This is a genomic window from Endozoicomonas sp. Z74 (genome assembly GCF_057680865.1).
Genome location: NZ_JBLYZI010000049.1, coordinates 1 through 40,764, shown reverse-complemented (window position 1 = coordinate 40,764; position 40,764 = coordinate 1). Strand labels below are relative to the sequence as shown.

Genomic DNA, 40,764 nt, shown 5'->3' with positions numbered 1-40,764 from the left:
GTGGTTAAACCCTGCCACTTTCAAGTAAGTTTTTGGTGGATTATCCACCAAAAATTGCAGGGGCTAGGCTGCTTTTGCGATCCCAAAAGATGAATTTATCAAATAGCTGGGGTTGTTCGCACCTTCCATAGAAAGCCTGTGCTCTTCTATTTTTATGGTAAACGGTAAGCCATAAAGTTTGATGATTTGCTTTTCTACAGCAGTCAATAACTGCTTCGAGCAGCCTGGAGCCAATACCCTGACCTGTAAAGGGCTCTTGTATATACAGCCTGTCCAGCTCCGGGGAGGGTTTTGAAGTTATTGGACACTTGGCAGACAGGTCCAGAGAAGCAAAACCTGTCAGATTTTCGTGATGCTCTGCAACAATATATTTATAGTGTTCAGATCTTATCTTTTTTGAAATAGCGTCTTCTGTAAACTCTTTGAGAACATAGTGAGAAATACTTTGATTGATGCCATCAAGGGCATAATTATGCAACCAGACCTGGATAGACAGTGCAGCAATATTGGCGCTGTCTTGTAACGTAGCGAATCGGATCATGAGTGGTACTACTTGTTGTTGGCATTGGGCGCACTCTCAGGACGCCACTGACTGGGCATAATGAACTTCCCATTTACTGCAATAATATCCGGTGTTGGGGCTGAGAATCTACATTTCCATAATCGCCACTCATGACCCGTAACCAGTCCTATGAACAGCAAGTCCGTTGATAAAACTCACTGCCTCCATCAGGTTGCTTGAAACAGTAGAATACTCTCCGGCTCTGCCGGGGATACTTGTATAGGTTATACCGAGGCTTCGGTAGCGGATCTTGTGAGCCATTCACCATTTTCCCTCACCCCAGCCCTCTCCCAGGGGGAGAGGGGGAGTTGGCGGTGTACACTTTTAAACGCCTCCCCCACTTTCGCTGTCAGTAAGACCCCAACAGGAAGAGCCCTTACTCTCTTCTGACACGAAAAGCATGAATAGATATAATAATGTCCATAATTTGGAATAAATCGATAAAAAAGCTATTATTGTATCTAATATTTCTTTTGTCTGGAGTTCTCGTTATGGCTCTGATCTCCCTTTTGACGGCATCGGATGCCCAGCAATTGATGGCGGAGGCGCTGAGAGCCCGACGCAAACAGAGAAAACTGTCCCGCAGGGCTCTGGCCGAGATCAGCACGGTTCCCGAAGCCACCATCAAGAAGTTTGAGACCTGCTTTCAGATTTCTTTCCGACAGTTTCTTTTGTTATGGCAATCCCTGGGGAACCTTCAGGATCTTGCCGATCTGGCCCGACAGATGGAGCAGAACTCCCTGGGTCGGCACCCCCAAACCATTAGTGATGTACTAAAGGATGAAAAGGAATGATGCAACGGGTACGGCATTTGAACGTTCACCGCCGCCTGTCCAATGGCAGTCTGGTGCCTGTAGGGCAGCTGGCCCAAAATGCCAGAGGCGTGTTTTTTCAATACGATAGCGCCTATCTTGAACAGTTCCATAGCCTTTCGCCTTTCTCAGTCCCCTTTGATTCGGCTCTTCTGAAAGCGCCACTGCACCCCCACAGTGGTTTACATGGCCTCTTTTCTGACTCACTACCCGACGGCTGGGGCATGCTATTAATGAACCGGGTGTTCCGTCAGAGGGGCATTTCTCCCCATGAAATAACGGCAATGGACCGACTGGCGTATATAGGAGGTCGAGGCACTGGCGCGCTGGAGTATATTCCGGCCATGGGTTATGAAGAGGCTAGTCGCCTGGTTGAGCTCGGAAAGCTGGGTGAACAGGCCGCCCAGTTATTTGAGGGACAAACGGAAGAAGTCCTCGGGGCTCTCGCTAATGCGGGTGGTTCTGCAGGTGCTCGTCCCAAAGCCCTGATATGGCTTAATTCCGGGTCATCAAAGCAGGCATCAACGGTCTGGAGTTCTGAGCGACAAGCGCCATGGCTGATTAAATTTACTTCTGGTAATTTGCCCCTAGGCCATGACGAAGGGCGCTGTGAAGCGTCCTGGTTGTCCATGGCTGAAGCATGTGGCATTGATGTGCCACAGTGGCGTCTGTTTTCTCAGGCTAACGGGCGCTGCTGGCTTGGAATGAAGCGGTTTGATTGTGTCCATGGCTTGCCTCAGGGGCGGGTTCACATGCATTCTCTATGTGGCCTACTGGATGCAAACTTCCGCGAGCCATCCATGGACTACGAAGACCTGATCAAGGCAAGTCAGGTATTATGTCAGAGCCCTGCGGTTGGCAAGATCCAGTTCAAAAGAGCGATGTTCAACCTGTTTTCCGTGAATCAGGATGATCATACCCGGAACTGGTCGTTCCTGATGTCGGACAGCGGCCAATGGCAACCTTCACCATTTTACGATATCACGTTCAGCCCGACCCCTTTTAATGAACATTCCCTGTCCTTTGGAGGGTACGGTTCTCACCCCCCTCTGAAAGTCGTTCAAAAACTCGCATCTCTGGCGAATTACCGCTCCTGGAAAGAGGCGAGGGCAGACTTGGAGAGCATCTGTGAGGCTCTGAGCCGCTGGGAAGCGCTTGCAGCAGATCTGGACGTTTCATCAGGGCATATTAAAGGCATCCGTAAGAAACTGGATGCGGTTTATCAGGAAAATAAAAGGTTATTGGGAAAGTAAACCTACTTTCTTTCAATGCAATAAAGGGAGCCTCTGAAAATCAGTGGATCACCGTGGGACAACCACACCGGCCTTTTTACTACCCCTGACGAGGCATATACCCCCGATAGCCTGTCACAGTTTTAATAACCTTTTATCGTTTACAAGCTGCTGTTTCACAACGTTTTTCATAAGTCATACAAGTTTGAAATCAACTCACTGAAGATTCAGAAAATATTGATCTAAATCAATCGAATATTCTGAAAAAGGCAGGTGATTTCTCCACTTTTTGAGGTAACATGCGCCTCGTTCATTCCGGCGTCACACAGTCTATTTCTGACCTTGTAACCCTCCCTGGAAACAGAGGCGTCGCCAGGTCAAAAGTGGACTATTCTGGTCAACAAAATGACCCGTCCCTCCGGGTTATGGCCTGGACGCTGGTTCTGAACACCCGTTAATGATTCATCCCTCCCAATTCCCTCTGACGGAGAAAACTGCAGTGAGAAAGACCAAGATCGTCTGCACCATTGGCCCTAAAACCGAATCCATCGAAATGCTGACCAAGCTGGTAGAGTGCGGCATGAATGTGATGCGGCTGAATTTCTCCCATGGTGATTTTGACGAGCATGGCGCCCGCATTGCCAGCATTCGTGAAGTCATGGCTAAAACCGGTAAGAAGGTTGCCATTCTTCTGGACACCAAAGGCCCGGAAATCCGTACTGTTCGCCTGGCGGATGGCAAAGATGTGATGCTGACCATGGGTCAGGACTTCACACTGACCACCGACACCTCCGTGATTGGCGACAACACCCGTGTAGCAGTGACCTACCCGGGTCTGGCGGAAGACCTCAAGCCAGGCAACACCGTTCTGTTGGACGACGGCCTGATCGAACTGACGGTCAAAACCGTCAAGGACAACGAAATTGTCTGTGAAGTTAAGAACAGTGGCGAACTGGGTGAAAACAAAGGGGTTAACCTTCCAGGTGTAAAAGTCAACCTGCCGGCTCTGTCCGAAAAAGACAAGGCAGACCTGGTGTTTGGTTGCCAGCAGGGTGTTGACTTTGTAGCCGCCTCCTTTATCCGTAAAGCCAGCGATGTTCGCGAAATCCGTGAACTGCTGGACGCCAACGGCGGTGAAGGCATCCAGATCATCTCCAAGATCGAGAACCAGGAAGGCGTTGATAACTTTGAAGCGATCCTGGCCGTGTCCGATGGCATCATGGTTGCCCGTGGCGACCTGGGTGTTGAGATCCCTGTAGACCAGGTAATCTTTGCCCAGAAGATGATGATCAGCAAGTGTAATGAAGCTCGCAAGCCGGTTATCACTGCTACCCAGATGCTGGACTCCATGATTAAAAACCCTCGTCCTACCCGTGCGGAAGCCGGCGACGTGGCCAATGCGATCCTGGATGGTACCGATGCAGTTATGCTGTCCGGTGAAAGTGCCAAGGGCAAGTACCCGGCCGAAGCCGTCAGTGTCATGTCCACCATCTGCGAAAGCACTGATAACAACATGGACCTCAAGGTTGAAGAGTTCGATGTTGAGATCGACAGCAGCCGCAGCATCACTCAGGCGGTCTGCCGCGGTGCCGTGAAGACCTCTGATATTCTCGGTGCGAAACTGATCATTGTGGCCACTGAGCAGGGTAAATCCGCCCGCTCTATCCGCAAGTTCTTCCCCAAAGCACCTATTCTGGCCATTACCTCTTCTGAGAAGAGCGCCAACCAGCTTTGCCTGAGCAAAGGCGTGACCACCAGCCTGGTGGAAAAGCAGAAGAACACCGACTGCTTCTATAAGCTGGGCAAAAGCCTGGCGGTTGAACACGGTCTGGTAAAATCCGGTGATGTCGTAGTGATGGTCTCCGGAGCTCTGGTTGAATCCGGTACCACTAATACTGCTTCTGTGCATGTGATCGACTGATCACAGCCTTTGTGGCAATTAAAAGCCGTTGACTCAAACGGTCCTTTTCAATGCAGCCCTATGGGCTGCATTTTTTGTTTGTCGTTATCCCTTCTGCTCACCCCTTCCAGACATTCCGCCACCTTAAGGCTTTTCTCAATACAGTCGAAAAAAATACTGGGGCACAGTGATGGGACCAGAGTATGAAAGGCGCGATCTTTACCGAGTTTCTGGATATGGTGGAAGAGCAATTTTCACCAGAGCTCGTGGAACAAATACTGGAGCAGGCAACCCTGCCGTCCGGTGGTAGCTACACTGCCCTTGGCTCTTATTCCCATCATGAAATTCTCTCTCTGGTCAGTCAGTTAGCCCAGATGACCGGAGCCGAAGCCGAGACACTACAACAGGCCTTTGGCGAATATTTGTTCAATAAGTTTGCCGTGCTTCACAAGCCCTTTATGGAAGGGGCTTCCAGTTCCCTGGATTTTCTTGAAAAAGTGGAATCCTATATCCATGTGGAAGTAAAAAAGCTCTATCCCCAGGCCAGTCCTCCTCAGCTGACCTGCACACGCATCGATAAAAACCGCCTTGAGATGCATTACCAATCACACCGGCCGTTTTCACAGTTGGCTCAGGGATTGATCCAGGGATGTGCCAGCCACTTCGGAGAAGGGATGGTCATCTCCCGGGAGGATCTCCCGGGCTCCGGCCCGGGAACAGAAGCCCGTTTCCACCTGACGATTAAGGATTGATCCCAAATGGCTACTTCACTGTGGGAGAAACGCTATTTACGGGAAAGGCAGGCCCGGCAGGAGGCAGAACAGATTGCAGAAGAAAAGACGCGTGAGCTCTATTATCGAAATCAGGAACTGGCCCAACTCGCTGCCAGCCTCGAGGAAAAGGTCAATGATCGCACGGCCAGATTGAAACGGAATAATCAACGCCTGCTGGAATCACGTAATGCATTGAAAAATCAAAGAAAAAAACTTCAGGAAAGCCATCAGCAGTTATCAGAAAAAGCGCTGGAGCTGGAACATGCCAATCGCCATAAATCTCAGTTTCTCGCCAATATTTCTCACGAACTTCGCACCCCCCTGAACAGTCTGATGATCCTGTCCAGTCTTTTGGTTGATAGCCCGGAAGGGAGCTTGACTGAAGACCAGGAACAATCGGTTCAGATGATCTTTAACAGTGCCAATGAACTTCTTGAGATCATCGAAAGTATTCTGGAAATGTCCAAGGTCGAGGGTGGAGAGCTGAGTATTCATAAAGAGGATGTGCTGCTCAGTGATATCTGGCGAAGTCTCCATGACCAGTTTTCTGCCCTGGGTCGGGAAAAATCCATTGCCTTTGAAGTGGTTTGTTCAACGGATCTGCCAGGGCTGGTCCATGCGGATACGAGAAGGGTCAAGCAAATTCTCAAGAACTTGCTGTCCAATGCGTTTAAATTCACCCCCCATGGCGGCAGTGTCAAACTGTTGATTCACAAGGAAGCCTGGCGGGTGGGCAAAGAGTTTTCTTCCGAAAGTCTGGTGTTTCAGGTTGTAGACACCGGTTGTGGTATTCCTGCCCACCAGCAGGATTCGGTTTTCCAGTTGTTCAGGCAGGGGGATGGCAGTTCGAGCCGTAAATACCGGGGGACCGGACTGGGACTGGCGATGTCAAGAAAGCTGGCCCGATTGATGGAGGGGGATCTCCGTCTGGAAAGCCAGGAGGGCAGGGGATCCACTTTTTCCGTTATTCTGCCCCCGGCCACACTGGTGACCACCTCAGAGCCGGACTCACCCGGAAGCAGCAGCTTTATCATCGTTCAAGAGCAGAGTAGAAACCGGGCATTTCAATCCCAGCAGGTGCTTCTGGTAGATGATGACCTGAGAAACAGCTTTGCTTTGTCGAGATTGCTGGAGGGGCTGGGTTTGAGGGTGCACCTGGCTGAGAGTGGACCGGCAGCCCTGGCCTTTCTGGAGAAGAACCCCGGCATTGACCTGATCCTGCTGGATTTGATGATGCCAGCTATGGACGGTTGCCAGATGCTTGAAATTCTCAGAAGCCGGGTCGAATTCAGAATGATGCCGGTCATTATGCTCACTGCAAGCATGTTGAAGGAAGATGAAATCCGGTGCCGGGCGGCTGGAGCGGATGACTACCTGTGCAAACCCATTGAAATCAGCCTGTTGGTTGATCGCCTGGCGACCTTTCTAAGCAGAGCTCCTTGATTGAGGATCTTCTGATCCCAGGATGCTGGCCAGCTGCTTTGAATCGATATTCCCCCCCGTTGCGATGGCCACTACCGCCTTGTTCCGGAACCGGTCGGGCTCCTGAAGAATTGCCGCCAGGGCAATAGCTCCGCTGGGCTCCAGTAGCAGGTTCATTTCTTCGAAGGCCAGTCTGACGGCCTTGTGAATGAATGCCGGGGAGACAGACATGCCCTTGACCCCCGTATTGAGGACCACTTCCAGATTGGCTTTTCCCGGCTGAAGTGCCATTAAAGCATCACAATCCGTGGGCTGATCACCCTTGGCCCGGCAAAGGCTGCCAGTCTCAATGGATTGCTTCATACCATCAAACCCCGCCGCCTCAATGGCCAATACCTGGGGTGAGTCACGAAAGACCAGGGAGCAACCGGCGACCAGGCTGCCACCGCCCACAGGACAAAGTACCAGGTCAACCCTGTCTTCCCCGGATTTCAGTTGCTTCTCCAGCTCCACCCCAACCGAAGCCTGGCCTTCAATAATAATCGGATCATCAAAGGGGTGGAGCAGGGTTGCACCTGATGACTGGGCAATGGCCCTGGCCATTTGGCTGGCGGCCTCTTCTCTTGAAGGTTCCTGTTCATGGCAGAATGTGATTTTCCCACCGAAGCGCTGGGCGTTGCGTATTTTTTTCCGTGGCGCGTCATGGGGCATAACCAAGGAAACCGGGATATTCAGTTGTTGGCCAGCGGCCGCCAGTCCTGCGGCAAAGTTACCGGAAGAGTAGGCGGTAACGCCTTGTTTTTTTTCATTCTCACTCAGATTGGCCAGGCGATGAAGTGCGCCCCTGAATTTGAAAGCCCCCGTCTTTTGAAGGGATTCCGCTTTCACCAGAACCCGACCCTGTATCCATTGGCTCAGTGACTCCAGCTCGATCAAGGGAGTAACCCGAATAAAGGGGCTGATCTGCTGATAAATCCGGTTCAGGTACTTTTTTTCTGGAAGGGAGTGTGATGCAGCCATTGCCTTTATCTTCACAAACAGTGAGCCCTTTATCAGGCATTCCGTTCAAGATAGACAATGTGAACCAGGGAAGAAGAAAATTATTTTAACATCAGGCGGTTGCCAGCACTTCCTGCAGCATTCCATCGGTCTGACCTTTTGCCATCGTTAATTTCCGTTGAACCCGGTTTTCCAGCATCACGGTATCGTATTCAAGTTGTTCTTTTTCATCTGGCATAAATGAAAGCACTGGGACTTCCTCGGGCCTGTGCTGGAAGTCCGCATTGCTGATCTCCTTATAGTAAGGCTGGCCGGTGATAAAGTTTGTCCATGATTTTTGCTTACCCAGTTTGTCCTGAATAAAATCGTCGGCGTCCCGGGGCGTTTTACACTGCACCGTGGCCTGCCCAATAAAGTCATCTCTCCATTGATACCATGCCTGAAGGGCGGTCTCTGCATCTCCTGGTTGAACGCTTTCGACCACTTTCCCGAAGGCTTCTCCCAACCGCCCGGTCATAGGTAATTTTTTCTGGTGCAAAGCCTCCAGTATTCTTAACTGCTGAAGATAGGCCATAAAGACTTTCTCAAGGTTCATGGTGACCTTCTGTACTTTATTACGAATCTCGGCACGTTCAGCAATGGCCTGATCTTTTGCTTTCAATAAGGTTTCCACGTCCGCCTGGGCATCCTCTCCATAATACCCGCCATGCTTTCCAGTCTTGGCTGCCTTCTTGTCCCTGCCAATGTCAGCAGCAAGGTTCTCTCTGGCCATCAGGCTATGAACAACACCAAAATTGCCTTTTCTGGCTACCCGGCGATCCTTCTGTAACTTGGCACGCTCACTGGCAGGAGAGCCAACGGATATCAGTACCGCATTACTGGCATCGAAATTGAATCCTCTTGAACAGGCATCCGTAGCATTGATAACAACGCCTTTTGCTCTTCCCGGGGTTGTCGCGGTAGCGATGGGCCTGCTGAGAGACTCCACCTGTTCCGCAAAGACCTCATGGTCCGGTTTTTCCAGCAGGTTGGCCAGGGTCAGATAATCGGCTTTACCCCTGAACCCCGGCTGTTTCTCAGAGTACAGCCCCAGAGCATGGTCCAGGGCAAAAACGTCCGCCTGCTCACTGGAGAGAATGATCACGTCCATACCCTGATCAATATAATGCCCGGCCATATTGACCACGTTATCGTAAATTTCGGCCCGGCTCTCAAATACCTGGGGAGGATGTTCCACCAGGTTCAGCTCGTAGGGAGGCTTATAACAGATATTCGTCCGCCCCTCGGGAACCAGGTCATCCAGCATGGTTCCACTGCCATAGGTAGCGGTCAGGGTATACATGGCATGGCCTGCAAAGTTCTCCCTGAAGAACTCCTGGGCTGACGCTGAAGCAATGGTCCTGCTGGGCGGAGCAGGGGGCAACCCATGCATATAAGCCAGATAGTTAGAGGCATTACCAGCGAAAGAGGCATTTCTTACAATTTCAGCGGTTGTCTGGTTAATGGGATAAATTTTAAGTGGGTGGCCCTGTTTCTGGTGCTGATGAATGACCTCGGGCGAGGGATTCTGCACGGCCACCACGGTTTTCCGGGACGGGTTGGCCGGATCTGCCGCTTCATAACCCACCGTGTAGGTTTTCTGTAGCTGGAACTGATGCTTCTTCTGGATAAAGGCATGAAGACTTTCTCTGCGCTCATCCCAGTCTTCCTGCTTCATAGCCTCCACTTTCCTGATTTCAGCCTGATAGTGTTTGATGGCTTTTCCATCAGACTCATCAGAGAGAGCCCCCAGGTCTTGCTTCAGAACCTTGAGCATTTCATTCCGATAGTCTTTCCAGCTCACTTTCTCCTGATGTTCAAGGGCTTCAAAGACCTGGAAATAAGCATGGTACGATTCTGAGCTCCAGTGATCAGACTGCTTGGGGGAGGTTTCTGAGATAATGAGGGCTCCGGAACAGTCCTTATCCTTCACCGTATCGTATTCATCAAAAACAACACTTCTGTTAAAGCCCTCAGTGTACATCTCCAGAACCCGGTCATTGGGACAGCGGGCAATGCCGTCATAGGATCCGTCGTCTTCTTTAAACCGCTCTGCCAGGTCCAGTGTATCCAGTCTGAGTTTATCCCCCATAACCGTTTCTGCTGTTCCAAACACCATGGCCCGTTTTTCTGTGTACTTTTTCATATTGTTCTCAAAGTTGGTGCCAAGCAGATAAACGGAGAAGTTGAATGCTTTACCCCAGGGCCTGAAGTTCTCATAGTCCTGTTGCAACAGAGTTTCATTATTGGTCACAAAGAGAGGGAAATGATCATCCTGTTTACCCAGTTGCTGGGTCAGTATTAGAGCAGGTGTTATATAGGCGGACTTTCCGGATCCAGGTTCGGCTCCTATGGCCTGAGAAGCGGAGGGTGAATTGATGGAAGCGATCAGAGCGGCTACCTGGGAAGGCTTGGGGAGAGCAAGCTGGTGATTCATGGCAAAGACCACATTCACCATGGCCAGCACCTTCAGTTTGTCTTCAATGCTGCCAAGGCTGGTTTCCAGTAAATGTCGGTAGTCAGCAGCAATAGAATCAGTCCCTTTCTCAATGATGTCCTGAGTGTACTGTTGCAACAGTTGAACCTGGCGTTCAATTTCTTTTGGTTGAGTGAGTTGAAGACCATTCTCAGCTTTCAGGTGAGCCAGCTCTGCTTTCAGTTTGGGTATTTCTTTTTGAGTGGAATCGGATTTATCCTGACTTTCCTTCTCCCTGATTTGATTCTGGAGCCTTTCACATTGCTGTTGATCTTTTATTGGCACCAACTCAGAGACACTGGCTACGACATCTTCCGTTTTCAGATGACGGGTGAATTTTTCTCCCATTGTTGTTTTGGCTTTTCTCTGTGTTTTCCGGTTTTTAACAGTATCTGCAAGAGTGGTAACAATAAACTGTTTAAGCTCGTCCAGTTTGCCGTTGCTTGCAAGATCAATGCATAATTGCTGATTTTCACAGGCAATATGCAGGGCGGCTTGTTTCAGGTCCTGCATGGGTAAAAACAGCTTCTGGGATCTTAACTTTGCCAGTTCAGTCATGAATATTTTCATCACTGCTCCAGAAGGGTAGCCTTTTGGACGTTTTTTCATCGCTTTCCAATGATGATCCCTTAAGCTTTCAAGCTCACTTCGATAGCGATAAAGCCTGCCGGTCAGCCTCTCGTTCTTTCTAACTCTGTGCTCTACCTTTAAGCCGGCTCTGCCGCTTTCTTCAGACAGCGGGCCAATTTTAACCCTGCCTCCGCTTTCTGGAAAAGGTGCCAGGTCAGGGTAAAGGTTCACCCCCGCCCACAGGATATTCTCCTTAAGCTCTTCGTAATACTCACTGTATATTTTATAAAAATTGCTTTCATCCATATTTAACCCTTCGAAACGTTCATTCATCAACTTGATGAATGCCTGAACTTCAGGGCTCCTGGCAAGCTCTTCCGCCTTTTTCCGGGCTTTAGCCTTATTTTTCCTGGTTCCCTTTTGCTCAATATTACTAAGGGCTTCTTCATAGGCATCTGCCGTTTGTTCAAAATCATGGATGATCTTTAGCGTTTTATCCAGAGCCTTCACTTTGTCTTCTATCTGCTTCTGTTTTGAATCAAAAACTTGCTTTGCATTCGGTGAGGCGGCTTGACCTCTGTCCAGCATTTCCCAAAGGGCAAAGTCATATTGATTGTTCACTTGAGTGTCCGGCTGGGTAAGGGCTGCTGTTGTATAGCAAAGAGCGTCCAGTTGATCGCCCTCCGGAAGTTCCTGAAATAATTCAGAGCGGGTCATCCGATTGATGCCATCAATGCAGGAATGAGCTGCAGGCCTGTGCCTGGATGTTGAGATGGCTCTCAAGGCAACGGCTTTAGCGGAGCTTAATGCCAGTTTAGAAACCGGGTCGGTATCCTTGTCACCGGCAAGCGCGACGGGCAGTGCCCCGGTTAACTTCGAACACGCCTGCTCAAGCTCTCGGGTTGCAGAGTGACCCTCAGGAACCACATAATCAATATGGCGATTACTGACTTCAACCTGTTCCAGTGCCATATTCGTTGTGGGTTTGCCCTTGACGACAGCCGTGTGCTGACGTGGCTGTATGTTCAATTCATCGGCAGGTGTTCTGACCAGTTTGCCAAGGGCAGCCGCATCAGACCTGGCATCAGTAACCAGCACCTTTTCTGCCGATCGCTTCATTTGATCAAGCTGCAGTCCAAACAACGTGTTAATGTCACAGGGGCTATCCGGATCTTTCATCTGACATATCTGCCCAACCTTTTTTTTATCCAGATATTGATGCTCTATGGATTCACTGGCATCCGAATCTTTGATACCAGGCAGGTTAAGATCACCGGCAGAGCAATCTGTCCGAATCTCACTGAGGGTTCTTTTACGGGATACCTGATCCAGTTTCTCTTCCACTCTGTGCTTTTCTTCATCTTCTTCCTGGTGATGGTGATCATAAAGGTATTGAGTGAGATCGTATTGTGCGCTTTCTGATGAGCGGGTCAGGGCTCCCGCCATGTCGACCTTTTTGCTTTTTCGTGATTTTGAAGGAGACGCTGAGACTTGTCCTTTTTTGATGAAGTAGGCATCGCTCTTTTCCTGCAGTTCCATCTCCGAAGTGACAAAGGTGCTTGGTTTCTCCATTAAAACCGCAGTCTCTCTTTCCAGAAGGCCGTTCCTTAAAAAAGACGCAGAAGGATCATTGATTAGTTTCCGACCAAGGTTTCTCAGGCCTTCCCGGGGATCCCGATGCGCTTTTATATAATTGACCATGTTTTCCCGCCGGCTCTCAAGGCTTGCTCCCTGCATTTCCGACATTCTTCCACCGGGCATATTGATGTGCGTCATATGGCGAACCGGATGTATCAATTTTGCTGCTTCATCCTCGTTGCCATTGGCCGCATCCGTGGCGACTCTGGTCATATAAATGGCCGCATCCAGAGCAACCTTGATTTTCTGGGGGTCAACATAGGGTTGCTTCTTGGCATTGGAAAAGGAGAGCGCCAGCTCAAAGGCCAGAGAGCGCTCTCTGGGGCTCAGGTCTCGATAGCGCTTGAGCAATGCGGTCTCTTCCTGCAAAAGCGCTTTCCAGCGGGCTGCATCCGTTGGGGTGTTCAATCCACAATGCCGCATTCCCGGCCAGGACATGACATTCAACCCGTTGGTTCCAAACAGGTCATTGCTGGCCGATGTACGAATCCGTTCCGGGCGCTGACAGGCTCCGGGTTCTTTGACCATAACCCGGCTTTTCATGGTTCGGGCTACTTTTAAATACTGACCATAAGCCATGTGGGAGTAGTTGCGCCGGAATTCATCAAAGGTCAGAGGTATGATCGAGTCCGTATGATAGTTGTAATTCATGGGTACCCACTGACCGGGGTCATCGGGGTTGCACACGGCAACAGCCTGGTAATCATAGGCTCCATAGCCCCGGGTTGAACCCTGCTCGGTCATTTCCAGATAACCCATTTCACCTAACTCAAAGCGGCTGGCTCGGTTGAATGGGTTGCTACTGTCAGCCTCAGGGTGCCGAAAAGGCTTCAGTACCAGACCGCCTCTGGCAAGATTGTCTCTTATTATTGGAACTGCTTTTTCAGGCGGCGCTGAAAGGACACCTTCATTAGGGTTTCCTGCAGGGTCTTCATAAAAAGCTTCATACTCGTCTGTACAAAGCTCAGTACTGACACTTTCCATGGAAACCAGCAGTTCAAGGTGCTGTTTAAGGGTATCCGTGGTATCAGAGCGGCTTTTGGCACTGATCAGAGCGTCCAGCAGGCGCCTTCCAACCTGGTAGTGCCTTAGGGCACAGGCAGACGTTTCACTGGCTTTATTCATTGCCTGACAATAAGGTGAGCTGCTGTCTCCCTTATCATCCATCCATTGCAGGTTTTTGTGCATCCGTTCTCTGGACAGCAGGGCATTGACGGGGTCTTTCAATTCCGGGAAGTGCTGGTCAACCAGGCCTATGACCACCTTTTCGGTTTCATTGGCCATGGTGGTTATTTTAGGATGGTCTTTGTACATCCCGCTTTCATAGGTTTTGAAATTCAGGCTTGGTTTTGCAATGTATTCTGCTGATACATTTTTTGCCCGGGTTGTACGGTCAAAACGCTCCCGGATGCCATTCAGATCCCCGGCAATTTGCAAAGCCGGATTGGCCAGTTGTGTGTAAGGGTGTTTGCCATAGTTCCAGGAAGGCTCATTAAGCGCGGTTGACTTTTCACCCGCTGACCCCGATTGCCAGAGGTGGGTCATTTTGCGGCTGTAGTCCTGTAGCTGTTTCTGAAAATCGTCCGGTAGCTTGGAAGGTGGATGCTGATAGCTGTAATTCGTTTCTCCCTTGATGACCAGCTCCGGATCACCGTCAGGGCCATTAGACTGCAGGGATAAGTCGGGGACCAGACCGGTAATATTTTCCGTCCACGGAACGTTCTTTTTCTCCGGGGTCATTACACTGTTTGGGTGGCAGTAGTCCTCACGATAACAGACGTAGACTTTTGAGGGATCAGATTCGTCTTGAATCAGGACAAAACCGGCGTAAACATTGTCAAAGCACATGTTTTCCGTGGCATCAGCGCTCTCGTTCATGGTGATGTTAATATCCAGTTCACCGGGCCTGGATGCCTTGTTCTGGGTTTCCCGGGTTCCAGCTATTTTACAGACCTGTCCCAGCTGGTAGCCCTCCACGGGGGTACCTGAAAAGAAAATCTCATGGTATTTTCTGGCGGCCTCTTCACTCACAATAACCGTATGTTGTTTCGGGTCAGGACCGTACTTCATTTGCCCTTTGTGCCAATGGTCGTAAAGGGCATCGTATTTGCGGCGCTTTCGTCGCTGGTTGGCTTCCTGAATCTGCCCCCCGAAGGACTGGACGGTATCCTTGTCTTTTTCAAGGAAATCTTTCCAGGTTTTTGGCTTTTCCTTATAACGTTGTGCTGCAACATCAATTTCAGCGGATACATTCCTGGCGGCGGAAGCGATGTCAGTCTGGACATCGTTTACCAGATCCACCCCCGTATCGACTGCGGTATCGACAGTTAAATCAACATTGATAGCGTAAGAAGCGTCGTCATTCTCAGTTTCTGATGATCGCCTGCTTCCTCCTTTAACCGGCTTTACCTTCGGAAGAGGGTGCACATAATACTGCTCTTTGTCACAGGAAAACCCCTTGTCACCGTCAGTTGGTTTCATGTTCACCAGCTGATCAGCCACTGGAACCCAGGTGGTAAATTCAGGCTCCGGGACAGGATGGGCTGCCTTGTACTTTTGCATTCTGACGGCAGGAGATAGCCATATTGTATCGCCCGTTTCGCTCCCATTACCTTGAGGAACCGGTGATTCAACCTCTGCCGTTTCATACTCATAAAACGGTATTTCAGGTCGAAAGGTTGTCTCTGGCAGTGGTTTTGGGAAAGCTTTTGGGAAAGGTGGCTGAGCCTCCATTTCCAAATCATCTGATTCTGGTGTCGGTAATGGTTCTGTGCGATAAGAAGCTGAACTGACCGCAGGACTTGGCGTATCTCTGTTTACCTTCCCTGGAGGCTTCGTAAACCGTCGTTTTTTCGAGTTATTTTCTTGTTCGGATGGGTCAGGTAAGAGCAGGGGGGCTTTTCTACTTTTTCCTGTGCCGGGTTCAGGCGGTTGAACCGGGGGAAGCGGTTCTTTGAACGACCTTTGATTATTTTTTACAGACTTGCTGGTCATTGATCTGGCAGGAGGCTTGCGACTCTCCATAGACCTGTCAGGAGCTTCTTCCGGTGAAAGTAGTTCAAATTGAAACCGTCCTTTCCCCCGTTGATTCTTTTTTGGCTGGTCTTCGACGTGCGCTGCAGGGGCCGACGATGATGTTTTGGCAGGCTCTCCCGGGGCGAGGTCCAGCCAAATGAGAGAGGGCTTTGGTGCCACAACTGGCACCGGGACACCCAGATCATTCAACGTTCTTTCAATTGCCGTCAGCTTGAGAGTCGCCGTTTCGATACCTTTATTGATTTCCGGTAACTTTTCAGTGAAGCCGGGCTCCACCTCATTGACTTTATTCAGCAACAGGGCATTGAGCTTGTTTTGTTTTTCTCTGTTGGCTTTGAGCTTCTCATCGGGAGGAATAACACTGGTCACTTCTCCACTATCCGCAATGAACACAATGGAAAAGTCACTGAAGTTTTCCAGCTGATCACGATTCTTCATCAAATGCCGGATCACCGGTATGCTGCCGGTCATATCCTTCTGTGCCTGTAATGAAGCTCTCTGGCTATAGGTTTCCCGATAATCCTTCTGTAATTCAGAAGCTTCCAGACTGTATGGGTTAACCATGGGCCTCGGTTCGCTTTTTTGAACCTTCCGCTGCATCACAGGTTTTTGTGGTGGACGGGAAGCGCCTTCCGGGATGAATCGAACCCCATCACCCTGATTCTCCTGTTTCAAAGGAGGGGCTAAATAGTCCTGCTGTTGCTTGAAGAGAGAGGAGAGCCTCTCTTGAGGAGAGGGAGTAGCAGCTGGCATGGTTCATCCCTGAATATGCAGTCCATAAAAGTATAGACGGGATTTTTTATGCCAATAAATTATATAGCCTCCTCATTGGAGGTGCAGCAGGAAGTTGTATGCAGTGAATAGGGGGGGATGAAAAAAGCCCGCTGCCAATGCAGCGAGCCTTACTGATTAAAACAGGAATTTCTAGAATTGGTCCTCTTCGGTAGAACCGGTGAGAGCCGTAACAGAAGACTGGCCACCCTGAATCACCGTGGTCATATCATCAAAATAACCGGTTCCCACTTCCTGCTGGTGCGCCACAAACGTGTACCCTTTTTCAGCGGCAGCAAACTCGGGCTCCTGAACCATTTCCACATAATGCTTCATGCCTTCGCCCTGAGCGTAATTATGGGCCAGCTCGAACATGTTGTACCACATGTTATGGATACCCGCGAGGGTGATGAACTGATACTTGTAGCCCATATCGCTCAGCTCCTGCTGGAACTTGGCGATGGTGGCGTCGTCCAGGTTTTTCTTCCAGTTAAAGGAAGGGGAGCAGTTATAGGCCAGCAACTGATCCGGGTACTCTGCCTTGATGGCTTCTGCAAATTTACGGGCTTCATCCAGGTCTGGCGTGGCGGTTTCGCACCAGAGCAGATCAGCATAAGGCGCATAGGCAAGACCACGGGCAATGGCCTGGTCAATCCCGGCACGGGTACGGAAGAAACCTTCTGAGGTTCTTTCACCGGTCAGGAAGGGGGCATCGTATTCATCACAGTCAGAAGTAATCAGGTCCGCCGCATTGGCATCGGTACGGGCGAGAACGATGGTGGGAACATCGGCCACATCCGCAGCCAGGCGTGCGGCCACCAGCTTCTGAACGGCTTCCTGGGTGGGCACCAGAACCTTGCCTCCCATATGCCCACACTTCTTGACTGAAGCCAGCTGGTCCTCAAAGTGGACGCCAGCAGCACCGGCTTCAATCATGGATTTCATCAGCTCATAGGCGTTGAGCACACCACCAAAACCGGCTTCAGCATCGGCAACAATGGGGGCAAACAGGTCAACATAGCCTTCGTCACCTGGGTTTTTGCCGGCTTTCCATTGAACCTGATCCGCACGACGGAAGCTGTTGTTGATGCGCTTGACCACGGCAGGAACAGAGTCAACCGGGTAGAGTGACTGGTCAGGGTACATGGTGCTGGCGGTGTTGTTGTCTGCAGCTACCTGCCAGCCGGACAGATAAATCGCCTCAATACCGGCTTTAACCTGCTGCACCGCCTGGCCACCGGTCAGGGCTCCGAGACAGTTGACATAGCCTTTTTTGGACTGGTTGCCATAGACCAGATCCCAGAGCTTTTCTGCCCCCTGGCGGGCCACCGTGTTTTCGATTTTAACGGAGCCCCTGAGGCGGACTACGTCTTCTGCCGTGTAGGTGCGTTTGACATTTTTCCAGCGAGGGTTTTCTGCCCAGTCCTTTTCAATACGGGCAATCTCTTCCGCGCGGTTGTATCGAGCCATCTTATTTTCCTCCCCCAGAAAATGAGGTGTTATTTATACGACAGATGATCAGCAAAAACCACAGATTGTTAGCAATATAACATCTCTTGGTCTAAATTCAAACGACTGTTTGATCAACAGAAACCATCCTAAACAGCCCTGTTAAATTCTGGTAATTTATAAGGGTTATCTTGGGTATTAATAAAATGAATATTGCACGTATCGATCTTAACCTGATGGTTTACTTGGATGTCCTGTTGAGGGAGCGCAATGTCACCCGGGCCGCTGAGCAGCTTGGCATTACCCAGCCCGCCATGAGCAATGGGCTCAGGAGACTGAGAGATCTTTTCAATGATCCGCTGCTGGTGCGTACCAGTGAAGGAATGACCCCGACTGAACGGGCATTGGAACTGCAACCCCTGATCTGTGAAGCTTTGTTATCCCTTGAGAAAACCATCCAGCCCAGAGAGGCTTTTGTTCCACAAACCAGTCAGAGAGTGTTCAGAATAATGGCCTCTGACTACGCCGAGTCGACACTCACTCCCCTGGTTCTGAAACAGGTTCGCAGTCTCGCTCCCCATGTCACGCTGGACATACTGACTCCCAGTGATGTGAGCTTTCATGATGTGGAGCAGGGGTGGGTGGATATGGCGATTAACCGTTTTGACAGCCTACCCCAGTCGTTCCATCAGTCCAGACTCTGGCAGGATGATTTTTCCTGTGTGGTCAGCAAAGATCATCCTATTCTCCAGAGCTTCACCCTGGAGGCTTACCTGGAAGCCCGGCATATCTGGGTCAGCAAAACCGGTATGGGCGTCGGGGTCGGCGTCAACCCTGAGGATGTACAACGGCTGGGCTGGGTGGATGAAGCCCTTGCGGCCCTTGGGAAAAAACGAACCATCAGTGTTTTCACCCGGCACTACCAGGTGGCGATGTTGCTCTCGGCCCAGAACGACCTGATTGCTACACTGCCCAGTCGGCTGGCAGCACTTCAACACTATGACCAGTCACTGACCGTAGTGGAACCGCCTTTTGAAATTGCCCCCTTTGATCTGTCCATGGCCTGGAGCCCATTGCTACATCATGACTCTGCACACAGCTGGCTTCGCCAGATCATCAAGTCGGTGGCAGATGGCTGAGGGTATTTTTATCAACCAACGACGAAGCATTATGTGCATGCATGATAACTTGTGATATTTTGATTGTTATTCGATGATAATATGTGATTTAATCTGTTCCGAGGCGCGACTTCTGGTATAAGCGGCTGATAAGACATTGCGCAGTTGTCCCCTGACAGCATAAGAACAAACACCCCTTAACCGGGCACTGGCGGAGACGGAAACGATGGACTGGTTGAACAACCTTGACAGCGATCATTCACTCTATGAGGTGGCAGAGGAATGCCAGAATCATATGGCAGAGTCTTATTATCTGCTTCTTTCAGAGCAGAAACAGGAACAGCTGAAGGACGATTGATAACCATCAGGCCTGCTTGTTGGATATAAAAAAACGCCCCTGGCACCCACAAAAGTTGTCAGGGGCGTTTTTTTATAGTGAGCCATAGCACCATTCACTTGAAAAATACCCACCATAACCCCGGTTGATTGGCTTTACCAACCGGCTTCTATAACATGCCCTGAGCAGTCTGTTTTTTTTACGGTGATTCTTTTTGCCGGTCTTCTCGAGCCTATTCAGGGTGCTGACTGCTTTTTCACCGTTCGTCAGAACTTTTTCAGAGACACTTCCAGAAAAAAGTCCAGGCAGGTAAGGGCCTACGCTGCTAACGACGAAGGGATAATAATGACAAACCAGACAATGAGGTTGCTTTTTCATGGCAGAACTCCCCACAGAACGGGTCCAGAAAGGCGGACTGCAGATAGCCGCTGTCCTTCATGACTTGTTAGAAAATGAGATCATTCCCGGAACCGGGGTCAGTACCGATCATTTCTGGTCTGGACTTGAATCCATTGTTAACAATCTGTCGCCCAGAAACAGGGCACTTCTGGCCAGACGTGATGAGCTCCAAACCCTTATCGATGGCTGGCACCGTGATCATGGCAGCTCTCTGGAAAATCCCGGAGCTTACAAGTCATTCCTTGAGCAAATTGGCTACCTGCTTCCGGAGGGAGAAGACTTCTCTGTTTCTACCCGAAATGTGGATACTGAGATTGCCACCCAGGCCGGGCCCCAACTGGTGGTTCCGGTAATGAATGCCCGTTTTGCCCTGAACGCTGCCAATGCCCGATGGGGCAGTCTTTATGACGCTCTCTACGGCACTGATGCCATTCCGGAGACCGGTGGAGCGGAGCGGGCCGGGGCATACAATCCAACCCGGGGAGCCAGGGTCATTGAGTTTGGCCGGGCACTTCTGGATACCGCAGTTCCTCTCACCACTGGAAGCCACAAAGAGGCCAGCCGTTACCAGGTTCTGGAAGGAAACCTGGCGGTATTATTGAAAGATGGCACCGTTGCCGCCCTGGTCAGCCCGGAAAAGTTTGCAGGCTACACCGGTTCTCCTGAAGACCCATCATCGATTCTGCTGAAAAACAATGGCCTTCATATTGATATTCAGATTGATCCAGAGGGGCTGATTGGCCAGAGTGATACAGCAGGGGTCCAGGACCTGGTGGTGGAAGCGGCGATCACCACCATCATGGACTGTGAAGATTCCATTGCAGCGGTAGACGCTGACGACAAAGTACAGGTTTACCGGAACTGGCTGGGCCTGATGAAAGGGAACCTGGAAGATACGTTCACCAAAGCAGGCAAGTCACTGACCCGCCGGATGAATCCGGACAGGGTTTATACCGCTCCAAAAGGCGGCGAACTGACTTTACCCGGCCGCAGCCTGATGTTTGTCCGGAATGTTGGGCACCTGATGACCACCGATGCGATTCTGGACAGGGAAGGCAATGAAATACCGGAAGGCATCATGGATGGTCTGTTTACCTCCCTGATAGCCCTTCATGACCTCAACAAAAACGGTCGCTTCCAGAACTCCCGTGAGGGCAGTGTTTATATCGTAAAACCCAAAATGCATGGTCCGGAAGAGGTTGAGTTTGCCTGTGACCTGTTCACTGCCATCGAAGAGGTGCTTGGCATGGCGCCAAATACCCTGAAAGTGGGCATTATGGATGAGGAGCGGCGAACCTCCCTTAACCTCAAAGCCTGTATCAGGGCGGCCCGGGAACGGGTGGTCTTTATTAATACCGGCTTCCTGGACCGGACCGGGGATGAGATTCACACCAGCATGGAAGCAGGCCCGGTGGTTCCAAAAGGGCAGATGAAGCAGACCGCCTGGATTAATGCCTATGAAGACAGGAATGTCGACACTGGACTGGCCACTGGACTGCAGGGCAGGGCGCAGATCGGAAAAGGGATGTGGGCCATGCCGGACGAAATGGCTAATATGATGGAGCAGAAAATCGCCCATCCCCTGTCCGGTGCCAACACGGCCTGGGTACCTTCACCTAACGGTGCAACACTGCATGCCACCCATTATCATAAAATCAACGTCATTTCCCGCCAGGATGAACTGGTCAGTCGTGAGCAGGCCAGTATCGATGACATTCTTCAAATTCCTCTGCTGAAAGAGGTATCAGAACTCAGCCCGGAGGCCATCCAGAAGGAGCTGGATAACAATGCCCAGGGAATTCTGGGCTACGTGGTCCGCTGGATTGACCAGGGCGTGGGCTGCTCAAAAGTACCGGATATCAATGATGTGGGACTGATGGAAGATCGTGCAACCCTGCGGATCTCCAGCCAGCACCTGGCCAATTGGCTCCGTCATGGCGTCTGTTCTGAAGAGCAGGTGATGGCCAGCCTGAAAAAAATGGCTGAAGTGGTGGACCGGCAAAATGCCAGCGATCCTCTGTACCGGAATATGGCCACGGACTTTGATAACAGCATCGCTTTTGCCGCAGCCTGCGAACTGGTGTTTGAAGGTTGCCAACAGCCCAATGGTTATACGGAGCCTGTACTGCACAGACGAAGACGGGAATTCAAGTTAAAGCATTCACTTTAACCATTGATTGAAAACAAAAAAGCCCGGTTTATCCGGGCTTTTTTATGATCAAAAATATCCGTTCAGATCGCCCTGGCCTGATCCGCTGCATTACCAATATAGGTGGCAGGTGTCAGTTGTTTCAGTTCGTTCTTGACCGACTCGGGCATCTCAAGTCCTTCAATAAAGGCTGCCAGCGTTTCACGGGTAATACCGTCCTGGCCCCGGGTAAGTGCTTTCAGTTTTTCATAAGGCTGTTCGATACCGTATCGGCGCATGACCGTCTGGATGGGTTCTGCCAGTACCTCCCAGGCATTGTCCAGATCTTCCTCAAGACGGGCAGGGGAGGCTTCCAGCTTGCCAATCCCCTTGAGAGTCGCGGCATAGGCAATCAGACTCTGTCCAAGGCCAACCCCCATGTTTCTCAACACGGTTGAATCGGTCAGGTCGCGCTGCCAGCGGGAAACCGGAAGTTTAACCGCCAGGTGCTGCATAATGGCATTGGCAATGCCCAGGTTACCCTCGGAGTTCTCAAAATCAATGGGGTTGACTTTATGGGGCATAGTGGAAGAGCCCACCTCACCGGCCACGGTTTTCTGTTTGAAATAACCCAGGGAGATGTAACCCCATACATCCCGGTCAAAGTCGATCAGAATGGTATTGAACCGGCAGATAGCGTCGTACAGCTCTGCAATGTAATCATGGGGCTCGATCTGGGTGGTGTAGGGGTTCCACTGCAGCCCCAGACCGGTGATAAACTGCTCAGCATGGTCGGCCCAGTCTATTTCCGGGTAGGCGGACAGGTGAGCATTGTAGTTACCTACGGCACCGTTAATTTTGCCCAGGGGGACAATGCCTTTGACCTGCCGCAACTGGCGCTGGAGTCGATAGGCAACGTTAGCCATCTCTTTGCCCAGGGTGGTTGGCGAGGCCGTCTGTCCATGGGTTCTGGAGAGCATGGGTTGCCCGGCATGGGTTCTGGCCAGACTTTCAATGGCTTCCACAACGTTGACCATGGCAGGTAGCACCACTTCTTCCATGCCGGTTTTCAGCATCAGGCCGTGGGAGAGGTTGTTGATGTCTTCAGACGTGCAGGCAAAGTGGACAAACTCACTGATGGCTGAGAGCTCACTGTTCCCCTGGAACCGCTCTTTAATCAGGTATTCAACCGCTTTTACATCGTGATTGGTGGTTCGTTCAATTTCCTTGACCCGTTGCGCTTCTTCCATGGAAAAATCGCTCACCAGACTTTCCAGAATATCATTGGCCTCTGGGGAGAGGCTGGGAACTTCGGTGATAGCCGGGTGCTTTGCCAGAGCCTGAAGCCAGCGAACTTCAACCGCTACGCGAAAGCGGATCAGCCCATATTCGCTGAAAATGGTCCTTAAGGATTGGGTCTTGTCACCGTAACGGCCATCAATGGGGGAGACGGCGGTCAGTGCATTCAGCTCCATGTTTTCTGCCTTGTACTCAGGGGAAAGGGCGCATCATACCTGAAACGCCTTTCGTTTCGAACCGCCCTTTCCAAGCAGCGCCTAAAGTGGGTGGATAATCAATGGCACCGGGAAATGCCAGTATATACCCGTCGCCTTTCAAGTTGTTACTTTGTTGGCTGCAATCACTCACCCCGGTCACTTGGTTAATCCAAGCTCCCGGGGCTTCGTCCTTTTGCCGCCGCGTAGCAACTTGAAATCCTTTGGGTATAGAAAAAGTAATTACAGACGTTTAAGCCCATCCAGCAGTTTCTTCCGACTGACAAACAAGTGCCAGCGGGTGCCTCCACACTGCCGCCAGAGGGTGGCAGAGCGAATACCGGCCAGCAGAATGGCCCTGATTTTATTGGCATTGGATGGGTTTTGCAGGTGACGCATGTCACCGGACACCTGGATACGGGTTCTGAAGGTGCTGATGGTGTCGAGATAGATGCTGGCCAGGCTGGAGATCACGTTGTCATGGAGCATGCCGAAATGTTCAACCTGCTCTTTGGTCCGCGCCAGGCGCTCACCAATCGTATTTAGCATGCGGCGATTCCGGCTCAGTTTTTTTTCAATATGAATCAGTGCCAGGGCATAACGGATCACATCACCCTGGATAATCTGGCTGTCTCTGCTGAGCACCGCATTCAGGGTTTTCCGGCCGGGCTCAAGGCGGTCAAAACCACCATAAACCTCTGCCACATCCCGTGGCGAAGTCACAAAAATACTGTTGATGGAAGGGCGCAATGCCTCTTCACTCAGCTGCCCGGTCCTGGCCAGTTTTTCCACCAGTCCTGCCGCCTGAAACACGCCGGATAATGCTGCCGCCTGATCCTTTGTAGAATATTGCACCGATGTTTACTCCAGGGTGTTTGTGCCGACGATTTCTTATTAAAGGAGACGCACTGGCTCAGTGCGCCCGGTGGCGGGATTCTATCACACCACCACCCAGGCAGACCTGCTCATCGTAGAAAACCACGGACTGCCCGGGGGTGACAGCCCTCTGGGGCTGGTCAAAAATCACCACGTATTGCCCATGCTCATCCCGGGTCAGCTGACAGTCCTGGTCCTGCTGGCGGTAACGAACTTTGGCTCTTAGCCGGCAGGGGAGGGCAGGCGGTTCTCCGGCGACCCAGTCAATATGGGAGCAGGTCAGGCGTTCGGAAAACAGCAGGGGGTGATCCTTGCCCTGGCCCACCAGAAGCACATTTCTTTCCAGATCTTTTTCCAGAACGTACCAGGGCGCTTCGCTGGCATTTTTCAGGCCGCCAATACCCAGGCCCTGACGCTGGCCGATGGTGTGGTACATCAGACCGGAATGTTCACCGATCACCTCTCCTTCAGTGGTTTCGATGGCACCGGGGCGGGCGGGCAGGTATTGCTTCAGAAAATCCCTGAACCGGCGCTCTCCGATAAAGCAGATACCGGTACTGTCTTTCTTACTGTGGGTGATCAGCCCATGCTCTTCCGCAATCCGGCGGACCTCAGGCTTCTCCAGTTCGCCTACCGGAAACAGGGTGCGGGCAATCTGCGGTTCGCCAACGGCATGAAGGAAGTAGGTCTGGTCCTTATTGCTGTCGACCCCCTTGACCAGCAGTGACCGGCCATCGCGATCCACCTTCCGGCAGTAATGGCCGGTTGCGATAAAGTCAGCCCCCAGTTCCAGGGCATAGTCCAGGAAGGCCTTGAACTTGATTTCCTTGTTGCAGAGGATGTCCGGGTTGGGTGTCCGGCCATTACGGTACTCATTGAGAAAGTGCTCGAAAACATTGTCCCAGTACTCGGCCGCAAAGTTGGCTTTGTGCAGGGGGATGCCCAGCCGGTCGCACACAGCCTGGGCATCGGCAAGGTCTTCCATGGCCGTGCAGTACTCAGTGCCGTCATCCTCTTCCCAGTTCTTCATGAACAACCCTTCGACCTGATACCCCTGTTGCTGCAACAAAAGGGCGGAGACCGACGAGTCAACACCGCCGGACATGCCGACAATGACTTTCTGATCAGAAACGGGTCTGGCCGGAGCGTTTCTGGCCTTGTTCTGGGAGGGGTTCATCATCACTGGAGCGTACTGCCACCTGTAAAAAAAGAGCTGGCTATTCTACCTTCAGGCCGGAATAAGCGCCAGACAGGCTTTATTCAGAAAAGTGTCTGGTAAGGGTAAATCCAGAGTCGGGTTTCGCTTTTGTAACAAAACTACATTTATTCCTGTTCAAGGATGTTATATCTTATACGCGCTTTCACATAACGAGAAACAGCCATTAGCGCGCAATTTAAGCTGTTTGCCGGTTGAAACAGCACTGCAGGTTCAGAATAAGAAGCATTGAACCCGGTTTCATCTGGCAAGACCGACGGCTATTTGCCACAAATAGAGAACGGAGTTGATAATGGGATACCAAAAGATCAAGGTGCCTGCCAGCGGTGACAAAATCACTGTCAATGAGGACCTCTCCCTGAATGTTCCCGATACCCCTGTCATTCCCTACATTGAAGGCGACGGCATTGGCGAAGACGTATCCCCTGCCATGCTGAAGGTAGTGGATGCGGCCGTTGAAAAGGCCTATGGCGGCAGGAGAAAGATCGAATGGATGGAAGTATTCTGTGGCGAAAAAGCCACCCGCGTCTATGACGAAGACACCTGGCTGCCTGCCGAAACCCTGGAGGCCCTGCAGGAATACGTGGTCAGCATCAAAGGACCATTGACTACCCCGGTTGGCGGCGGCATCCGCTCTTTGAATGTGGCCCTGCGCCAGGAACTTGATCTCTTTGCCTGCATCCGCCCTGTACGCTGGTTTAAAGGGGTTCCAAGCCCGGTGAAGGAACCGCACAAAACCGACATGGTCATTTTCCGTGAAAATTCTGAAGACATCTACGCCGGGATTGAGTGGCAGGCGGGCAGTGCTGAAGCAGACAAACTGATCCGCTTCCTGCGGGACGAAATGGGTGTCACCAAAATCCGTTTTGAAAACGAGTGCGGTATTGGCGTCAAGCCAGTGTCCAAAGAAGGCACTGAACGTCTGGTGAAAAAAGCCATTCAGTTCGCCATTGATAATAACCGCAAGTCCGTTACCCTGGTCCACAAGGGTAACATCATGAAATTTACCGAAGGCTCCTTCAAGGACTGGGGTTACCAGACCGCCGTTGAATCCTTCGGTGGCGTGCCCCTGGATGGTGGTCCCTGGCACACCGTCAAGAACCCCAATACCGGTGAAGACATCGTTATCAAGGATGTCATCGCTGACGCCTTCCTGCAGCAGATTCTCCTGCGTCCTGCAGAGTATGACGTCATCGCCACCCTGAACCTGAACGGCGACTATATTTCTGATGCCCTGGCAGCACAGGTGGGTGGTATCGGTATTGCGCCCGGCGCCAACATTGGTGCTCCTACTGCTGTTTTTGAGGCGACCCACGGGACTGCGCCAAAATACGCTGGCCAGGATAAAGTCAATCCGGGTTCCGTCATCCTCTCTGCAGAAATGATGCTGCGCCACCTGAGCTGGAATGATGCGGCCGACCTTATTATCAAGGGTATGGACGGTGCCATCGGTGCCAAAACCGTTACCTATGATTTTGAGCGTCTGATGGAAGGAGCGACTCTGGTGAAGTGCTCTGAGTTTGCGGACGAGATCATCAAGCACATGTAAGTCTGTCGAAAAATACAGCCTTACTGATAACCCGCCTTTATGGGCAGGAGAGCCGGGCCCTTCACTCCGGCTCTCTTTTTTCAATGAGCGAACCCTGTCTTTTTTTACGCCGATTTCTGGTGTCGATTGTATTTCCAGCCAATGCCTGTTTAGAATGAACTCTGGCAGCCAAAAGTTTTGCCAATACTCACTGAATCTGACCGAATTGAATTTAACCGTCAAAAGTCCTGTCTTCGTGCCGACTGATTAACAGTGTTCAGATTTTTTGTGATTGGCGGTACAGATGCTTTTAGCGCCTGAATACAGGCATAAATGATCAATTACAGAGTGAGACACCGCAGATTTGCAGTCACATAACCATGAGTAATCTCGAACTGTTTCGTCTAAGCTTGGAAGGAGAGGGACAGGAACAGGAAGGCGATCTGGAAATTGCCGTTATTCCAGAAAAAACCCGCCTTGCTCCCCCCTCAATGTATCAGGTCTTGCTCCTGAATGATGATTTTACACCAATGGATTTTGTTGTTGAGGTCCTGGAGAAGTTTTTCAGTATGCCAGAGGATCAGGCGACCCAGATTATGCTGACAGTGCACACGCAGGGAAAAGCAATATGTGGTGTCTACAGCAGGGATGTCGCCGAGACCAAGGCTCAGCAAGTTAACGAATATTCCAGAGAAAACCAACATCCCCTGTTGTGCAAGACAGAAAAGGCCGATTAGCGTTTTCAGGGTTACACCATATGCTCAACAAAGACCTCGAATTAACACTTAACAGCGCTTTCAGGGATGCACGGACCAACCGTCATGAATTCATGACAGTTGAGCATCTGCTGCTGGCTCTGCTGGATAATGAATCCGCGTCCAGAGTTCTGGTCGCCTGCGGTATTGATCTCGATAAGTTGCGCAGAGATCTTACCGAGTTTGTCAGTTCCACCACCCCGCTTATTCCTGACCATGACGGTGACCGCGAGACCCAGCCAACACTGGGCTTCCAGCGGGTGCTGCAACGGGCGGTGTTCCATGTACAGAGTTCCGGTAAAAAAGAAGTCACCGGCGCCAATGTACTGGTGGCCATCTTCAGCGAACAGGAAAGTCAGGCAGTGTACTTCCTGAAACAGCAGGATGTGGCCAGGATTGATGTGGTTAACTACATCGCCCATGGCATAGCCAAGACTCCGGGCCATGAGCTGGAGGAGCTGGGGCATGATCTGGCGGATGATATGGAGCCGGAGCCTTCAGGCAGTGCCAGTAAAAACCCTCTGAAGCTTTATGCCACCGATCTCAATGACCAGGCTCGCCTCGGCCGTATAGACCCTCTGGTTGGTCGAGCTGAAGAAGTGGAAAGAGTTTGCCAGATACTGACCCGTCGTCGTAAAAACAACCCGCTTCTGGTGGGGGAGGCGGGTGTCGGAAAAACAGCCATTGCTGAAGGCCTTGCGCGTCGCATTGTCGATGGCGATGTTCCCGAAGTGTTGTCCAAGGCTGTCGTGTACTCCCTGGACCTGGGTTCACTCCTGGCTGGCACCAAGTACCGTGGCGATTTTGAGAAGCGTTTCAAGAAGTTACTGAGCGAACTTAAAAAACTGGATCACGCGATTCTGTTTATCGATGAAATTCATACCATCATCGGGGCGGGTGCTGCTTCCGGTGGGGTGATGGATGCCTCCAACCTGCTTAAGCCGATGTTGACTTCCGGAGAGCTGCGCTGCATTGGCTCAACCACTTTCCAGGAGTTCAGGGGCATTTTTGAGAAAGACCGGGCTCTGGCGCGACGCTTCCAGAAAGTGGACGTTATTGAACCCAATATTGAGGATACTTATGAAATCCTCAAAGGTCTGAAAAAGAAATTTGAAGAGCATCATGACATCGAGTACCAGGATGATGCCCTGAAAGCCGCTGCAGAACTGGCAGACCGCTACATTAATGACCGGCACATGCCTGACAAGGCCATTGACGTTATTGATGAAGCCGGTGCTTATCAACGGCTGCAGCCGGAAGAAGAGCGCAAGAAAACCATCGAGGTGGACGATGTGGAAAGCATCGTGGCCAAGATTGCCCGGATTCCACCCAAATCCGTTTCCTCTTCTGATAAAGAGTTGCTTGGCAAGCTGGAACGTAACCTGAAAATGGTGGTGTTCGGCCAGAACGAAGCCATCAGTTCACTGTCAACGGCCATTAAACTCTCCAGAGCGGGCTTGAAAGCACCGGAAAAACCGGTGGGTTCCTTCCTCTTCTCCGGCCCTACCGGTGTGGGTAAAACCGAAGTGTGTCGGCAGCTGGCCAAAGCCCTGGGTATTGAGCTGGTTCGATTTGACATGTCGGAGTACATGGAAGCCCATACGGTTTCCCGCCTGATTGGTGCACCTCCCGGTTATGTGGGCTTTGACCAGGGTGGTCTGCTGACTGAGGCGATCAATAAGACACCTCACTGCGTCCTTCTGCTCGATGAAATTGAAAAAGGGCATTCCGATGTATTCAACCTGCTGCTGCAGGTGATGGATCACGGTACTCTCACCGACAACAATGGTCGTAAGGCGGACTTCCGCAATGTGATACTGATCATGACCACCAATGCCGGTGCGGAAACCATGACCCGAAGCTCTATCGGTTTCCTTGAGCAGGATCACACCACCGATGGCACCGAAGCCATCAAGAAAACCTTTACTCCCGAGTTCCGTAACCGGCTGGATGCCATCATCCCATTTGCGGCATTGAATGATGAAATCATCAAGCACGTCGTGGACAAGTTCCTGACAGAAATGCAGGCTCAACTGGATGAAAAGCGGGTTCAGGTGGATGTGGATGACAAGGCCAGGGCCTGGCTGTCTGAGAAAGGGTTTGACCGGCAAATGGGTGCCCGGCCCATGGGCAGAGTGATTCAGGAACACCTGAAGAAGCCCATGGCGGAGCAAATTCTGTTCGGGAAGCTGGCCGAAAATGGCGGTACGGTTAAAGTTACCGTCAGAAAGGGTGAGCTCCACCTGAAGTTCGAGGCAGCCAGAAGCCGCACTTCCGATCTGGAAGCAGTGGACGGTGAGGCAGGCTAGGGAAAGGGAAGAGCAGGGGCGCTAAGCCCCTCTCAACGGGAACGGTAGGTGATGCGACCCTTGGTCAGATCATAGGGAGTCAGTTCTACCTTGACCTTGTCACCGGTGAGGATGCGGATGTAGTTCTTACGCATCTTGCCGGAAATATGAGCGGTCACAACGTGGCCGTTTTCCAGCTCCACACGAAACATGGTATTGGGCAGGGTATCAATAACTACCCCTTCCATTTCAAGACTTTCTTCTTTTGCCATTCAATAACACCTTCAGAAGGTTAGTAAGGCCGGATTTAAATTCGCAGGGCATTCTGCCTGAAAACCCATCGTAAAGCAAAGAGCAACGACGGCCAGTGCAAAAAGTACCGGTGCTTAACCTGGCTTATTGCAGGCGGGTCCAGCGCTGGTTAATGTACAACTCTACGGGGCGATATTCGATTTTGTAATTCATCTTACGACAATTACGTATCCAGTAACCCAGGTGTAAAAACTCCCCCCCAAGACGCCGGGCCTCATGGATCAGCCAGAGGATACAATACCGCCCGAGACTTCTGCGGCTGTGATCCGGATCATAAAACGTATAAATAGCCGACAAGCCACTCTGAAGAGAGTCCACTACCGAGACCGCCAGCAGACGATTCTCAAGACGAAATTCATAAAAGTGAGTAAATTCGGGGCTTTCCACCAGAAAGACAGAAAACTGCTCAATGGATGCGGGATACATATCACCGTCAGGGTGACACTGGTTGATGTATCGCTCATAGAGCCGGTAGTACTCATCGGTATAGGCAGCACGGCTTCGAGTGACCTGCAGATCCGAGTTGCGGTTCCACGCCCTTCGCTGTGAGCGGCGCATGACAAATGCCTTCACTGGCACCCGTGCCGGTATGCAGGCCCGACAATGGCTGCAGTGGGGACGGTAAATATGACGGCCACTGCGACGAAAACCGAGTTCTGCAAGATCGCTGTAGACGACCTGGTTCAGGGCTACATCCGGATCCATGAACAGGGTCGTTGCCTGTTCTTCCGGCAAGTAGCTGCACTCGTGGGGTTGCGTGGCATAAAATTTCAGGTCTTTATGCAGACTCATGGTGACTGGTCATTCCATTGCCATTCCTGTTTCCAGTGTGCACCGGATGGCGGGTTCGGGCAATAGCGATCAAGGCATTCCATAAACTCCTCCCTCGGCATCAGCCAGGCCCCCAGAGACTCAAGGTGTGCACTGTATACCTGGCAGTCACAGAGCTTAAAATCCCAGTCAGCCAGCTGCCGTGAAAGTGCTGTCATGGCAATTTTAGAGGTATTACTTTCCCGGCTGAACATGGACTCACCAAAAAACACCTGCCCAATGGCAATGCCATACAGGCCGCCGACCAAACCCTCCGGGCTCCAGACCTCAACGGAATGGGCATGCCCCGCAGCGTGCATGGACTGGTAAGCATCCAGCATATCACCGGTTATCCAGGTCCCTTCTGCATCCTGGCGAAGCTCGGCACAAGAGCGGATAACGCCGGAAAAATCATGGTCAAGGGTGACCCGGTAGTGCTGTTTACGTAATAACTTTTTCAACGACCTGGACAGATGAAGCTCTCCAGGACGAAACACCATTCGCGGAGAAGGGCTCCACCATAAAACAGGATCACCCTCATTGAACCAGGGAAAAATACCCCGCCGATAGGCCTTCAGCAATGTGTTCACCTCCAGATTTCCGCCCACGGCCAACAGACCATTGGGTTGCTCCAGGGCCTGTTCTGTACAGGGAAACTCAACGGCAGAGTCTTCCAGCAGGGTAATGATCTTTTCCATGGGCGGTTGATTACCTTCCTGATATAAACAAAGACACCTTTATAAACCGGGCTACCTTGGCCATTTCGGTCGCTTTCAGGGTGTGGTGGCAAATACGTGGTTTATCCAATTGGCTTACTACCCTCAAATGGCTATCGTCCTGATTTGAATATTATCAATGACAGGCAGGAGAAGTCAGTGTCACTGTTACTGGACCTAAAACCCGCAGCCCTCTGGCAGCACTTCCAGAGTCTCTGCGACATCCCAAGGCCATCCAGGCACGAAACCGCTGTTTGCCAGTTTATCAAGCAATTTGCCGATGACCTCGGGCTTGCAGCACAGGTGGACGGGGCTGGAAACCTGATTATCCGTAAACCAGCCACCCCCGGGATGGAAGACCGGGAAGGCATTATCCTCCAGGCGCATCTGGATATGGTGCCCCAGAAAAATGCCGATACGGAACACGATTTTACCACCGATAAAATACGCCCCATGATCGACGGTGAGTGGGTCACCGCCCAGGGAACCACCCTTGGGGCTGACAATGGTATCGGGGTTGCGGCTGCCATGGCGGTTCTTGAAGCCACCGATATTCCCCACGGCCCTCTGGAAGTGTTGCTGACCATCGATGAAGAGAGTGGCATGACCGGTGCCAAGGGGTTGAAACCCGGACTGCTGGAAGGGCGCATTCTCCTGAACCTGGACTCCGAACGGGAAGGGGAGCTATGCGTGGGTTGTGCCGGTGGCATGGATGTGGTGGTAGAGCATACCTATCAGCCAGAAGCGATCGGTGAAGGCTTCTCCTTCTTTAAGGTGGCCCTGACAGGCCTTAAGGGGGGACACTCAGGACAGGACATCAACCGCCAGCTGGGTAATGCCAACAAACTGATGGCACGACTGTTGAAAGCCCTTGAACAGGAAGGGGTTCGTCTTGCCAGCCTGAAAGGAGGCACTCTTCGCAACGCCATTCCCCGGGAAGCTTTCGCTGAACTGGCGGTACCAGCAGGAGCAGAGGACAGCGTCAGTTGCATCATCGATGAGCATCAACAGCAATTTCAGACAGAGCTGTCGGAAGTGGAGCCCGACCTGGCTCTGAGTCTTTCAGCCCTGAAACAACCTGTTCAGCAAGTCATGCCTGCGGCACTTCAACAGCAATGGCTCAATGCCATTCATGCCGCTCCCTGCGGTGTTGCCCGGATGAGCACCAGCGTGAAAGGAGTGGTTGAAACCTCCAATAACCTGGCGGTTGTTCGTATGGCTGAAGGGGAGATCCAGGTTTACAACATGGTCAGAAGCCTCGTGGACAGTGCCCGGGAAGATCATGCCGAAGCCATTGCCGGACTTTACTCTCTGCTGGGAGCCCAGGTAACCAAACAGGGGGCCTACCCGGGCTGGAAGCCCAATATGGAATCCACCATTCTGAACACCATGGTGGCCAGCCACCTGCAGGTATTCGGCAGTGAACCGGAGATCAAAGTCATTCATGCGGGCCTGGAGTGCGGTCTGCTGGGCAGTGCCTATCCCCGCTGGGATATGATCTCTTTTGGGCCCACTATCCGTTTCCCTCACTCTCCTGATGAAAAAGTGCATATCGAAGCAGTGGGTAATTTCTGGAACTACCTTCAGCATATCCTTGGCCACGCACCCGAGAAATATGCTTGAGCTGACGACTGAATAGCGGTTGTCAGGCAAGGTAAAAGGGGGCTGCACAGGTTAGCCTCCTTTTCTTGTGAACAGAGCACAGACCTCTTCAGGGATGTTTTTTTTCAATAACCGGCCTTTAAATGATGATTTTTTGCCCTTAACCCTTTCCTTATCCGTCGTTATGTAATAGAATTCGCGTCCTAGTCTACTGACAGTCTGCTTTTCACCAGCCGGTTTAATGAAGAACAATTCAACTCTTCTTAATTTTTCCATCACTCCAGTGCGGATCGTTAGCGCTGGTGGAAGCCATTTCCCCAACTTTATCCAATAACACTCCCCGGAGGTAATCGCATCTATGGGTACCCTGAGCATGGGCGGCAGCTTTGATACCAACAACGAAATGGAAATCGTTGAACAGCAGCGCCTGGCGGCTCTCATTGAAATTACAGAGCAACACAACAAGGAAGTCAGCCAACTGAAGTCCCGACTGGAGACGGCAGAACAGAAAGCCGAGAAAGCCGGTTCACAGCTGAAAAACATGGAAAATGAACTGAAGACTCTGCGGGCCAGCAACCCTGACCGCATGAAAAAGCAGATCAAGCGTCTTCAGGAACAGAATCGCGCCCTGACCGGAGAGAACACCGGCCTCAAGAGCAAGCAGAAGCAGCTGACCCAACAGCTGAACACTGCCAACCAGGAGCTTGAACAGCTCAAAGCGGAAGAAAAAGAGGCCGAAGCCGAAGAGACCAAGAAGTAACCGGCTACTGGTTACTCCAATAGCTTCTGGCTGTGCAGTCAGTAGACGTCGGCGGTTGCCCAAACCCATGCATTGGGTGACTGCCTGATCGCTCTCCTGATTTATTACTGTATGGCCTTTGCCTCTCCTTTCTCCTGCTCCGATCACTTTTTCCATATTCCAGCCCTTGCACTCAATCCAGACGATGAGCGGCTGTTTTTCTGCACAAATTTGATTAGACTGAAAGCACTAATACCCTGTAAATACCGACGGGAGAAGTGCCGTGAACGAATGGAGTCAGTGCCAGTACGATCAGATCGAGCATATTGAAAAGTCCTTTGCTTTCAAAAAATACTCAAGGGCGCTGGCTTTCTGCAACGCGGTGGCCGGGTTGGCGGAAACCCATGTACATCATCCAAGAATGGTGATTGAGTGGGGTAAAGTGACCGTTGCCTGGGGAACCCATCAATCAGAAGAGGGCAGCGGTGTGCTGGACAAAGACCGGTTTATGGCAAAACAGTGCGACTCGCTGTATGAGCTGGTAAATCAACCAGTGGGTTGACATAGCCTCGCAAAGAACCGGAAGTGGAAATAAGCGACTGGTCGCAACCAGTCGCCAGAGTCAAAGGGGAGAGTTGCCCCTTAATTCGGGAACAGCTCACTGAGTTTGGTGGCCAGCATCATATTGCCTTCAGCGCGAAGTTTCCCCATCATAAAGGCCTGCATTCCGTCCATCTCCCCGGACATCACGCCAACCATGGTGTCACTGTCCATAATCAGGGTCACACTGGGGTCATCGTGTGCTCCTTCAACAATGTCAAAAGCGCCATCTTTGATGACAAGGTGGTAAGTCTCTCCATCCTCAATATCAAACTGGAACACCTCATCCAGACCGGCAGCTGCATCGGCGTTGAATCGGCTTTTCATGGAATCAATGATTTCTGCAACGGTTGCCATTCTTTCTATCCTGTTGTTGTCGTTAGCAAAACGAATGCGTCTCTAGCAGCCTGTCAGACTTACGACAATTTCGGCCTAAAATCCAGAAAGAACGGCCAAATCTTTCGATGAATTCGATTAAATAGGTCCACTATTCGCACGAATCCATCGAAAGATTTGACTCGCTCTACTGAATTTTATGCTCGAAAGCATAAGTCCGACAGGCTGCCAGGGGACTGGAGTGCAGATTATGAGTATTGACCGCAACTGTCAATCAATTCATACAACTGTTTGAATGCAATTTACTCACGTCTTGCCGTTATCCATCCTCCAATAAAGACACAAATCGGTTATTCTATAGGGCTGCGTTCACTGACAAATACAATTTACAGGCAGGGCTTAGAGGAACGGTGCTCTGTCTGCCCTGAAAATCCTCCGGAGGTTCCATTGGAGTACTTTGCTGATTTCTTTCTCTTTCTGGCCAAGACAGTGACCCTGGTGGGTAGCCTGGTTGTCCTGGTAGCACTGATCACCGCCATAGGCCACAAAGCCAAGAAGATGCACAAGGGGCACTTGGAGATCACCCGCCTGAATGAGCATTACCAGCAGCTCAAGGATGAGTTGAAACATGCGCTGCTGGACAAAGCCCAGCTCAAGAAGCTGGCCAAGGCCGATAAGGACAAGGCCAAACAGGAAAAAAAAGCCAGCAAATCAAAAGAGACGGAGCAGGAGCGCAAGCCCCGGGTCTACATCATGGATTTCCATGGGGATATCAAAGCTTCGGCAACCCGCTCACTGCGAGAAGAGATCACCGCAGTACTGTCCATGGCGGAACCGGAAAAAGACGAAGTTGTGGTGCGCCTGGAGAGTGGCGGTGGGCTTGTCCATTCTTACGGCCTGGCCTCATCCCAACTGAAGCGCATCCGGGATAAAGGTATCCGGTTAACGGTTACCGTGGATAAAGTCGCCGCCAGCGGCGGATACATGATGGCCTGCACTGCGGATCATATTATTGCTGCCCCCTTTGCGGTGCTGGGCTCCATTGGTGTTATGGCGCAGTTGCCCAATGTTAACCGGCTGTTGAAGAAGCACGAAATTGATATTGAGCTGCACACTGCCGGAGAGTACAAACGAACCTTGACCGTTTTGGGAGAAAACACAGAGAAGGGCCGCCAGAAGTTCAAACAGGACATGGAAGACACCCACGAACTGTTCAAAGAGTTTGTTAAAGCCGAACGGGACTACCTGGATATTGACCAGGTTTCAACCGGTGAAATCTGGTATGGCCAGAAGGCACTGGAACTGAAACTCATTGATGAAATCAGCACCAGTGATGAGTATATTTACCGGAAGGTGGAGGAATCAGACTTGGTTCAGGTACAGTATGTCATGAAAAAAGGAGTGGCTGACAAACTGGGGCTGGCTGCGGAATCCGCCCTGGACAACACCTTGATGAAGTGGTGGGAGCGCTTGAACACCAGCCGCTTTTTTTCCTGAGAACAGTTAAGTTCTCAACCCATTGGGCGGGAGTCCTTTCTTCAAGAGAGCATCACTCCCGCACACCCAATCAGTCTCTCCTCAGTCGCTCAGAAATCGCAATGGGCGACTCAAACCGAAACACCACGATGTAGGACGAAACAATCAAAGTCATGATGGCCGTTGCCTGAATGACATGAGAGGCGATTTCTCCGATCAGATACTGACTGCTGGCCAGGGCGGCAATCAAGATTGAAAACTCACTGGTCTGGCCCAGGCGAAATCCAACTTCCCAGGCCGTGGATCGGCTTTCACTGACCCCCCGGAGTAACAGACCGAAAACAATCGGTTTCAAAACGATCACTACCCCTGTCATCACCAGGGCAGGTACCAGCACACTTGTCAGCAGATCCAGGTTGAAGCTGGCACCAATAGAGAAGAAAAACAGCACCAGGAAAAAGTCTCTCAGAGGCTTGAGGTTGATGGCGATGTATTGGGAAATAGGGCTGGTGGCAATACTGATTCCTGCAATAAAAGCCCCGATTTCATAAGAGAGGTTCATGCTATAAGCCAGTTCGGCAAAGCCCAGGCACCAGCCCAGAGCCAGCAGAAAAAGGTATTCATGAAACCGGTCAAACCGTGCCATCAATGGCAGCAGGATGTATTTAACCGTCAGGATGGCGGTGATAATCATCAATGGCAATGCCATCAGAGCCATTATCAGATCACTGTAACTGCGGGTGTGGGAGGGCTCAAAATTGTAGAGCAGCAGGAGGGCAAGAATGGCAAAAAGATCCTGAAGCAACAGCAGGCTGACCAGCAGTTCTCCGGTATGCTTGTGATGCAAAACAGTGGTCGGCAGGAGCTTGATGCCAATAATGGTGCTGGAAAACATCAGGGTGGCACCGGTAATAATGGCCTCCTGTTGATTGAAACCAAAAGCCAGCCCCATCCCGTATCCCGCCAGAGAAAAAAGGAATGAACTGAGCAATCCGACGGTGGCGGTTTTTTTCAACAAATTGCCCAGATGGCCCGGCTGCATATCCAGCCCCAACAGAAAAAGCAGAAAGATAATGCCCGCATGGGAGATATCATTGAGCAGCTTGGTGTCATTGACCATTTCCAGGCCATAGGGACCAAACAGAGCCCCCAGCAGAATATAGGCAACCAGCAAGGGCTGGCGGGTGAACAGAGCCCCCGTTGCCAGGACCGCAGCGCCACTGAAAATCAGAAAAAAAGAGAAGAGCAGGGAACCACTTTCCATTGAACAGGCTCGTTTTGATGACCATTAATACTCTACTTTACCGGCCTCACCATCCGCTTCCAGAACAGTGCAACCAATAACGCAGCAATCATGTTGTTATAATTCTGACTTTTCAAAGAAAAAGCACAACCAGAAAAGAGTATAACCAAGCTTTATGACTTGTTGTAATGGAGAGAGTGGTATTCAATGAAAAGCCCCCGTCAGTCAGGGGGCCATATTTACTTCCTGGTTCCAACGCTCAGAACATCTCCAGGGTCCGGGTGAGCTGCATTTTCAGCTCATATTCCTTCAGAAGACTTAAAGGCCATGGCGAAAACGAAGCACTGTCGCCCCGGAATCCGCCCCGGACTGATAAGTCCTGCTGAAAGTATCCAGGGCCTTGAGGGCATAGGCAGGGTTCTGATCTTCCCTGAGCAGGAAGCTGTTGAAACCGCATCTCGCCATATAAAACAGTTGATCCACTAATACATCACCCACCGCCCTGATTTCCCCCCGGTATTGATAGCGCTCCTTGAGGAGGCGGGCGATAGAGAAGCCACGGCCATCAGAAAAGATCGGAAAATGAACGGCAATCACTTCAAATTGATGAAGTACTTCCGCACAGCTTTCTGGCTCATCGTCACAGTCAAACCACAGTCCAACAACACCGTTGTGATGACGATTTGCCTCTACAGCCTGCTGGAATGCAGAAGCGGGCAGGAGAAGGTTGCCTTCAGGGAGCGCTTTTTTTTCCAAATAAAGAGAGAGCGCTTCTTTATCCAGAAGAAGAAAGCCATCATCCACCATTTCCCGGTTCTTAAGCAGCCTTGGCATAGACTTTCTCCTTAAAGGGTTGCACACCCACTCGTCGGCAGGTATCGATAAAGCGCTCATCAGGGTTGCGAAGATCAATGTAAGTCTGGAGTATTTTTCCAATGACTTCGGGCACTTCATCCATTTTGAATGAGGGGCCGATGATTTTACCCAGGGACGCGTCGTGCCCGGAATTTCCACCCACCTGAATCTGGTAATACTCCTCACCTTTGCGATCCACACCCAGAATGCCAATATGCCCCACATGGTGGTGGCCACAGGCATTCATGCAGCCGGATATATTGAGGTCCAGCTCTCCGATGTCGTGGAGGTAGTCCAGATTATCAAAAGACCTTTGAATCTGTTCAGCCAGAGGAATAGAACGGGCATTGGCCAATGCGCAGAAATCACCTCCGGGGCAGCAGATCATATCCGTCAACAGGCCAAGGTTCGGAGTGGCAAGCTTCAGTTGATCCAGCTTCTGCCAGAGGGACAACAGGCGGTGTTGTTGAACATCTGCAAATATAAGGTTCTGTTCATGACTGACCCGAAGTTCTCCCAGGCTGTAGTCGTCCGCCAGGTCGGCGATGGCTTCCAGCTGCTCAGCACTGGCATCTCCCGGAGCATCGGCGGTTGCTTTCAGTGTCAGAGTAACACTGGCATATCCTGGCACTTTGTGCCGGGTAACGTTTTGTTTAAGCCAGCTCTGAAAGGCAGCCGGGCCGGACAGAGAGAGATGGTTATAATCCTGATCGGGCAGATTCTCATACTCCGGCTGACTGAAGAAAGCACTGACCCTTTCAATTTCTTCAGAGGGAAGAGTGCCACTGACGCCTTTTATAAGCTGCCACTCCGTCTCTACTTTTTCAGCAAAGACTTCCGGGGTGAGAGCCTTAACCAGAATTTTGATCCTTGCCTTGTATTTATTATCCCGCCGCCCATAGCGGTTATAAACTCTGAGAATAGCGTCCAGATAGTTCAGCAGCTGTTCAGGCTCCAGGGAACGCTTGATCAGAGACCCAGTCATCGGTGTCCGGCCAAGTCCGCCCCCCACAAGAACGTTGAATCGAACTTCATTCTCCTGATCAAGAAAAGCATGCACACCAATATCATGCACACGGGTAGCAGCCCGATCCTGGCCCGAAGAACTGACCGCAATTTTGAACTTCCGTGGAAGAAACGCGAACTCTGGGTGAAAAGTGGACCACTGACGGATAATTTCACACCAGGGCCGGGGATCAATCACTTCATCATGGGCAACACCGGCAAACTGATCCGTGGTCGTGTTGCGAATACAGTTGCCGCTGGTCTGAATGGCGTGCATCTGCACACTGGCCAATTCTTCCAGAATATCAGGCACTTCTTCCAGCCTGGGCCAGTTCAGCTGGACATTCTGCCTTGTGGTGAAATGAACATACCCTTTATCGTAATAACGGGCGATGTGAGCCAGCTTTCTCATCTGCACCGTACTCAGCATGCCGTAGGGAATGGCGATCCGCAGCATGGGGGCGAACCGTTGAACATAAAGCCCGTTCTGGAGGCGCAGTGGCAGAAACTCTTCTTCTTTCAGTTCGCCAGCAAGGTGGCGCCGGGTCTGCTCCCGGAACTGCTGGACTCGTTCATCAACAATCCGCTGGTCGTATTCATCGTATCTGTACATGAATTCATCGTCTGATTGGCCACATCGGTATAGCAGGCGCTGAAGCCTGAGCTGGAAGACAGAATACTGACTTTTACTTATACGTAAAACTACTATTTATTAATAAAAGTAGATTGAAAAGTAATAAATATAAGACTCTGGTTGCTGTATTCCAGCGATTTCGCTACCTTGATTCCCGTGGCAAGATGAAACCAGATTCAATAGAAACAGGTAAGGATGAGGAGGTTGATGGATGGGACAAGCCAACAAATGGAAGGACAGCACGGTGGACGCCATTGCCGCCGTCGCTCTGATTATGCTGGTTGTTGCGACTGCCGTCGTCTGGGTCAGTAGCCAGTAAGAAAGCAGGTATCTATTGGGCGGAGTGAGTCACCAAACTCACAATAATCACCAGAATGGCCACAAACAGAACCGTTCCCACAACACCGGCGATAATGTAGTGCGCTGGTTTTCCCTGAGTGAAATCCCTTTCAAGATTTTGTTTCTTCTGGACACCGAAGGCTGCGGATAAGGTGTAGTAGTTCAGACCTGATCTGACAGTCACCGATTTTTCAGAGGGTGTCTGTCAGGTCAAATTCAGGCTACAAATTTTTCCTTCCAGATCTCTTTGCCATCTATCAGAGTTTCCATTGGCGTTCTT

The 40,764-nt window shown here is 51.1% G+C and carries 30 protein-coding genes; 15 read left to right on the top strand and 15 right to left on the bottom strand.

The genetic code is table 11. From position 1 onward, the window contains the following. Positions 1 to 40: 40 nt before the first annotated feature. Complete coding sequence (locus ACNRUY_RS14800) at positions 41 to 541, bottom strand: N-acetyltransferase family protein (RefSeq protein WP_488112412.1); 501 nt, start codon at positions 539 to 541, stop codon at positions 41 to 43. Between the two features lie 512 nt (positions 542 to 1,053). Here ACNRUY_RS14800 and ACNRUY_RS14795 point away from each other — a divergent pair. The 5 genes from ACNRUY_RS14795 (at position 1,054) to ACNRUY_RS14775 (ending at position 6,722) form a co-directional block, all read left to right on the top strand. Then, complete coding sequence (locus tag ACNRUY_RS14795) at positions 1,054 to 1,356, top strand: transcriptional regulator (RefSeq protein WP_488112411.1); 303 nt, start codon at positions 1,054 to 1,056, stop codon at positions 1,354 to 1,356. Next, positions 1,353 to 2,627, top strand: coding sequence for a type II toxin-antitoxin system HipA family toxin (locus ACNRUY_RS14790; RefSeq protein ID WP_488112410.1), 1,275 nt, complete (start codon positions 1,353 to 1,355; stop codon positions 2,625 to 2,627). Before ACNRUY_RS14795 ends, ACNRUY_RS14790 begins: the two co-directional genes overlap by 4 nt. A gap of 478 nt (positions 2,628 to 3,105) precedes the next feature. Then, on the top strand, positions 3,106 to 4,527 hold the full coding sequence (gene pykF / locus ACNRUY_RS14785; RefSeq protein ID WP_488112409.1) for a pyruvate kinase PykF: 1,422 nt from the start codon (positions 3,106 to 3,108) through the stop codon (positions 4,525 to 4,527). A gap of 182 nt (positions 4,528 to 4,709) precedes the next feature. Then, positions 4,710 to 5,258 (top strand): heme NO-binding domain-containing protein, encoded by a 549-nt coding sequence (locus tag ACNRUY_RS14780; RefSeq protein WP_488112408.1) that lies wholly within the window; start codon positions 4,710 to 4,712, stop codon positions 5,256 to 5,258. Between the two features lie 6 nt (positions 5,259 to 5,264). Then, entirely contained in the window at positions 5,265 to 6,722 is a 1,458-nt protein-coding gene (locus tag ACNRUY_RS14775) for an ATP-binding protein (RefSeq protein ID WP_488112407.1), read from the top strand. On the opposite strand, the gene ACNRUY_RS14770 is transcribed toward ACNRUY_RS14775, so the two are convergent. The 3 genes from ACNRUY_RS14770 to aceA all read right to left on the bottom strand — a co-directional run bounded on the left by ACNRUY_RS14770 (position 6,705) and on the right by aceA (position 17,700). After that, on the bottom strand, positions 6,705 to 7,721 hold the full coding sequence (locus tag ACNRUY_RS14770; RefSeq protein ID WP_488112406.1) for a threonine ammonia-lyase: 1,017 nt from the start codon (positions 7,719 to 7,721) through the stop codon (positions 6,705 to 6,707). The genes ACNRUY_RS14775 and ACNRUY_RS14770 overlap by 18 nt on opposite strands. A 91-nt stretch (positions 7,722 to 7,812) precedes the next feature. After that, a complete protein-coding gene (locus ACNRUY_RS14765) occupies positions 7,813 to 16,212 on the bottom strand; it encodes a P-loop NTPase family protein (RefSeq protein ID WP_488112405.1) in 8,400 nt (2,799 codons plus the stop codon). A 171-nt stretch (positions 16,213 to 16,383) separates the two neighbouring features. Next, entirely contained in the window at positions 16,384 to 17,700 is a 1,317-nt protein-coding gene (gene aceA, locus ACNRUY_RS14760; RefSeq protein ID WP_488112404.1) for an isocitrate lyase, read from the bottom strand. A 185-nt stretch (positions 17,701 to 17,885) separates the two neighbouring features. Between aceA and ACNRUY_RS14755 the strand changes: the two genes are divergently transcribed. The 3 genes from ACNRUY_RS14755 to ACNRUY_RS14745 all read left to right on the top strand — a co-directional run bounded on the left by ACNRUY_RS14755 (position 17,886) and on the right by ACNRUY_RS14745 (position 21,703). Continuing rightward, positions 17,886 to 18,818 (top strand): LysR family transcriptional regulator, encoded by a 933-nt coding sequence (locus ACNRUY_RS14755; RefSeq protein ID WP_488112403.1) that lies wholly within the window; start codon positions 17,886 to 17,888, stop codon positions 18,816 to 18,818. A 205-nt stretch (positions 18,819 to 19,023) separates the two neighbouring features. Beyond that, positions 19,024 to 19,155 carry a hypothetical protein gene (locus ACNRUY_RS14750; RefSeq protein ID WP_488112402.1) on the top strand — a complete coding sequence of 44 codons (132 nt, stop codon included), beginning with the start codon at positions 19,024 to 19,026 and terminating at the stop codon, positions 19,153 to 19,155. 355 nt (positions 19,156 to 19,510) lie between these two features. Then, positions 19,511 to 21,703 carry a malate synthase G gene (locus ACNRUY_RS14745; RefSeq protein ID WP_488112401.1) on the top strand — a complete coding sequence of 731 codons (2,193 nt, stop codon included), beginning with the start codon at positions 19,511 to 19,513 and terminating at the stop codon, positions 21,701 to 21,703. 62 nt (positions 21,704 to 21,765) lie between these two features. On the opposite strand, the gene purB is transcribed toward ACNRUY_RS14745, so the two are convergent. The 3 genes from purB to mnmA all read right to left on the bottom strand — a co-directional run bounded on the left by purB (position 21,766) and on the right by mnmA (position 25,210). Continuing rightward, positions 21,766 to 23,136, bottom strand: coding sequence for an adenylosuccinate lyase (purB, locus tag ACNRUY_RS14740; protein WP_488112400.1), 1,371 nt, complete (start codon positions 23,134 to 23,136; stop codon positions 21,766 to 21,768). A gap of 261 nt (positions 23,137 to 23,397) precedes the next feature. Continuing rightward, the gene (gene hflD / locus ACNRUY_RS14735) at positions 23,398 to 24,009 is read right to left on the bottom strand and encodes a high frequency lysogenization protein HflD (protein ID WP_488112399.1); all 612 of its coding nucleotides are present in this window, start codon (positions 24,007 to 24,009) and stop codon (positions 23,398 to 23,400) included. Positions 24,010 to 24,067: 58 nt separating this feature from the next. Continuing rightward, positions 24,068 to 25,210 (bottom strand): tRNA 2-thiouridine(34) synthase MnmA, encoded by a 1,143-nt coding sequence (gene mnmA / locus ACNRUY_RS14730; protein WP_488112413.1) that lies wholly within the window; start codon positions 25,208 to 25,210, stop codon positions 24,068 to 24,070. A gap of 328 nt (positions 25,211 to 25,538) precedes the next feature. Here mnmA and icd point away from each other — a divergent pair, with 328 nt between their 5' ends. The 3 genes from icd (at position 25,539) to clpA (ending at position 29,838) form a co-directional block, all read left to right on the top strand. Further along, positions 25,539 to 26,795, top strand: a complete 1,257-nt coding sequence (icd, locus tag ACNRUY_RS14725) for an NADP-dependent isocitrate dehydrogenase (RefSeq protein ID WP_488112398.1) — start codon at positions 25,539 to 25,541, stop codon at positions 26,793 to 26,795. A gap of 359 nt (positions 26,796 to 27,154) precedes the next feature. Continuing rightward, positions 27,155 to 27,511 carry an ATP-dependent Clp protease adapter ClpS gene (gene clpS / locus ACNRUY_RS14720; RefSeq protein ID WP_488112397.1) on the top strand — a complete coding sequence of 119 codons (357 nt, stop codon included), beginning with the start codon at positions 27,155 to 27,157 and terminating at the stop codon, positions 27,509 to 27,511. A 20-nt stretch (positions 27,512 to 27,531) separates the two neighbouring features. Continuing rightward, positions 27,532 to 29,838, top strand: a complete 2,307-nt coding sequence (gene clpA / locus ACNRUY_RS14715) for an ATP-dependent Clp protease ATP-binding subunit ClpA (protein WP_488112396.1) — start codon at positions 27,532 to 27,534, stop codon at positions 29,836 to 29,838. A gap of 32 nt (positions 29,839 to 29,870) precedes the next feature. Here clpA and infA read toward each other — a convergent pair whose 3' ends face one another. The 3 genes from infA to aat form a co-directional block, all read right to left on the bottom strand. Next, positions 29,871 to 30,089, bottom strand: coding sequence for a translation initiation factor IF-1 (gene infA, locus ACNRUY_RS14710; RefSeq protein WP_034842760.1), 219 nt, complete (start codon positions 30,087 to 30,089; stop codon positions 29,871 to 29,873). Between the two features lie 124 nt (positions 30,090 to 30,213). Continuing rightward, on the bottom strand, positions 30,214 to 30,921 hold the full coding sequence (locus tag ACNRUY_RS14705; protein WP_488112395.1) for an arginyltransferase: 708 nt from the start codon (positions 30,919 to 30,921) through the stop codon (positions 30,214 to 30,216). Then, a complete protein-coding gene (gene aat / locus ACNRUY_RS14700) occupies positions 30,918 to 31,637 on the bottom strand; it encodes a leucyl/phenylalanyl-tRNA--protein transferase (protein WP_488112394.1) in 720 nt (239 codons plus the stop codon). The genes ACNRUY_RS14705 and aat overlap by 4 nt, the downstream gene beginning before the upstream one ends. A 177-nt stretch (positions 31,638 to 31,814) precedes the next feature. On the opposite strand from aat, the gene ACNRUY_RS14695 reads away from it, so the two are divergent. The 3 genes from ACNRUY_RS14695 (at position 31,815) to ACNRUY_RS14685 (ending at position 34,558) form a co-directional block, all read left to right on the top strand. After that, complete coding sequence (locus tag ACNRUY_RS14695; RefSeq protein WP_488112393.1) at positions 31,815 to 33,278, top strand: aminoacyl-histidine dipeptidase; 1,464 nt, start codon at positions 31,815 to 31,817, stop codon at positions 33,276 to 33,278. 337 nt (positions 33,279 to 33,615) lie between these two features. Next, positions 33,616 to 34,017, top strand: coding sequence for a hypothetical protein (locus ACNRUY_RS14690; RefSeq protein WP_488112392.1), 402 nt, complete (start codon positions 33,616 to 33,618; stop codon positions 34,015 to 34,017). Between the two features lie 262 nt (positions 34,018 to 34,279). Continuing rightward, on the top strand, positions 34,280 to 34,558 hold the full coding sequence (locus ACNRUY_RS14685) for a 4a-hydroxytetrahydrobiopterin dehydratase (protein WP_488112391.1): 279 nt from the start codon (positions 34,280 to 34,282) through the stop codon (positions 34,556 to 34,558). 80 nt (positions 34,559 to 34,638) lie between these two features. Here the strand turns inward: ACNRUY_RS14685 and ACNRUY_RS14680 are convergent, their stop codons facing one another. After that, complete coding sequence (locus ACNRUY_RS14680) at positions 34,639 to 34,953, bottom strand: SCP2 sterol-binding domain-containing protein (RefSeq protein ID WP_488112390.1); 315 nt, start codon at positions 34,951 to 34,953, stop codon at positions 34,639 to 34,641. A 426-nt stretch (positions 34,954 to 35,379) separates the two neighbouring features. Here ACNRUY_RS14680 and sohB point away from each other — a divergent pair, with 426 nt between their 5' ends. Continuing rightward, the gene (sohB, locus tag ACNRUY_RS14675; RefSeq protein WP_488112389.1) at positions 35,380 to 36,429 is read left to right on the top strand and encodes a protease SohB; all 1,050 of its coding nucleotides are present in this window, start codon (positions 35,380 to 35,382) and stop codon (positions 36,427 to 36,429) included. A 70-nt stretch (positions 36,430 to 36,499) separates the two neighbouring features. Here sohB and ACNRUY_RS14670 read toward each other — a convergent pair whose 3' ends face one another. From ACNRUY_RS14670 to ACNRUY_RS14655, 4 genes are all read right to left on the bottom strand, one after another. After that, a complete protein-coding gene (locus tag ACNRUY_RS14670; RefSeq protein WP_488112388.1) occupies positions 36,500 to 37,672 on the bottom strand; it encodes a cation:proton antiporter domain-containing protein in 1,173 nt (390 codons plus the stop codon). 297 nt (positions 37,673 to 37,969) lie between these two features. Continuing rightward, positions 37,970 to 38,485 (bottom strand): DUF934 domain-containing protein, encoded by a 516-nt coding sequence (locus ACNRUY_RS14665; protein ID WP_488112387.1) that lies wholly within the window; start codon positions 38,483 to 38,485, stop codon positions 37,970 to 37,972. Then, complete coding sequence (locus tag ACNRUY_RS14660) at positions 38,469 to 40,124, bottom strand: nitrite/sulfite reductase (protein WP_488112386.1); 1,656 nt, start codon at positions 40,122 to 40,124, stop codon at positions 38,469 to 38,471. Before ACNRUY_RS14660 ends, ACNRUY_RS14665 begins: the two co-directional genes overlap by 17 nt. Positions 40,125 to 40,476: 352 nt before the next feature. Next, positions 40,477 to 40,668, bottom strand: a complete 192-nt coding sequence (locus ACNRUY_RS14655; RefSeq protein ID WP_488112385.1) for a DUF2970 domain-containing protein — start codon at positions 40,666 to 40,668, stop codon at positions 40,477 to 40,479. Between the last annotated feature and the right edge of the window lie 96 nt (positions 40,669 to 40,764).

Excerpts from the sequence above, each read along its gene's own strand:
- ACNRUY_RS14800 (WP_488112412.1), bottom strand. The coding sequence starts at position 541 with ATGATCCGATTCGCTACGTTACAAGACAGCGCCAATATTGCTGCACTG.
- ACNRUY_RS14795 (WP_488112411.1), top strand. The coding sequence starts at position 1,054 with ATGGCTCTGATCTCCCTTTTGACGGCATCGGATGCCCAGCAATTGATG.
- ACNRUY_RS14790 (WP_488112410.1), top strand. The coding sequence starts at position 1,353 with ATGATGCAACGGGTACGGCATTTGAACGTTCACCGCCGCCTGTCCAAT.
- ACNRUY_RS14780 (WP_488112408.1), top strand. The coding sequence starts at position 4,710 with ATGAAAGGCGCGATCTTTACCGAGTTTCTGGATATGGTGGAAGAGCAA.
- ACNRUY_RS14775 (WP_488112407.1), top strand. The coding sequence starts at position 5,265 with ATGGCTACTTCACTGTGGGAGAAACGCTATTTACGGGAAAGGCAGGCC.
- ACNRUY_RS14770 (WP_488112406.1), bottom strand. The coding sequence starts at position 7,721 with ATGGCTGCATCACACTCCCTTCCAGAAAAAAAGTACCTGAACCGGATT.
- ACNRUY_RS14765 (WP_488112405.1), bottom strand. The coding sequence starts at position 16,212 with ATGCCAGCTGCTACTCCCTCTCCTCAAGAGAGGCTCTCCTCTCTCTTC.
- aceA (WP_488112404.1), bottom strand. The coding sequence starts at position 17,700 with ATGGCTCGATACAACCGCGCGGAAGAGATTGCCCGTATTGAAAAGGAC.
- ACNRUY_RS14755 (WP_488112403.1), top strand. The coding sequence starts at position 17,886 with ATGAATATTGCACGTATCGATCTTAACCTGATGGTTTACTTGGATGTC.
- ACNRUY_RS14750 (WP_488112402.1), top strand. The coding sequence starts at position 19,024 with ATGGACTGGTTGAACAACCTTGACAGCGATCATTCACTCTATGAGGTG.
- ACNRUY_RS14745 (WP_488112401.1), top strand. The coding sequence starts at position 19,511 with ATGGCAGAACTCCCCACAGAACGGGTCCAGAAAGGCGGACTGCAGATA.
- purB (WP_488112400.1), bottom strand. The coding sequence starts at position 23,136 with ATGGAGCTGAATGCACTGACCGCCGTCTCCCCCATTGATGGCCGTTAC.
- mnmA (WP_488112413.1), bottom strand. The coding sequence starts at position 25,210 with ATGATGAACCCCTCCCAGAACAAGGCCAGAAACGCTCCGGCCAGACCC.
- icd (WP_488112398.1), top strand. The coding sequence starts at position 25,539 with ATGGGATACCAAAAGATCAAGGTGCCTGCCAGCGGTGACAAAATCACT.
- clpS (WP_488112397.1), top strand. The coding sequence starts at position 27,155 with ATGAGTAATCTCGAACTGTTTCGTCTAAGCTTGGAAGGAGAGGGACAG.
- clpA (WP_488112396.1), top strand. The coding sequence starts at position 27,532 with ATGCTCAACAAAGACCTCGAATTAACACTTAACAGCGCTTTCAGGGAT.
- infA (WP_034842760.1), bottom strand. The coding sequence starts at position 30,089 with ATGGCAAAAGAAGAAAGTCTTGAAATGGAAGGGGTAGTTATTGATACC.
- ACNRUY_RS14705 (WP_488112395.1), bottom strand. The coding sequence starts at position 30,921 with ATGAGTCTGCATAAAGACCTGAAATTTTATGCCACGCAACCCCACGAG.
- aat (WP_488112394.1), bottom strand. The coding sequence starts at position 31,637 with ATGGAAAAGATCATTACCCTGCTGGAAGACTCTGCCGTTGAGTTTCCC.
- ACNRUY_RS14690 (WP_488112392.1), top strand. The coding sequence starts at position 33,616 with ATGGGTACCCTGAGCATGGGCGGCAGCTTTGATACCAACAACGAAATG.
- ACNRUY_RS14680 (WP_488112390.1), bottom strand. The coding sequence starts at position 34,953 with ATGGCAACCGTTGCAGAAATCATTGATTCCATGAAAAGCCGATTCAAC.
- ACNRUY_RS14670 (WP_488112388.1), bottom strand. The coding sequence starts at position 37,672 with ATGGAAAGTGGTTCCCTGCTCTTCTCTTTTTTTCTGATTTTCAGTGGC.
- ACNRUY_RS14665 (WP_488112387.1), bottom strand. The coding sequence starts at position 38,485 with ATGCCAAGGCTGCTTAAGAACCGGGAAATGGTGGATGATGGCTTTCTT.
- ACNRUY_RS14660 (WP_488112386.1), bottom strand. The coding sequence starts at position 40,124 with ATGTACAGATACGATGAATACGACCAGCGGATTGTTGATGAACGAGTC.